The 54,503-nt window shown below is 65.5% G+C and carries 59 protein-coding genes and 3 pseudogenes (2 of these 62 only partly in view); 36 read left to right on the plus strand and 26 right to left on the minus strand.

What is annotated here, in order from left to right; genetic code table 11:
- The 8 genes in view from trbE to B9Z03_RS11950 are tightly spaced (at most 21 nt apart) and all read left to right on the plus strand, a layout consistent with a single transcriptional unit that may run on beyond the window.
- Positions 1–1,392 carry the 3' portion of a conjugal transfer protein TrbE gene (gene trbE / locus B9Z03_RS11915; RefSeq protein ID WP_085464397.1) on the plus strand. 1,083 nt of this gene lie to the left of the window's left edge, so 1,392 of the gene's 2,475 nt are visible here — the last part of the coding sequence; the start codon falls outside the window, past its left edge; the stop codon is at positions 1,390–1,392.
- Positions 1,389–2,168, plus strand: a complete 780-nt coding sequence (gene trbJ / locus B9Z03_RS11920) for a P-type conjugative transfer protein TrbJ (protein ID WP_085464398.1) — start codon at positions 1,389–1,391, stop codon at positions 2,166–2,168. Before trbE ends, trbJ begins: the two co-directional genes overlap by 4 nt.
- A 21-nt stretch (positions 2,169–2,189) precedes the next feature.
- A complete protein-coding gene (gene trbK-alt / locus B9Z03_RS11925) occupies positions 2,190–2,459 on the plus strand; it encodes a putative entry exclusion protein TrbK-alt (protein ID WP_085464399.1) in 270 nt (89 codons plus the stop codon).
- Between the two features lie 3 nt (positions 2,460–2,462).
- Positions 2,463–3,821 (plus strand): P-type conjugative transfer protein TrbL, encoded by a 1,359-nt coding sequence (gene trbL, locus B9Z03_RS11930; protein WP_085464400.1) that lies wholly within the window; start codon positions 2,463–2,465, stop codon positions 3,819–3,821.
- Entirely contained in the window at positions 3,818–4,507 is a 690-nt protein-coding gene (gene trbF / locus B9Z03_RS11935) for a conjugal transfer protein TrbF (RefSeq protein WP_085464401.1), read from the plus strand. The genes trbL and trbF overlap by 4 nt, the downstream gene beginning before the upstream one ends.
- Positions 4,504–5,574 carry a P-type conjugative transfer protein TrbG gene (trbG, locus tag B9Z03_RS11940; RefSeq protein ID WP_085464402.1) on the plus strand — a complete coding sequence of 357 codons (1,071 nt, stop codon included), beginning with the start codon at positions 4,504–4,506 and terminating at the stop codon, positions 5,572–5,574. The genes trbF and trbG overlap by 4 nt, the downstream gene beginning before the upstream one ends.
- Complete coding sequence (locus B9Z03_RS11945; RefSeq protein WP_085464403.1) at positions 5,571–6,749, plus strand: TraB/TrbI/VirB10 family type IV secretion system protein; 1,179 nt, start codon at positions 5,571–5,573, stop codon at positions 6,747–6,749. The genes trbG and B9Z03_RS11945 overlap by 4 nt, the downstream gene beginning before the upstream one ends.
- A complete protein-coding gene (locus tag B9Z03_RS11950) occupies positions 6,746–6,988 on the plus strand; it encodes a DUF2274 domain-containing protein (RefSeq protein WP_085464404.1) in 243 nt (80 codons plus the stop codon). Before B9Z03_RS11945 ends, B9Z03_RS11950 begins: the two co-directional genes overlap by 4 nt.
- 419 nt (positions 6,989–7,407) lie before the next feature.
- On the opposite strand, the pseudogene B9Z03_RS11955 reads toward B9Z03_RS11950, so the two are convergent.
- A pseudogene (locus B9Z03_RS11955) lies at positions 7,408–8,649 on the minus strand (IS256 family transposase).
- A gap of 484 nt (positions 8,650–9,133) precedes the next feature.
- Between B9Z03_RS11955 and B9Z03_RS11960 the strand changes: the two are divergent.
- Positions 9,134–10,228 (plus strand): pilus assembly protein, encoded by a 1,095-nt coding sequence (locus B9Z03_RS11960; protein ID WP_139832244.1) that lies wholly within the window; start codon positions 9,134–9,136, stop codon positions 10,226–10,228.
- A 390-nt stretch (positions 10,229–10,618) separates the two neighbouring features.
- Here the strand turns inward: B9Z03_RS11960 and B9Z03_RS11970 are convergent.
- The 5 genes and pseudogenes from B9Z03_RS11970 to B9Z03_RS11990 all read right to left on the minus strand — a co-directional run bounded on the left by B9Z03_RS11970 (position 10,619) and on the right by B9Z03_RS11990 (position 16,024).
- Positions 10,619–11,560: pseudogene (locus tag B9Z03_RS11970) on the minus strand (nucleotidyl transferase AbiEii/AbiGii toxin family protein).
- Positions 11,561–11,635: 75 nt separating this feature from the next.
- Positions 11,636–12,229: a DUF6088 family protein gene (locus B9Z03_RS11975; RefSeq protein ID WP_085464407.1), complete on the minus strand. Its 594-nt coding sequence runs from the start codon at positions 12,227–12,229 to the stop codon at positions 11,636–11,638.
- A gap of 568 nt (positions 12,230–12,797) precedes the next feature.
- Entirely contained in the window at positions 12,798–13,631 is an 834-nt protein-coding gene (locus tag B9Z03_RS11980) for a class I SAM-dependent methyltransferase (RefSeq protein WP_085464408.1), read from the minus strand.
- A 12-nt stretch (positions 13,632–13,643) separates the two neighbouring features.
- Positions 13,644–15,437, minus strand: coding sequence for a solute carrier family 23 protein (locus B9Z03_RS11985; RefSeq protein ID WP_139832245.1), 1,794 nt, complete (start codon positions 15,435–15,437; stop codon positions 13,644–13,646).
- Positions 15,392–16,024, minus strand: coding sequence for a carbonic anhydrase (locus B9Z03_RS11990; protein WP_085464410.1), 633 nt, complete (start codon positions 16,022–16,024; stop codon positions 15,392–15,394). The genes B9Z03_RS11985 and B9Z03_RS11990 overlap by 46 nt, the downstream gene beginning before the upstream one ends.
- Before the next feature lie 499 nt (positions 16,025–16,523).
- Between B9Z03_RS11990 and B9Z03_RS11995 the strand changes: the two genes are divergently transcribed.
- Positions 16,524–16,850 carry an STAS domain-containing protein gene (locus B9Z03_RS11995; protein ID WP_085464411.1) on the plus strand — a complete coding sequence of 109 codons (327 nt, stop codon included), beginning with the start codon at positions 16,524–16,526 and terminating at the stop codon, positions 16,848–16,850.
- Here B9Z03_RS11995 and B9Z03_RS12000 read toward each other — a convergent pair whose 3' ends face one another.
- The gene (locus B9Z03_RS12000) at positions 16,851–19,001 is read right to left on the minus strand and encodes a PP2C family protein-serine/threonine phosphatase (protein WP_085464412.1); all 2,151 of its coding nucleotides are present in this window, start codon (positions 18,999–19,001) and stop codon (positions 16,851–16,853) included.
- Positions 19,002–19,111: 110 nt separating this feature from the next.
- Here B9Z03_RS12000 and B9Z03_RS12005 point away from each other — a divergent pair, with 110 nt between their 5' ends.
- From B9Z03_RS12005 to B9Z03_RS12020, 4 genes are all read left to right on the plus strand, one after another.
- Entirely contained in the window at positions 19,112–19,948 is an 837-nt protein-coding gene (locus tag B9Z03_RS12005; protein WP_280174853.1) for an amino acid ABC transporter substrate-binding protein, read from the plus strand.
- 132 nt (positions 19,949–20,080) lie between these two features.
- A complete protein-coding gene (locus B9Z03_RS12010; protein WP_176247503.1) occupies positions 20,081–20,686 on the plus strand; it encodes a 2'-5' RNA ligase family protein in 606 nt (201 codons plus the stop codon).
- 108 nt (positions 20,687–20,794) lie between these two features.
- Positions 20,795–21,199: a host attachment family protein gene (locus B9Z03_RS12015; protein ID WP_085464415.1), complete on the plus strand. Its 405-nt coding sequence runs from the start codon at positions 20,795–20,797 to the stop codon at positions 21,197–21,199.
- An 83-nt stretch (positions 21,200–21,282) separates the two neighbouring features.
- Positions 21,283–22,377 (plus strand): Acg family FMN-binding oxidoreductase, encoded by a 1,095-nt coding sequence (locus B9Z03_RS12020; RefSeq protein ID WP_085464416.1) that lies wholly within the window; start codon positions 21,283–21,285, stop codon positions 22,375–22,377.
- Positions 22,378–22,381: 4 nt separating this feature from the next.
- On the opposite strand, the gene B9Z03_RS12025 is transcribed toward B9Z03_RS12020, so the two are convergent.
- Together B9Z03_RS12025 and B9Z03_RS12030 are read right to left on the minus strand one after the other, a co-directional pair.
- Positions 22,382–22,861 carry an SRPBCC family protein gene (locus tag B9Z03_RS12025; protein ID WP_085464417.1) on the minus strand — a complete coding sequence of 160 codons (480 nt, stop codon included), beginning with the start codon at positions 22,859–22,861 and terminating at the stop codon, positions 22,382–22,384.
- Positions 22,858–23,196 carry an ArsR/SmtB family transcription factor gene (locus B9Z03_RS12030; RefSeq protein WP_085467619.1) on the minus strand — a complete coding sequence of 113 codons (339 nt, stop codon included), beginning with the start codon at positions 23,194–23,196 and terminating at the stop codon, positions 22,858–22,860. Before B9Z03_RS12030 ends, B9Z03_RS12025 begins: the two co-directional genes overlap by 4 nt.
- Positions 23,197–23,468: 272 nt before the next feature.
- Between B9Z03_RS12030 and B9Z03_RS12035 the strand changes: the two genes are divergently transcribed.
- From B9Z03_RS12035 to B9Z03_RS12055, 5 genes are read left to right on the plus strand one after another with little or no spacing between them, the layout of a single operon-like run.
- Positions 23,469–23,972 (plus strand): pyridoxamine 5'-phosphate oxidase family protein, encoded by a 504-nt coding sequence (locus B9Z03_RS12035; RefSeq protein WP_085464418.1) that lies wholly within the window; start codon positions 23,469–23,471, stop codon positions 23,970–23,972.
- A gap of 54 nt (positions 23,973–24,026) precedes the next feature.
- On the plus strand, positions 24,027–25,142 hold the full coding sequence (locus B9Z03_RS12040; protein WP_085464419.1) for an aminotransferase: 1,116 nt from the start codon (positions 24,027–24,029) through the stop codon (positions 25,140–25,142).
- A gap of 11 nt (positions 25,143–25,153) precedes the next feature.
- Positions 25,154–25,495 (plus strand): Spx/MgsR family RNA polymerase-binding regulatory protein, encoded by a 342-nt coding sequence (locus tag B9Z03_RS12045; RefSeq protein WP_085467620.1) that lies wholly within the window; start codon positions 25,154–25,156, stop codon positions 25,493–25,495.
- A 9-nt stretch (positions 25,496–25,504) separates the two neighbouring features.
- A complete protein-coding gene (locus B9Z03_RS12050; RefSeq protein WP_085464420.1) occupies positions 25,505–25,759 on the plus strand; it encodes a type II toxin-antitoxin system HicA family toxin in 255 nt (84 codons plus the stop codon).
- Positions 25,752–25,973, plus strand: a complete 222-nt coding sequence (locus B9Z03_RS12055) for a type II toxin-antitoxin system HicB family antitoxin (RefSeq protein ID WP_085464421.1) — start codon at positions 25,752–25,754, stop codon at positions 25,971–25,973. The genes B9Z03_RS12050 and B9Z03_RS12055 overlap by 8 nt, the downstream gene beginning before the upstream one ends.
- 27 nt (positions 25,974–26,000) lie before the next feature.
- On the opposite strand, the gene B9Z03_RS12060 is transcribed toward B9Z03_RS12055, so the two are convergent.
- The 3 genes from B9Z03_RS12060 to B9Z03_RS29400 all read right to left on the minus strand — a co-directional run bounded on the left by B9Z03_RS12060 (position 26,001) and on the right by B9Z03_RS29400 (position 28,459).
- Positions 26,001–26,894: a crotonase/enoyl-CoA hydratase family protein gene (locus B9Z03_RS12060; RefSeq protein WP_085464422.1), complete on the minus strand. Its 894-nt coding sequence runs from the start codon at positions 26,892–26,894 to the stop codon at positions 26,001–26,003.
- 46 nt (positions 26,895–26,940) lie between these two features.
- The gene (locus B9Z03_RS12065; protein WP_085464423.1) at positions 26,941–28,191 is read right to left on the minus strand and encodes an aminopeptidase; all 1,251 of its coding nucleotides are present in this window, start codon (positions 28,189–28,191) and stop codon (positions 26,941–26,943) included.
- 82 nt (positions 28,192–28,273) lie between these two features.
- Positions 28,274–28,459, minus strand: a complete 186-nt coding sequence (locus B9Z03_RS29400; protein WP_139832246.1) for a hypothetical protein — start codon at positions 28,457–28,459, stop codon at positions 28,274–28,276.
- Positions 28,460–28,486: 27 nt separating this feature from the next.
- On the opposite strand from B9Z03_RS29400, the gene B9Z03_RS12070 reads away from it, so the two are divergent.
- Together B9Z03_RS12070 and sbmA are read left to right on the plus strand one after the other, a co-directional pair.
- Entirely contained in the window at positions 28,487–29,653 is a 1,167-nt protein-coding gene (locus tag B9Z03_RS12070; protein WP_085464424.1) for a YbfB/YjiJ family MFS transporter, read from the plus strand.
- Positions 29,654–29,766: 113 nt separating this feature from the next.
- A complete protein-coding gene (sbmA, locus tag B9Z03_RS12075; RefSeq protein WP_085464425.1) occupies positions 29,767–31,044 on the plus strand; it encodes a peptide antibiotic transporter SbmA in 1,278 nt (425 codons plus the stop codon).
- On the opposite strand, the gene B9Z03_RS12080 is transcribed toward sbmA, so the two are convergent.
- Together B9Z03_RS12080 and B9Z03_RS12085 are read right to left on the minus strand one after the other, a co-directional pair.
- Positions 31,045–32,013, minus strand: a complete 969-nt coding sequence (locus B9Z03_RS12080) for a polysaccharide deacetylase family protein (RefSeq protein WP_244561726.1) — start codon at positions 32,011–32,013, stop codon at positions 31,045–31,047. It abuts the gene before it with no gap.
- A gap of 494 nt (positions 32,014–32,507) precedes the next feature.
- A complete protein-coding gene (locus B9Z03_RS12085; protein WP_139832247.1) occupies positions 32,508–32,966 on the minus strand; it encodes a hypothetical protein in 459 nt (152 codons plus the stop codon).
- Positions 32,967–33,553: 587 nt separating this feature from the next.
- On the opposite strand from B9Z03_RS12085, the gene B9Z03_RS12090 reads away from it, so the two are divergent.
- The 8 genes from B9Z03_RS12090 to B9Z03_RS12125 all read left to right on the plus strand — a co-directional run bounded on the left by B9Z03_RS12090 (position 33,554) and on the right by B9Z03_RS12125 (position 40,054).
- Positions 33,554–34,219 (plus strand): tetratricopeptide repeat protein, encoded by a 666-nt coding sequence (locus tag B9Z03_RS12090; protein WP_085464428.1) that lies wholly within the window; start codon positions 33,554–33,556, stop codon positions 34,217–34,219.
- A gap of 7 nt (positions 34,220–34,226) precedes the next feature.
- Positions 34,227–35,660, plus strand: a complete 1,434-nt coding sequence (der, locus tag B9Z03_RS12095) for a ribosome biogenesis GTPase Der (RefSeq protein WP_085464429.1) — start codon at positions 34,227–34,229, stop codon at positions 35,658–35,660.
- Positions 35,661–36,022: 362 nt separating this feature from the next.
- Positions 36,023–37,177, plus strand: a complete 1,155-nt coding sequence (locus B9Z03_RS12100; RefSeq protein ID WP_244561727.1) for a cell wall hydrolase — start codon at positions 36,023–36,025, stop codon at positions 37,175–37,177.
- A 234-nt stretch (positions 37,178–37,411) separates the two neighbouring features.
- Positions 37,412–37,813 (plus strand): AtpZ/AtpI family protein, encoded by a 402-nt coding sequence (locus B9Z03_RS12105; RefSeq protein WP_085464430.1) that lies wholly within the window; start codon positions 37,412–37,414, stop codon positions 37,811–37,813.
- 35 nt (positions 37,814–37,848) lie between these two features.
- On the plus strand, positions 37,849–38,598 hold the full coding sequence (locus B9Z03_RS12110) for a F0F1 ATP synthase subunit A (protein WP_085464431.1): 750 nt from the start codon (positions 37,849–37,851) through the stop codon (positions 38,596–38,598).
- 73 nt (positions 38,599–38,671) lie between these two features.
- Positions 38,672–38,896 carry a F0F1 ATP synthase subunit C gene (locus B9Z03_RS12115; protein WP_085464432.1) on the plus strand — a complete coding sequence of 75 codons (225 nt, stop codon included), beginning with the start codon at positions 38,672–38,674 and terminating at the stop codon, positions 38,894–38,896.
- A 59-nt stretch (positions 38,897–38,955) separates the two neighbouring features.
- Complete coding sequence (locus B9Z03_RS12120) at positions 38,956–39,564, plus strand: F0F1 ATP synthase subunit B (RefSeq protein ID WP_085464433.1); 609 nt, start codon at positions 38,956–38,958, stop codon at positions 39,562–39,564.
- Positions 39,565–39,574: 10 nt separating this feature from the next.
- Positions 39,575–40,054, plus strand: coding sequence for a F0F1 ATP synthase subunit B (locus B9Z03_RS12125; RefSeq protein WP_085464434.1), 480 nt, complete (start codon positions 39,575–39,577; stop codon positions 40,052–40,054).
- 92 nt (positions 40,055–40,146) lie between these two features.
- Here the strand turns inward: B9Z03_RS12125 and B9Z03_RS12130 are convergent, their stop codons facing one another.
- The gene (locus tag B9Z03_RS12130; RefSeq protein WP_085464435.1) at positions 40,147–40,800 is read right to left on the minus strand and encodes a ribonuclease HII; all 654 of its coding nucleotides are present in this window, start codon (positions 40,798–40,800) and stop codon (positions 40,147–40,149) included.
- A gap of 318 nt (positions 40,801–41,118) precedes the next feature.
- On the minus strand, positions 41,119–42,273 hold the full coding sequence (locus B9Z03_RS12135; RefSeq protein ID WP_085464436.1) for a PA0069 family radical SAM protein: 1,155 nt from the start codon (positions 42,271–42,273) through the stop codon (positions 41,119–41,121).
- A gap of 144 nt (positions 42,274–42,417) precedes the next feature.
- Here B9Z03_RS12135 and B9Z03_RS12140 point away from each other — a divergent pair, with 144 nt between their 5' ends.
- Positions 42,418–42,924: a glycosyltransferase family protein gene (locus tag B9Z03_RS12140; RefSeq protein WP_085464437.1), complete on the plus strand. Its 507-nt coding sequence runs from the start codon at positions 42,418–42,420 to the stop codon at positions 42,922–42,924.
- A 52-nt stretch (positions 42,925–42,976) separates the two neighbouring features.
- On the opposite strand, the gene B9Z03_RS12145 is transcribed toward B9Z03_RS12140, so the two are convergent.
- From B9Z03_RS12145 to B9Z03_RS12180, 8 genes and pseudogenes are all read right to left on the minus strand, one after another.
- Positions 42,977–43,192, minus strand: a complete 216-nt coding sequence (locus tag B9Z03_RS12145; protein ID WP_085464438.1) for a BrnA antitoxin family protein — start codon at positions 43,190–43,192, stop codon at positions 42,977–42,979.
- A gap of 1 nt (position 43,193) precedes the next feature.
- Positions 43,194–43,472 (minus strand): annotated as a pseudogene (locus B9Z03_RS12150) (BrnT family toxin); the annotation flags it as partial.
- A gap of 96 nt (positions 43,473–43,568) precedes the next feature.
- Positions 43,569–44,117: a molybdenum cofactor biosynthesis protein B gene (gene moaB, locus B9Z03_RS12155; RefSeq protein ID WP_085464440.1), complete on the minus strand. Its 549-nt coding sequence runs from the start codon at positions 44,115–44,117 to the stop codon at positions 43,569–43,571.
- Entirely contained in the window at positions 44,114–44,983 is an 870-nt protein-coding gene (locus B9Z03_RS12160; protein ID WP_085467622.1) for a 4-(cytidine 5'-diphospho)-2-C-methyl-D-erythritol kinase, read from the minus strand. The genes moaB and B9Z03_RS12160 overlap by 4 nt, the downstream gene beginning before the upstream one ends.
- A gap of 22 nt (positions 44,984–45,005) precedes the next feature.
- Positions 45,006–45,191, minus strand: coding sequence for a hypothetical protein (locus tag B9Z03_RS12165; protein WP_085464441.1), 186 nt, complete (start codon positions 45,189–45,191; stop codon positions 45,006–45,008).
- 91 nt (positions 45,192–45,282) lie between these two features.
- The gene (locus tag B9Z03_RS12170; RefSeq protein WP_085467623.1) at positions 45,283–46,119 is read right to left on the minus strand and encodes a S49 family peptidase; all 837 of its coding nucleotides are present in this window, start codon (positions 46,117–46,119) and stop codon (positions 45,283–45,285) included.
- Positions 46,120–46,219: 100 nt separating this feature from the next.
- Positions 46,220–47,008: a tRNA1(Val) (adenine(37)-N6)-methyltransferase gene (locus tag B9Z03_RS12175; protein ID WP_085467624.1), complete on the minus strand. Its 789-nt coding sequence runs from the start codon at positions 47,006–47,008 to the stop codon at positions 46,220–46,222.
- Complete coding sequence (locus B9Z03_RS12180) at positions 47,005–47,229, minus strand: putative signal transducing protein (protein WP_085467625.1); 225 nt, start codon at positions 47,227–47,229, stop codon at positions 47,005–47,007. Before B9Z03_RS12180 ends, B9Z03_RS12175 begins: the two co-directional genes overlap by 4 nt.
- A gap of 97 nt (positions 47,230–47,326) precedes the next feature.
- Here B9Z03_RS12180 and B9Z03_RS12185 point away from each other — a divergent pair, with 97 nt between their 5' ends.
- The 3 genes from B9Z03_RS12185 (at position 47,327) to B9Z03_RS12195 (ending at position 51,009) form a co-directional block, all read left to right on the plus strand.
- A complete protein-coding gene (locus B9Z03_RS12185) occupies positions 47,327–47,764 on the plus strand; it encodes a YqaA family protein (protein WP_085464442.1) in 438 nt (145 codons plus the stop codon).
- A 108-nt stretch (positions 47,765–47,872) separates the two neighbouring features.
- Positions 47,873–48,886, plus strand: a complete 1,014-nt coding sequence (locus B9Z03_RS12190; RefSeq protein WP_085467626.1) for a polyprenyl synthetase family protein — start codon at positions 47,873–47,875, stop codon at positions 48,884–48,886.
- A 107-nt stretch (positions 48,887–48,993) separates the two neighbouring features.
- Entirely contained in the window at positions 48,994–51,009 is a 2,016-nt protein-coding gene (locus tag B9Z03_RS12195) for a tetratricopeptide repeat protein (protein WP_085464443.1), read from the plus strand.
- An 86-nt stretch (positions 51,010–51,095) separates the two neighbouring features.
- On the opposite strand, the gene B9Z03_RS12200 is transcribed toward B9Z03_RS12195, so the two are convergent.
- The gene (locus B9Z03_RS12200; protein ID WP_085464444.1) at positions 51,096–51,413 is read right to left on the minus strand and encodes a hypothetical protein; all 318 of its coding nucleotides are present in this window, start codon (positions 51,411–51,413) and stop codon (positions 51,096–51,098) included.
- A gap of 165 nt (positions 51,414–51,578) precedes the next feature.
- Entirely contained in the window at positions 51,579–51,860 is a 282-nt protein-coding gene (locus B9Z03_RS12205) for a hypothetical protein (protein WP_085464445.1), read from the minus strand.
- Positions 51,861–52,059: 199 nt separating this feature from the next.
- On the opposite strand from B9Z03_RS12205, the gene B9Z03_RS12210 reads away from it, so the two are divergent.
- The 3 genes in view from B9Z03_RS12210 to glyS are tightly spaced (at most 3 nt apart) and all read left to right on the plus strand, a layout consistent with a single transcriptional unit that may run on beyond the window.
- Positions 52,060–52,986: a glycine--tRNA ligase subunit alpha gene (locus B9Z03_RS12210; RefSeq protein WP_085467627.1), complete on the plus strand. Its 927-nt coding sequence runs from the start codon at positions 52,060–52,062 to the stop codon at positions 52,984–52,986.
- Position 52,987: 1 nt separating this feature from the next.
- Positions 52,988–54,238 (plus strand): 3-phosphoshikimate 1-carboxyvinyltransferase, encoded by a 1,251-nt coding sequence (locus tag B9Z03_RS12215; RefSeq protein WP_085464446.1) that lies wholly within the window; start codon positions 52,988–52,990, stop codon positions 54,236–54,238.
- 3 nt (positions 54,239–54,241) lie between these two features.
- Positions 54,242–54,503, plus strand: partial view of a glycine--tRNA ligase subunit beta gene (glyS, locus tag B9Z03_RS12220; RefSeq protein WP_085464447.1) — the 5' portion only. It continues 2,243 nt past the right edge of the window; only the first 262 of its 2,505 coding nucleotides appear in the window; it begins with the start codon at positions 54,242–54,244; its stop codon lies beyond the right edge, outside the window.

Consider the following 54,503-nt stretch of genomic DNA (forward strand, 5'->3'; position numbering starts at 1 on the left):
TTCACCGGCATGATCGAGACGATCAACGCCGTCGACGCCTGGCTCGGCACGCTGCCCGGCCATCTCTACGCCAATGTGCGCCAGCCGCCAATCAGCACGCTCAATCTCGCCCACATGATCCCGCTCTCGGCGGTGTGGGCGGGGCCGGAACGGGACGAGCACTTCCAAGCGCCCCCGCTGCTCTATGGCAGAACGGAAGGCTCGACCCCGTTCCGGTTGTCTCTCCATGTCGGCGACGTCGGCCACACCCTCGTCGTCGGCCCGACCGGTGCCGGCAAGTCGGTGCTGTTGGCGCTGATGGCGCTCCAGTTCCGGCGCTATGAGTGCGCGCAGGTCTTTGCCTTCGACTTCGGCGGCTCGATCCGCGCCGCCTCGCTCGCCATGGGCGGCGACTGGCACGATCTCGGCGGCGAACTCACCCAGAGCACCGAGGCCTCCGTCTCGCTTCAGCCGCTCGCCGGGATCACGCATACGCCGGAGCGCGCCTGGGCGGCCGATTGGATCGTCGCGATCCTGACCCGCGAGGGCGTCACAGTTACGCCGGAGGTCAAGGAGCATATCTGGACCGCGCTCACCTCGCTCGCCTCAGCGCCGGTGGGGGAGCGGACCATCACCGGGCTGACGGTGCTCCTCCAGTCCAATGATCTCAAGCGCGCGCTTCAACCCTATTGCTTCGGTGGACCCTATGGCCGGCTGCTCGACGCCGAGGCTGAAAGCCTCGGCCAAACCACGGTGCTGGCCTTCGAGACCGAAGGCCTGCTCGGCACCGGGGCGGCGCCGGCGGCTCTCTCCTACCTCTTCCACAGGATCGCCGGCCGGCTGGACGGAAGGCCGACTCTCGTCATCGTGGACGAGGGCTGGCTGGCGCTCAGCGATCCGGGGTTTTCCAAACAGCTCGCCGAATGGCTGGTCACGCTGCGCAAGAAGAACGCCAGCGTCGTCTTCGCCACCCAGTCGTTGGCCCAACTCGAGAAGAGCACGATCGCGGCCGAGATCATCGATTCCTGCCACACCCGTATCCTGCTGCCGAATGACCGCGCGATCGAGCCGCAGATCACCGCGATCTATCACCGCTTCGGGTTGAACGACAGGCAGATCGAGATCATCGCACGGGCCATGCCGAAGCGGGACTATTATGCCCAGTCCCGCCGTGGCAACCGTCTGTTCGAACTCGGCCTCGGCAAAGTGGCGCTGGCGCTGTGCGCCGCCTCCGCCAAGTCCGACCATGCCCGGATCGAAGCGGTGCTCGCCGAACATGGGCGCGAGGGTTTCCTCGCCGCCTGGCTGCGCGCCAACGACCTCGATTGGGCAGCCGACCTCATCCCCGACCTCACCAACCTCGACGCGCTGACGCCGGCGCTCGAACACCTCATAGAGGAGATTTTCGTATGACCCCTCGTCGCTCGTTCCTTCGCGCCGCCCTGCTCGCTGCCACCATTCTGTCGGTACCGGTGGCGCTCTTTCCCGTCGCCATTACTCCTGCCTATGCGCTGTTCGGCTTGGGACGCATCGTCTTCGATCCGTCCAACTATGCCGAGAACGTTCTGCAGGCGGCGCGGGCACTCGAGCAGATCAACAATCAGATCCAGAGCCTCCAGAACGAGGCCCAGATGCTGATCAACCAGGCGCGCAATCTCGCAAGCCTGCCCTATTCCTCGCTGCAACGAATCCAGCAGTCGGTCGAGCGGACCCAACAGCTCCTCGGGGAGGCGCAGCGGATCGCCTTCGACGTGCAGGAGATCGACCGGATCTTCTCCGACCAATACTCCAACATGGACCTCACCGTCTCTGACCAAAAGCTTGTCGAGCTGGCGCGAGAGCGATGGGGTAACACCGTCGGCGCCTTGAAGGACGCCATGCGCGTCCAGGCGGGCGTGGTCGGCAACATCGAGACACAGCGTGTAGAGCTCTCCAATCTGGTTGGCGAAAGTCAGGGCGCGACCGGCGCACTCCAGGCGACCCAGGCCGGCAACCAGATCCTTGCCCTCCAGGCACAGCAACTCACGGACCTGACGGCACTGCTCGCCGCCAATGGTCGGGCCGACGCTTTGTCGTCCGCCGAGCAGGCCGCAGCGGCCGAACAGGGCCGCGAGCAGCGCCGCCGCTTTCTCGAACCGGGTGCCGGCTACCGGCCCGGAAACGCCCAGATGTTCCGGGGCGGAAACTGAGCTCAAACGGAGGGGGCGATCATGGACGGCAAAATGCTTGCGCGCCTCGCGGCCGTCGTCGCCATCGCCGTGGCCGTCACGGCCGCGGCGACCCATCTCGCGCGCGACGGGAAACCGACCGGACCGCAATCATCTCCACCCACCGCCATCGATACTCCGCGCCCCGATCCCCTGCGAGAGACGCTCGGGCGTTGTCGGGAGATGGGCGAGGCCGCAACGCGCAACCCCGAATGCCTCGCCGCATGGGACGAGAACCGCCGCCACTTCCTTTCGCCGACACCAGGGAACTAGTCCATGGAAGGCGCGGGCGTCATCGATCGTTTCCTCGAGGTTTTCACCTCCTACATCGACAGCGGTTTCGGCCTGCTCGGCGGTGAAGTCGCTTTCATTGCTTCGACGCTTATCGTCATCGATATCACACTCGCCGCCTTGTTCTGGGCTTGGGGCGCCGACGAGGACATTGTTGCGCGCTTGGTCAAGAAGACGATCTTCGTCGGCATTTTTGCCTATCTGATCGGCAACTGGAACAGCCTGGCCAGCATCGTCTTCGACAGCTTCGCCGGTCTTGGCCTAATGGCATCGGGCACCGGTTTCTCGGTTGCGGATCTGATGCGTCCCGGCCGTGTCGCCCAGACCGGATTGGATGCCGGCCGGCCGCTGCTCGAATCCATTTCCGATCTGATGGGCTATTGGAGCTTCTTCGAAAACTTCATCCAGATCGCCTGCCTGCTGTTTGCCTGGGCGCTCGTGCTGCTCGCATTCTTCATCCTGGCCATCCAGCTCTTCGTCACGCTCATCGAATTCAAACTGACCACATTGGCGGGATTCGTGCTGATTCCGTTTGGCCTCTTCAGCCATTCCGCCTTCATGGCCGAGCGGGTGCTTGGCAACGTCATCTCCTCGGGGGTCAAGATTCTGGTACTGGCCGTCATCATCGGCATCGGATCGACCCTGTTCGGCGAGTTCACATCCGGCTTTGGTGGCGAGGAGCCGACCATCGACGACGCCATGGCCATCGTGTTGGCGGCGCTTTCGCTCCTCGGTCTCGGCATCTTCGGACCGGGCATCGCCAACGGCATCGTCTCCGGCGGACCGCAGCTCGGCGCGGGCGCCGCAGTGGGGACCGGCCTTGCGGTGGGCGGTGCTGCCGTCGCCGCGGGTGGCGCCACGATGCTCGCCGCCAGGGGCGGGCGAGCTGCCTTGTCGGCGAGTGCCGCTGGCGTTCGGGGCGGCGCCACGTTGGCTGGTGGCGCTTCGACCTCCTATTCTCTCGCCTCTGCCGGCGAGACCGGATCGGCCGGCATTGCCGCGGGCCTCGGCGGTGTCGCGCGTGCCGCCGGCGGGGCAGCAGCCGCCCCGCTCAAGCGCGCCGCATCGCGCGCCTCCGAAAGGCTCAGTTCCTCCTTCGACTCTGGCGGCAGTTCAGCCTTCGCAGCCACCGGCGGCTCGTCGTCGATGGGCACAGTCGGTGGGGGCGTCCCCGATCCGCCCGCGTCACCCACCTCCACAGAAGACCCGCCAGCCTGGGCACGCCGCATGCGCCACAGCCAGTCCGTGAGCCACGGCGTCACGGCCGCCGCGCACGCCGTCCGCTCTGGTGACAACCACGGCGGCGGTGCCTCCGTCAGCCTCTCCGAAAGAGACAGATCATGACCTTCTTCAAGCGAGCCACGACACACTACGGCAAGACGCCGGAACCCGAGACACCCTACCAGCGGGCGGCTCAAGTCTGGGACGAGCGAATCGGCTCCGCCCGCGTTCAGGCACGGAACTGGCGGCTGATGGCCTTCGGCTGCCTGATCCTGTCGGCCGGCTTAGCCTGTGCTCACGTTTGGCAATCGGCGCGTGGAACCGTCGTGCCGTGGGTGGTCGAGGTGGACCGCACTGGCGAGGCCCGCGCGGTCGAACCCGCCACCGCCGATTATCGGCCGACCGATCCGCAGATCGCCTTCCATCTGGCGCGCTTCATCGAGCAGGTCCGCGGCCTGCCCGCCGACCCGATCGTCGTTCGCCAGAACTGGTTGAGGGCCTATGAGTTCACAACCGACCGCGGTGCAGTCGCCCTCAACGACTATGCGCGCTCAAACGATCCGTTCACCCGTGTCGGCCGCCAGCAGGTTGCGGTCGAGGTCTCGAGCGTGATCCGCGCCTCGCCGAACTCCTTCCGCGTCGCCTGGACGGAACGCCGCTACGAGGACGGCCAGCTCGCCGGCACCGAACGCTGGACCGCCATCCTCACCGTCGTCATCCAGCCGCCGCGCGATGCGGAACGCCTGCGCCGCAATCCACTCGGTGTCTTCGTCAATGCCATCAACTGGTCAAAGGAGCTGGGACAATGAGCAGACCGACGATCCGCAGAGCCGATACTCCGGCTTTCCGCAGTTCCGTGTCCACGCTTGGCGTGCTCCTGATCTCGACCGTGACGCTCGCGGCTTGCGCTACCGCGCCGAAGCCGCCGCAGATCAGCTACGATGCTGACGTCCCGCCGCTACCGGCGATCACCGTCAACACCGACGAGGTGGCGCCGCGGCCGATCCTCGTGCCGCCGGCGTGGACGCCCTCGAAGGGCGGCGATCGCGCGAGCACGACAACTGGCCGCGTTGAGAACGCCAACATCGCGGCGCGTGTCGAGCCGCGCAAAGAGGGATATTACAACGCCATCCAAATCTATCCGTGGAGCGAAGGCGCGCTCTATCAGGTCTATGCCGCGCCCGGTCAGATCACTGTCCTCGCGCTGGAACCGGGCGAGCGCCTGACCGGGACCGGGCCGATCGCGGCCGGCGACACGGCCCGCTGGATCATCGGCGACACCGAATCCGGGGCGGGCATTACCCGCCGCATCCATGTTCTGGTGAAGCCGACGCGCACCGACATCACCACCAATCTGATCATCACGACGGACCGCCGAACCTACATGATCGAGCTGCGCGCCGGCGAGAAGCCCTACATGCCGGCAGTGGCGTGGGCCTACCCGCAAGTCGCGTCGTCGCGGCCCAGCGTTTCGGCCGCACCAATCATCCCGGCCCAGCCCGCGCGCAACTATCGCTACGGGCTGACTGGCGATACCCCACCCTGGCGGCCGGTTTCGGTCTATGACGACGGTCGCCATGTTTATGTCGAGTTTCCGCGTGGGATCGTTCAGGGCGAAATGCCGCCTATCTTCGTCATCGGCTCGAACGGCGAGCCCGAGATCGTCAACAGCCGCGTCCATCAGAACATCCTTATCGTCGACCGCCTGTTCGGCGCGGCCGAATTGCGGCTCGGGAGCGGCAAGCAGCAGCAGACCGTCAGGATCGTGCGCACCGATGCGGTGAGGAGCGGTCTCCGAGAGGGGAGGCGAAGCTCCAATAGGGCGGCTTTTCAACCGACGGACGCCCGGGGCCTTGGTGGAGGGCCTTCGACATGATTGAGACCGACGCAGGGAAGGGGAACGGGGTGCGCGCCGCGACGCAGGATCCTGTCAGCGCGATGCGTCTGCGGGCTGAAGCTCCAAGGGTGACGCGTATTTCACGCCGCGTGCTGACGGGACTCGGTCTCGTCGCAGGTCTCGGCATCGGCGCCGCGCTGATCTATGCGCTCCAGACCGCCGATCGCCAGCACGGCGAGGCGGAGCTATTCACCACCGACCGAAGGCAGACTGCCGACGGCCTGCGGGGCTTGCCTTCCGACTACAGCGGGATTCCGCAGCTCGGCCCACCGCTTCCCGGCGACCTCGGCGGCCCGATCGTCCGCGCCCGCCAGGACGGGCGAGCGGTTCCAGCCGAGGTGCTTCCCGTCCCGCAGACAAATCCCGAGGAACAACGCCGCCTCGCCGACATGGAAGCGGCCCGGACCAGCGAGGTCTTCTTCCAGACCCGAACGCCGGCTGCATCGGGACTTGTCGCTCTCCAGCCCACGCTCGGCGACCCTCCGCCGGCCATCGGTGGATCAGGAAACCAGGACCGGCAGCTCGCCTTCCTCAAAGCCGAGGTCGATCGCCGCACCATTGCAAGTGATCGTGTGGTCGCGCCGGCCTCGCCCTTCGTGCTGCAAGCCGGCTCCGTAATTCCGGCCGCACTCATCACCGGCATTCGTTCCGACCTTCCCGGCCAGATAACGGCGCAAGTCACCCAGCACATCTATGATAGTCCCACCGGCGGCATCCTTCTCATTCCTCAAGGCACCAGGCTTGTCGGCGAATACGATAATGGCGTCGCCTTTGGTCAGCGTCGCGTCCTTCTGGTGTGGTCGCGGCTGATCTTCCCGAACGGTCGCTCCGTCGTGCTGGCGCGCCAGCTCGGCGCGGACACCGCCGGCTACGCCGGCCTCGAAGACGGTGTCGACTATCACTGGTGGGATCTGATCAAGGCGGCCGGCCTCTCCACGCTGCTCGCCGTCGGCGCGGAGCTGACGATGGACGACGAGGACCGACTCATCGCGGCTATCCACGGCGGCGCCCAGGATACGATCAACGACGCCGGCCAGCAAATCATCCAGCGCCAGTTGAAGGTCGCGCCGACGCTCACGATCCGTCCCGGCTTCCCGGTCCGGGTGGTCGTCACGCGAGATCTCGTGCTCGAACCCTATGGAGCAGACCGATGACCAAACTCAAGCTCGGTGCTATTCATGACGACAAACCGACCAAGATCACCGTGGAGTTGCCGGCGGCGCTGCATCGTGACCTCCTAACCTACGCCGAGATTCTGGGCCGCGAGACGGGCCAACCGGTCGGCGATCCGGCCAAGTTGATCGCCCCGATGGTGGGGCGCTTCATGGCGACCGATCGCGCATTTGCAAAGGCGAGGCGGAACCCTCAGCCCCCGATGTCTGCAAAGGCTTAGCGCTCCCCAGCAGCTTGAAAAATACACCGGCGCCCGATTGTCGCCTTAGCCATACGGCGTACCAGTGAGCCACATGCCGCGGGGTGTGTGCCGACCGGATTTTTGTCGACGCGAGCGCGGCTATTTCCTCGTCGGACAATGCCGATCCCTGCAAAATCGTGCGGAGCTTGCCCAACGTGGCTGCGTTCGCAGGCTCCGATTGCTTCAGCAGATTTGCGATGTGCGTTCCGAGGTTTACCCAGCTCCATTCACCGGACCAGCTAATGTCACTGACGAGGTAATTTTCCTCCTTCTCACGTGTCGCTTTCGAAAGCTAGAAGCGAATCTCCTGAAGAAGGAAATCTGTGACGGGATGGTGTCCCATGGCGTGGTGTAGCTGGCGGCATTGGTCGCCATGCTCTCCGGCATTGCCGGGCTGATCAGCGCGCCACTGCGGGCAGGCTGATGAGCGGATCATCGCTCAACTGGCCGACGCTTTCCAGTGTCATGTATCGGGCCCTCTGGACGGCCCATTCATCGTTCTGTTCCAGCAGCAACGCGCCCACGAGACGGACGATGGCGTCGTCGTTCGGGAAGATGCCGACCACGTCGGTCCGCCGCTTGATCTCGCCGTTGAGGCGCTCGATCGGGTTCGTGCTGTGGAGCTTTGCCCGGTGCTCCTTCGGGAAGGTCATGTAGGCGAGCACGTCGGGCTGGGCGTCGTCGAGGATGGCGGCGAGCTTCGGCACCTTCGGGCGGATCTGATCGGCGACGGCACGCCACTGGGCGCTGGCGGCCTCGGGTGTCTCCTGGGCGAAGGCGGTGGCGATGAAGGCCGAGACGACGCGACGGCCGCTCTTGCCTGCGTGCGCCAGCACGTTCCTCATGAAGTGGACGCGGCAGCGTTGCCAGGTGGCCGAGAGCACCTTGGTGACGGCCGCCTTCAGGCCTTCGTGGGCATCGGAGACGACGAGCTTCACCCCGCGCAGGCCTCTGCGGGTGAGCTTGCGCAGGAACTCGGTCCAGATCGGCTCGGCTTCCGACGTGCCGATCTCCATGCCCAGCACCTCGCGCCGGCCGTCGGTGTTGACGCCGACGGCAATGATGACGGCGACAGAGACGATGCGGCCGCCACGGCGCACCTTCAGGTAGGTCGCATCGATCCACAGGTATGGCCAATCGCCTTCGATCGGCCGTTCGAGGAAGGCCTTCACCTTGCCGTCGATCTCCTCGCACAGCCGGCTGACCTGGCTCTTCGAGATGCCGCTCATGCCCATGGCCTTGACCAGGTCGTCGACCGACCGCGTCGAGATGCCCTGGACATAGGCTTCCTGGATGACAGCCGTCAGTGCCTTCTCGGCCATGCGGCGCGGCTCCAGGAAGCCTGGGAAGTAGGATCCCTTCCTCAGCTTCGGGATGCGCAGCTCGACGGTGCCGGCCCGCGTCTCCCAGTCCCGGTCGCGATAGCCGTTGCGCTGGGCGGTCCGCAGTGGCGACTTCTCGCCCCAGGCGGCGCCGGTTGCGGCGCCCACCTCCATCTCCATCAGCTTCTCGGCGGCAAAGCCGATCATCTCGCGCAGCAGATCGGCATCCGCCTTCGCCGGGAAATCAGTCCACCGGACTGATTTCTAGTCCGGCTCAGTCTCCACGAGCGCGCGCAGGTTCATCATGTCGTCGGTCATCGGTGTTCCTTCCAGTGAGGACTTGGCTTCGACAACCAGACCCTACCGGAAAGCGCCGATGACCACCGCGCTACCCAGCTACACCACACCAGGGACGTCACCCCGCATCCCGGCCCTTCGCCTGTTCCGCTGTAATCGAATGAACAGTTCAAATGGCGTGGGCTGAGCCGATAATATCTTCGCTCAACTCATGGCGAGGTCAACAGCTATGCTTTTGCCAAGGCAATAATCAGCCACTTGGGAAGGACGCGGCTGCCGAACCCCAGATCTAGATCGCCGAAAACGCTTCGCTACCGCTCCGCTACCCAGCCTTCTCCTCAAATACAATTCAAATTGCCCGTTCCCGCTGAATATATCCGAAGTTTTCGTATCCTATTCATTAATCTGTGGCTTTCTACTTGGGGGCGAATATGAAATTCAGATTCCTCGAATCTGGATCCGGGAACGTTGCGGCGATTCTCCCGATCGCCACATTCCGCTCATGATGGCATTTTCCGGCGCGCTCGATGTGGTCAACCTCCAGCGCAAGAGTGTCGAGCTTCAGAATTCACTCGATTCCGCAGCCCTGGCGATCGGGACGGTCTACTATTCCGGCATGACGACGGCGGAACTCGAGGCGCTCCGCAAAGACGTCTTTTCCGCCAACATGCTGACTGCCGAAGGGGTGCCTTCCGAGTTCGAATACGAGGACGCGGAAGTCAGCCCGCTGACGGCCACCGCGGAGGCGGATGGACCGGACAACTACATTACCGTCGCGTCGCATCTGACCCTGGAGCCGCTGGTACGCTGGTCGTTCGAATGGAGGAGCGCGAAAAGCAGCGTCGTGCGCGTGGAACCCGGCCGGTCGGCATGCGTCCTGGCTCTCAATGGAAGCGCCTCCTCGTCGGTCAAGATTCAGGTTTCGAAGCAGATGGACATGGAGGGCTGCGTGCTGGCGGCCAATTCGAAGTCCGACTCGGCAGTGACGCTCGATGGTGCGGCCAACCTCAAGGCCGAATGCGTGCTCACCTCCGGACGGACGTCGGGGCTCGGCGTGGCCGATCTCGAGTGCCCCGAAGTGCTCGAGAAGCAATATCCGTCCGTCGATCCGCTGGCCGGGGTCGAGCCGCCCAGCTATACGAGCTGCCAGTCCGTTCCGGAAGGAAAGACCAAGACCCTTTCTCGGGGGACCTATTGCGACAAGACGATTTCGGGAGAAGTGACACTCGAAGCGGGCGTCTATATCCTCCGCGGCGGCCGCGTGAATCTCGGCGGAAACGGTTTCCTGAGAGGCGCGGGCGTGACGATCTTCCTGATGGACGCGGAGTTCACCATCAACGGGAACGAGATCGTACAGCTCTCTCCGCCGGAAACCGGCCCCTATGCGGGCATTACTATCTACCAGCCGAAGAGCAACACCAACGGTATCGATCAACGGAACGTCCGGTTCCTTCGTCGACGGCTTCCTCTACGCGCCGGGAGCCCATGTCTCCTTCACCGGCAATGCCGGCGCGACCGCCGATGGCGAATGCCTGCGCATCGTCGGAGATACGATCGAGTTCAACGGCAATTCCCGGTATGGGGCAAACTGCGAGGGTAAGCTCGGCGACCACGCACTCACCGCCGGGCGCCATATCTCGATCGTCAGATAGTGTCGCGCAGGGGCGGGCAAAGCTAGCTGGCTCTATAGTTTCGGTCATTCGAGCCGGCTTCAGCGATGCTGCCATGAGCCCGCTTTGCTCGCAGCCAACCGCAAGGCTCACTCAAGGTCCATGGCAGATGATGTAGTGGGGAGCATCTTAACCCCGGAGGGTTATGCTATGACCGCTAAATCGAAGATAAATGCGCCGACCATCACGCAGGAGCATGCGGATTATCTGAGGCAATGCGAGTTCTCTTTGGAACCGTCCGTCAGGAAACTGTTTGATCTGGCGACTGCTGCCGGTTGGACGGGTGAGCATACCGCGCTATCGATAGCCCGGATCGCAGCTCAGCGATGGCGGGAGGCCTTCCGGAACTGAATTAGGCGCAAAGACACGGCCGATCCATCACGCACGCCATCGGGGCAACTTGCTCTGTAGTCAGAGCGGAGATCCTTGAGCCGCGCCTCGTCAGGCAAAAGCCGCAGCGAGCCTGGACAGGCGGTGTCGTAGTCGGCCCAGCCGGACCGGAAGAAGATCGCCTTGTGCTTGGCGACCTGAGCGAGAAGCTCGAAATCGGTGGCGGCGGCTTTGCCTTCGTCGGTCTCGAAGTGCATGGCGAGATCGTAGTAGTGCCGCGAGAAATACTGCGATGTCGAGGACTCGGTCGGACGATGCGCCTCGGCATGCAATGCGGTCGCCTTCTCCCAGAAGGTGCGGCGGGCGGAGAGGACGACGACGGTGCTGTCGGGGTTCTCGAAGAAGTCGGGATAGTCATCCGCCGCATAGGGGCGGATGACTCGTTCTTCCGTAGGCTAGGGATCTCCGCGAGCCCCGAGTTCGAGCTTCACCCGAGGCGTGATGTACCCCATGCGCTCGTATTCGGCGGCGGCGAGCGCGGTGGGGTAGTGGAAGTTCACCGTCTGCGCGTCGGCGCCGTCGATCTCCAACGACCATTCGCCGTTGGTCTGTTCGCCGAGCTGCCGGACGGTCGAAGCGCGGAGTGCGGGAAAAAGCTTCTTGGCGATGTGCAGTTCGACGTCGCGAACCAGGTCGTCGATGAGCTGCCCGACCTTTTTTCTGCTCAGGCCTTCCTTCTCGGGATCTCGGTCCCCGGTATAGCCAAGGTCGGCTCGATCGAAGGACAGGTCGATGTCCTCCGAGAAGCGGCGGATGGCATTGAAGGCCTTGGAGAGCGATGTGCCACCTTTGAAAACGAGGGTGGGCGCGTCCTCGGGCTGTTCGAACAGGCGGCGCAGAGTCCAGCAGACCCAGAAGTCCTTTTCGATGATCGTGTCCGCACGCCCCGAGTCGCGCCGGTTTCTCCGAACAGGGCGGCACGGTCTCGAGCGGGGAGCAGGGCGACCTTATCCATCCAACTCGCCCGACACCGTGTTTGCGATGGAGACGAGCGTCGGCCGCATCCAGGCAGGCGCCTGGACGGCTGTGGATCCCAGCGTCTTCTTGTCGTTGGCCGACAGGCGACGGGCTGCGACCTGCGCCACGTCCGCAGCACGGACGGGCCCAACATGACGAAGGGCCTGTACTACGGTGCCAGCCGGACTGCCCGGAGCGATGAGGTGCTTGGGCGAAGCATGACGAAGATCGACTACGCGCTTGCCAAGCACGACGCGCCGGGAAGGTCCGTCGGTCAGGTAGGTACTCTTCGCCGGAACCTGGGTTGAGAGGCCGAGCGCATTGGCCGCGCGAGCGCCGGCGATCTGCACTTGCGATCCTGTCTCGCGCGCCAGCGCCTGGGCCACGTCGTCGGGCGTCGGTGAAAGCGGGCCGAGATTCGGATGAATCTTCGGGAAATCGTAAAGGCCCCGGGTCAGACGGCGGAGCTGCCCACCCTTGGCCAATCGCGAAAGCGCCTGGTCGATCGCCGACCGCCCCGCCACGTCCAAGAAGTCACTGGGCGTGAAGACGCCGCCACGCCCCCGTGCACGGGCCCGCTTCATAATCCGGTCAGGAACTGAGGTTGCTTGCGTTTTCATGCGTCAGAAAATAGACCATCTTTTTCTGACATTCAAGTAGGACCTCGCGCGCCTCGTGGCTGATTGCCCGAGAACCCTTCGCATGGGCCGCAGTGATGGGCCGTAGCGCAGATCTCGCCACCGACCGGCAGATGTGCTAGAAGACTGACGGTGCTTTCCCCGGCGGCGAGTCTGGGGAAGCCGAGCGAGAATTTTGGCCTCTGAAGGGTGATTGGTCCCGATAGATGCCGACACCCCAAGAATAATTTCTGGGGCATATTTCCCTTTAAAATCAATACCGTAACTTTTTGACGGCCCCCATGGCGGCGCCTTGGTGGGCAAGCGAGAAATTGTCGTTTTAAATCAGCATGTTAGGTGTGATCTGAACAATCGAGTGGGAATGAATTAGGTCGTCCACAAAGAGAGTGCAAAGCTGCTTGGTGACGTTCCTCGGCGTTCACCGGATGCGGCGACCGCCGACGACCTGCGCCGGTTCCAGATGGAGATCGTCGCAGCGCCGGTAACCATACGTGTCAGCCTGCGGACTGGCCCTTTAATTTCGGGGACGCGCGATAACCAGATAGCCGTAGCCGCGGTCGGCTGGCAGCGCGCTGCATGCCAGGTCGTCGATGAGCGCCAGCGCTTTCGAGTTCGTGACGACGGTCTCCGGCAACATGCTTTCGCTCGTCAGCCGCTCGACCACATAACCAGCCTCGTCAAGATCGGCATAGATCTCGCCCCGACGGAAAAGGTGGTAGAAGAGCGGAACGGTGCCTGCGTCGGACACCCGTTCGTACTGGATGTCGCCTTCCTCGAATTCTCCGGTGTGCACACGGGGCGCGTATCGGGCCTGCTCGGCCCGGAAACGCCGCATCGCATTGGGCAGGCCGAGAACCAGGTGTCCGTGCGGCGATAGCGCGTCGCGCAATTCCAGGAGCAGCGCCAGGCGCCGAGAGCGGCCGGCCACATGGCCCAGCACACCGAAGCCGAGCAACGCCACGTTGAAACCACCATCGTCGCTGATCTCGGCACGATAGGTCGCATCGCCTGGTTCGCATATGACAACGCGGTCGGCGAGGTTCATGTCGCGCGCTCGGTTCGCCAGCGTAAAGCGTGCGGTGGTGCTGATGTCGACGGCAACGACATGAGCCGCGTGCGATTTCGCCAGGCTCAGGCAATAGCGTCCCTCGCCGGCGCCGTAGTCGAGAAGGCGGCCTTCGATGGGAAGAAGCTGTTCCAGCGTGCGCAGGGTTCGCCTGTTTGGCCGGGGGTAACGCGACCGGTAGAGGCCGGAGGCGAAATAAGTGTCATAGCTCTTGCCAATGTCGACCTTTTCGCTGGCGCCCGGTTTCGCGTCCGCACGAGGCGCCGTCTTCTTCATCGCCATCGTTCGCCCTCTTCAATCCTTGAATGTCAGGCGCAGCTCGGCTCGGTTGCTCACCGTTCGCGTCCGGACGCCGTCGGCAAGGCGACCGATCAGATAGCCGGCCATGTGGCGCGGGGCATCGACATCCTCGATCATCTCTTCCGCGCTGGGGCGGCGGTTGGAGAGTTCCGGCAGTGTCCCCTTGTAGCGAACGAAGATCGTCAGGTTGTGCTCGTTCAGCTTGGTTTCGATCTCGATCGCCTCGCAGTCGTCGGCGAGCAAGTGGTTGTCCATCAACAGTTCGAAGGTCTGCCAGGAGGCGAGTTCGGCTCGTCTGACCGACTCGTGACGTGCCCCCCAGATGCGGCCCTGGCTTTCGATGAATTCGATCATTTCCTCGAAATGCGTCGAGGCCACCGTGAAGACCCTGCGGGTGCGGCGGCCGATGCCGATGCGGAAAATGGACTGGAGGGTGACCGCCAAAGTCAGCACAAGCGCGAACTGGGAAAAATCGATATAGCGGGCGACCGGGAGCATCTTGTCCAGGCTTTCCCGGATGCCGTCATAGGTCAGGAAGACAAGCAGCGGTATGCCGATGGCCAGCGTGCGGCGGTTGTCCAGCATCCGCAAGCCGATCATCTGGATGCCGCCGATCGTGGCGAAAGATGAGAGAAACAGGAAAAGTGCGCCGAGCACTTCGGGAGGCAGGATCATCCACGCGACGATGATCTTGGGGCAGAGGGCGATCACGACCAGCAAGCCCGCGGTCCATACGGCGAGATGGCGGCTGGTACACCCGGACGCGAGCGCCAGGCTCGCCGCGCCGCCGCTGGCGACCATCGGCAGCGCATTGATGGCGGAGGCGAATATCTGCGCCAGCCCCTCGGCGCGCACGCCGCGGCCGATGGACTCGAAATCCGGTCGCGAGAAGTCGGCGTCGTTGAAGCGTTGCGCCGCAATCTGCACGCCCATGGAGGTCAACGATAGCGAGAAGCCGGTGACGATGGCCGGTACCAGCAAGTCCGGGTCGAACTGCCAGCCGAACTGCTGCAGGGAGGGCAGGCGAAAGAAGCTGGCGCTGTCGAATACCGCGAGATCGGAAGGCAGCACGATGCCGGCCGCAAAACTGAGAACCAGTCCGACTCCCAGCCCCGTGAGGGTGGCGAACAGGCGAAGACTGCCCTTTACCCAGACATTGCAGATGACCATCACCGCCAGCGTCGCTGCCGCGATGCCGATGCGCTGGGGGGAGGGCGCAGCCCCGTCAGCTACTGAAAAAATCAGCTTCAAGCCGATGACGCCAATGCCGGAACCGATCAGCAGCATGGCAAGGCCAGCCACCTCCACGGTGAAGATCGCCTTCAGGCGTGGCAGGATGAAACTGAAGATGATCATCGATAGGCCGCAGATCGCAAACATGCCGAAGCCTCCGCCAAGGCCTGATGTCGTCGTGGCGAGGGCAAGGATCGGCAATACGGAGGTTGTGCTTTGGACCGGAAGAAACATTCCGGCCCCGATCCCGAAGCGACCCAGCGACTGGAGAAGCAATGCCGCTGCCGAATAGATCAGGCCGCAGGCCGCGAGATTGAGGAATTGGGCGTGATCCATGCCTGTGGTGCGGGCAAACAGGGCGGGCACGGCCATCAAGGCGCCGAGGAAGGCGGCCTGCTGCAGCGCCAGACCGAGCGCGAAGCGCGCAGGCGGCACTTCGTCTATCCAATAGAGGAGAGTGTCCGGACGGCGCATCGACAGTCTTCCGGGCTGGTCGGTCGGTTGGACGTTTAACTCACAGGAAACAGGGTGCTCTCGCCCGCCCTGGTCTGCCACAGATCTCCTGTCTCGAGGTCGAACCACCAACCGTGCAATTGCAACGTTCCGGCATCCACGCGTTCGCGCAGCCACGGATAGGTCAGCAGGTTCTTGAGAGATCCGGCGATGGCCGCCCGCTCCACCAAGAAGGCGTTTTCCCGCAGCAGATCCAGCGAGACTTCGCGTCGCCCGCCCTGGGTCTTGGGGTCATTGACGTGCAGCCTGCAGGCATCGAGGGCGATTTCGACCCAGTCGTTGATGAAGTCGCGCGCCATGCGCTGCCCGCCAGCGCCGTTGATCAGCGCCTTGATGCCCCCGCAATGAGCATGGCCCATCACGACGATGTGGTCGACCCCGAGGTCGCGGACCGCATATTCGATCGCCGCGCCCGTGCCATGCAGCGACGGACCCGGCTGATAAGGGGGAACCAGATTGGCAACGTTGCGCACTGTGAACAGTTCGCCAGGTTTCGCGCCCGACAGGATCGCCGGATCGACGCGGCTGTCGGAACACGAGATCATCAGGGTTGCCGGCGCCTGGCCATCCTCGACAAGCGACTGCATGAGGCCAGGTTCACGCCCGTAATGGCTGGCCTTGAATGCCATGATGCCCGCGGTCAGGTGGCTGATGTCGCGGCAGGTGCAGCCCGGAGGTCGATCTACGCTCACATTCGTCCCCTGTGCCGGTCATCGGATGAGAGGCCCGTAGACAGAACCGCCATCCTGCCGCGGAGGCAGGTTCCGCGGCTGTTGCAGCCAAGACATGGAATGTGGAGAGAAAACGTGAAGATTTTGTTCAGAAGTGCAGCGGAAATCCGGCAGCACGCCGATAGAGATGGCTGCTGTTCGTCACCTCGCCTTGAAGCCGGCTCGACGCCGGTACCTGAAGAAGACTATGAGCACCGGCGTTAATTTTCCGCATCGTCGGCGAGCTCCGAGGGGGCTGCCATGGCCGGCGATTGCCCACCCTCGTCTGCGGATCGACGTTTTGTCGTCCTAACGGAACACTTCGCTTCCAGTTTGAGTGGGATATTTACCATTCAGAGACACTTTGTCTTTCAGAGACAATTGTCCTTTCCGAGGTTCAACAGGAAGCAGGTTCGTCATGGGCATCACGTTTGAAAGGGTGGGCAATGCGACCGTCGCCAGCTTGCAGGGGCGGCTCGACAGCAGCAACTCCTCCACCGTCGAGACTGAACTCTTCAATCAGCTGGGCGATGGCGGCTTCGTTCTGGATGTGAGCAAGCTCGATTACATTTCAAGCGCGGGTTTGCGGGTCGTTCTCGTCGTGGCCAAGCGCCTGAAACAGTCGGGCAGCGCCTTCCTTCTAGCTGGCATGCAGCCGCATATCCGGGATGTGTTCGAGATTTCCGGCTTTCTCAGCCTTCTCGCCGTGGCGGAAAATCGCGACGAGGCACTGACGCGCGTCTGATCAGGACTGGTTGCTGCGCGGACCATTGTAGCGGATGACAAGGCAAGTAATGTCGTCCGACTGTTCGGCCGCGCCAACGAAATTACCGACGGCGTTCGTGACATCGGCAAGCACGAGTTCGACGGTCAGCCTATGCGCGTCGGTCAGTGCGCTCCGCAGACGCGCTTCGGTGAATTCCCTCCCGTCGCCGTCCATCGCCTCCGATATGCCGTCGGTATAGAGAAATAGCGTGTCACCCTCCTTCAGCATCACGCTCTTTTCCGCATAATCAAGTCCAGGCGCCACCCCCAGCGCCACGCCTCCGGTGCGCGGCAGGTCCTGTACGCTGCCGTCCAGGCGGCGGATGACCATGGGTGGGTTGTGCCCGCCATTGGCATAGGTCAGCGTGCCGGTTTCCGTGTCGAGAATGCCGTAGAAGGTGGTTACGAACAGGTCCATCGGGTTCTGACCGCACAGCATCGTGTTCGCCGCCGCGAGGCAGGTGCCGGCCGAGCGGTTCTCGCGCGCGCTGGATTGCAGCACGGTACGGGAGATCGCCATGAAAAACGCCGCCGGCACACCCTTGCCCGAAACATCGGCGATCACGATACCCAGATGGCGGTCGTCGATGGCGAAGAAATCGTAGAAGTCGCCGCCAAGCTCGCGTGCGGGAATCATCGTCGCGTTGCCCGCATAGGAAGGGTGCGCGGGCAGCCCTTGCGGCAGGATTGCGGCCTGAAGCGAGCGTGCCGCATCGAGTTCCGCCTCGACCCGGCGTTTGGATTCCTCCAGCAGTCTGTTCTTCTGCTCCAATTCCGTTGTGCGCGCGCGGACCTGGGCCTCGAGATGTTCCTCACGAGCCTGCACCTCGATGGCCATATGCTGGAATACGCGGGCGAGCGTACCCAGTTCATCGGCCCGTCGGGCGAGCGGATTCAGGCTTTCCGGGCGAAAGACGCGACTGTCGACTTGATTTGCGGCCGCGGTCATTGCGGAGACCGGGCGGGCGATGCGGCCGGCGAACAGTCCGGCGACGCCGACGCCGACCGCAAGTACGAGACCTGCGGCAAGCATGCCGTAATAGAGATAGTCGAGCAGCATGTCCTCCAGCCGCTGCGTCGACATCGACAGAACGGTTGCACCAATGGTGATGCCGGCCGTATCGCGGATAGGCGCGGCCACGAGAAGACGCGCTTGCCCGAAGTCGAAGTCGGCGGCGGTGCCTTCGATCGCCCTCGCCGCGAGCCTGCCGGCTGTCTCCGGCATGTCGTCGCCCACCGAAGCCATCGATACCTGGGCGTCGTCGAAAACCTGTATCGCCCTCATCCCGTCCCGATTGATCAGCGCAGCCAGGAGCACCGGCAGGCTGTTGGCCGCGCGTACCGGATCGAGAACGGCATCTGGTTGGCCGGCAATCAGCGCCCGTCCGCCGTCGACACGCACGCCGACATAGCGGACGCCGTCGATCGCCCCACCGAGCGGCAGGCGGAAGCGGCGACCGCTCGTCAAGGCATCCAGTGCTGCGCGAGGCAGGCCGTCTGGAAGGCTCTCGCCGCTGACCACCGCTCCATAGTCGCCAACGGAACTTGCCAGCACCGCGAGGTCCTTGTCGACCAGCCAAAGGGAGGAGATATTGCCGCGTGCAGCGACTTCCGCGAGCAGATTGCCGAAGTCCGGACTGGCCTGCGCCGGCATGCTGGCAATGGCGAAAGCCAATGTGGACAGATCGTCGACAAGGACCGACTGCATCTCCTCCAGCGATATTTCGGTGAGGCGGGCGCTTTCGGCGACAATGCGGGCGACGGCTTGCGCCTGCGCCTCGGCCTGCTCGATGAGCGCGTGTCGTCCGAGCCAGCCGAACACGATGCTGATGGTGATGATCGCCAGCGTGATGCAGGCGGCGACCATGAGGATGAGGCGCCGGGTCAGGGTCACGCCGCGCCTCCGTCGGCGGGCACTTTGATCTCTTCCCGTTTTATGGCGATCGTCCCCAATGTCGCGGCGAGATCGAGCTTGCGTTCGAGCGGAGGGGCGCCAGCCATGAGGCGTCGCTCCCCTGGGTGAGGAGATATCCCCTTGATCTTGAACGAGACCGGATAGGGCTTTTGCAAAGCCAGAAACATTTTGTGGGTAACACGATTCATGCGTTTCGACGCATCCTCTCAGCAGCATCGACGTAATTTATGAACGAGTGTGTCCCAAACTGGAGAGAATTTGCAGCCGGGGTGTTGAGAGGTCCACATATGGCGAGATTTGCATTGGTTGCGATTGCCTGGACGTTGATGTGGCCCGCCCAGACGGAGGCGGTTCATGCTGGCACACTGTCGCAAATTGCCGAAAGTGGCGTCCTTCGGGCGGGTACAAGAGCGGATGCCGTGCCGTTTGCCTATCTGGCCGAAGACGGCAAGCCGGAAGGCTTTTCCGTCGACCTGATAGAGGAAATCCGCGCCGCGGTGGAGGCGCGTCTCGGGCGGCCGGTGCGGACGGAACTGAACCGGGTAACGCCGGCGAATCGTGTGCAGATGGTCGCATCCGGCGCGCTCGATATCGTTTGCGAGATCACGACGCCGACTTGGGATCGTGAGAAGCTCGTGGACTTCTCGGTTCCCTTCTTCAGGGATGGCACCCGTATTCTCGCATTCCGCGATACGCTGAAGACCACACCGGAAATAAAGGACATGACGATCGGCGTGGCTGAGGGCACGACGACAGGCGATATCCTGACAGAAGCATTGCCGGGGATAGTGACGCGCTCCTACCCGTCGATGGACGAGGCATTCGCGGCGCTCAGAAGCGGCGAGGTCCAAGGTGTCGCCAATATCGGCATCATCCTGCTCGGCCTGTCGCGAAAGCTGGAGCCGGACCGCAGCGTCGTTCTGCTGCCGCGCACCGAGCCCCTGGGCAACGAGACGATGGCCTGCATGCTGCCGCAAAACGACAGCGAATGGCGGGATTTCGTCAATGCCACCATCATCGGGCTGACGCGTGACCTTGCCGACTATCGCGGCCACTACATGCAGATTTATGACAAGTGGTTCGGGCGCGAGGGTCGACTGGTCTATCCGCTGGACCGTTCCACCCGCGACTATCTGCTGAATGCAAACGTCTGGGCGCGCTAGGATCGGGAACTGCAGAGCGGGCGGTGAATCGACGTTCGTCAGGACAAAACCGCGGGGCAAACGGCCGCCAAGCTTGAAATGTTCACTTTTTGTTCTATTCTGTCGCCCGCGATCCTGTCGGGAGTTCGCAGAATGGAACAACTGTCGTTCGGCCTGCCGGCGCTGCCTCGCGCGACGGTTCGCCTGCTCTTCTTCGCGTTGCGGCCCGATGCGGCCGTGAACGCCGAGGTCGATCGCTGCCTGCCGGTGTGGCGCGGCCGGTTCGGCCTGCGCGGCAAGGCGATGGCGCCCGCGCGCCGGCACGTTTCCCTGCTGGCGCTCGGTCCGCGGACGCGGCTGCCGGCCGGCCATGTCGAGCGCGTGTGCAGCGCGGCGGCCGGCTTCTCGTGCCCGCCGTTCGAAATCCGGTTCGACAGGATCATGCGCTTCGGCGGCAACAACATCGTCCTGACGGGTGGCAACGGCAATCTGGCGACGGACGCCTTCCGGCAGGACCTCGCGACGCGACTGCGGAACGCGCTGCCACCGCAGCACGGCCGGTTCACGCCCCACATGACGCTGCTGCACGACCGCGGGGCATCGTTCGCCACTTCCGAGATCGAGCCGCTGGGCTGGGTCGTTCGCGACTTCGTCCTCGTCGAGAGCTATCGGGGTGAGGGGCTCCATGTCGAAGTCGACCGGTGGCCTCTCGCCGACGGTGCCGCCGTGCCCCCGATCGACGCCCTTGCGGCGACTTGACGAGGATCAAGGTCTTGTTCTGCGTTGTGGCCGAAAGGAGGAGCAAGGCCGATGAGGCCTCCGTTCGGGCGTGTGCGCGGGCGGTCGAGAGAATGCGGGAGAAAGCGAATGATCCTACCCAACGAAACGACCGTCGCGGTGGTCGACGGCACGAGGCTTCGCCTCTTCCGAAACCGGGGCCACGAACCGCAGATCGATCTCTTGGAACTTCCCGAGCCCACGATCGCCGTCGAGAACCAGGGCTCGGGCGGGCGCCATCACAGTTCGACCGCCAATCCCGACACGTCGCGCCTCGCCGAGGACAATTTCGCGGCCGCGGTGGCGGATCACCTCAATCGCCAGGTGCTCTCAGGCGAGATCAGCACGCTTTTCGTCATCGCCGATCCGCGAACGCTGGGAGAACTGCGCCGCCATTTTCATGATACGGTGCGCGCGAAGCTCGTAGGCGATCTCGCAAAGGACCTCACGGCGCAGGACAGGCAGGACATCGAGAGGATCCTCGCCAAGGCATAGACGGGTCATTTCAGTCCGCCGACGCCGAGGCATCGGGGGCTCGGGTCAGGATCGGTCATAACCCCGCGAAAGGAGATCGCAGCATGAACAGGCGTCATCTTCTCGGGGCAATGGCCGGCCTCGCCGTCATCGGCGGCGGTGGCGCCTTCGCCTGGAATAGGGCCACCGGATCGCTCGCCGACTACGAGCGCTATGCGGCTGGCCTTCGCGCGCCGCTCTCCGGGCGGCCGGACCTGAAAAACCTCGTCCGCTATGCGACGCTGGCCGCCAACAGCCACAACACGCAGGCCTGGAAGTTTGCCGCGACGCAGACCACCTTCGGCCTCTTCCCGGACGAGAGCCGCCGCACGCCGGTTGTCGATCCGGACGACCATCATCTCTATGTCAGTCTGGGCTGCGCGGCGGAGAACCTCGCGATTGCGGGCCGAGCCGGCGGATGGCCGGGCGAACTGCTGGCAGCACCGGGTGACGGCAGCGCGATCCGCTACGATTTCGCGGAAGGCGCAGCGCACGCCGATCCGCTGTTCGACGCCATCCCGCTGCGCCAGTCCACACGCGCCGACTATGACGGCCGGCCAGTCACGGCGGCGGATCTGGCAGTGCTGGAGAAGGCAGCCGCGGAGCCCGGCGTCCGGCTGGTCATCCTGACGGAGGAAACGGCGCGGGCGAAACTGCGGGACCTGATCGTCGCGGGCAACGACGCCCAGATGACAGATCCCGCCTTCGTGGCCGAACTGCTGGAGTGGATCCGCTTCAACCCGCGCGACGCCATGCGCACGGGCGACGGGTTGTTGTCCGCCGCGAGCGGCAGTCCGTCCCTGCCGGGGGCGGTCGGCCGACGCCTCTTTCCGCTCGTCGCCACGCCGAAGGGCGAGGCGGACCGCTATGCCCGGCAGGCCGCGTCGACGCCGGCCTTCGCCGTGTTCTTCGCCGAGCGCGCCGACAGCGAGCACTGGATCGCGGTCGGCCGCGCCTGCCAGCGGATGCTGCTGACGGCGACGACGCTCGGGCTTCGGCACGCCTTCGTCAATCAGCCGGTCGAGGTGGCCGCGTTCAGGCCCGATCTCGCCGCGCTTGCAGGCGAGGCGGGCAGGCGGCCCGACCTCGTGCTGCGGCTCGGCTACGGGCCAACGATGCCGTATTCGCCGCGCCGGCCAGTCGAGGCGGTGCTGGCATAGCAGCCTACTTGCCCGCCTTGATGTGCTGCACCATCTGGGTCACCACCGTGCCCCAGCCGTCGTGGAAGCCCATTTCCTCATGGCTCTTGCGGGTCTCGTCGTTGCCGTGGATGGCGATCGCCTTGTAGCGCGTGCCGCTGCCGTTGGGCATCAGTTCGAGGACCGCCGTGAAGAACGGCTTGGCAGAGGGGCGATAGCCGGGCAGCAGCGTGTCGGTGAAGACCAGCCGCTGGTTCGGAACGACCTCGAGGTAGCACCCGATATTCTCGAACTCCTGGCCTTCGGGCGAGCGCATCGTCGAGGCGAAGATACCGCCGGGTCGCAGGTCGATCTCGACCGAGGTAATCGACCAGGGCTTGGGAACGAACCATTCCTTCAGGCTGGCTGGCGTCGTCCACGCCTTCCAGACGAGTTCGACGGGAACGTCGATCTCTCGTTCCAGCACAAGGTCCAGCTTCGGGTCGATCTTGATCACGGACGTCATTCGGCATTCTCCTCTCTGATGGACAAAAGATAATTGTCGAGCCGGTCCAACCGGCGCTCCCAAAGGGTGCGCTGCTTGCCGAGCCAGTCTTCCGCGAGTTTCAACTGCTCGGAGGCGACCTGATAGGTGCGCACGCGGCCTTCCTTGCGCGACCGCACGAGGCCGCAGTTTTCCAGCACCCTGAGATGTTCCATGAACGAGGGCAGGGCCATCTTGTAGGGAGCCGCGAGTTCGGAGACCGAGGCCTGCCGTGCGCTCAGCCGCTCGATGACGCTGCGGCGCGTCGGGTCCGCCAGCGCGCGGAAGATGCCGTCCACCGCGGACGGGTCTAGCATCGATGCGGTCTGCTCCTGCAGCATCTCGAGTGAAGCCCTCCAGCGCTGTCGTGCGCGGAAGCCTCGATACCTCATCCAAACACTTAGGTCAAATCCTAAGTGTTTGTCGGTGGGGATTCCTAAGAAAGTTAGGCACGTGTTAAACTGCTGCACGACGCGCCGGAGCACGACCTGTCCGCTACAGGCTGAAAAGCGTCGGCGCGCACGATGTCCGGAACCAAGATTGCGGGAGACGGTTTCACCATCTCTCAACCGCTAGGGAAGGACGGACAATGGCCCGTGAAGAACAGACCGACAAGACGCCCGCAGAATTGATCGACCGCGCCTGGGATCTCGCCGAATCGATCGGCATCTGCAACTTCAACACCTGGAACGGCCGCGAGCTGCACTCGCGTCCGATGGATGCCAAGGTCGAGCGCGACGAGGAGGCGGTCTATTTCCTAACCGACGTGGAAAGCTACAAGGTCGAGGAACTGGAGCGCTTTCCGGTGTCGACGCTCTCCTTTGCGGACCCGGGCTCGTACAAGTTCGTCACGATGACGGGCAAAGCGAGCGTGTCGAACGACCGCGCAAGGATCAAGGAATTCTGGTCCGACGCCAACAAGATGTGGTGGGATTCGGAGGATGATCCGCGCATCCGCCTCGTCAGCTTCGTCCCCGACGATGCCGAGATCTGGGACAGCCCCGGCAAGGTGATCTCGGGCATCAAGATGCTCACCGCAGCGGTCACTGGCGCCAAGCCGAAACTCGGCGACCACGCCAAGGTCGCGATGTAGCGCCCTCGACATTGGAGCACCGCTCGGCCACCTTCGCACGTCGGAGGTGGCCGCATGCATATCAGGGAATTCGCCGTCGAGACGTGGATGAATGCGCACGAGACGCAGTGCGAGTGGAACCTCGCGGAAACCTGCGTCGCCTCGCTCACCGTGCAGGAACTGCTCGACCTTGTCGGCAAGGGCAATTCCGTCCTCGACGATCTCCTGCCGATGAGGCTCACCTACGGCGCCATCGAAGGTTCGGAGCGGCTTCGCGCGGCGATTGCCTCTCTCTACGAAACGAAATCTGCCTCCGATGTGCGCGTCACCCACGGCGCCGTCGGCGCGAACGCGCTGGTCTATCAGGCGCTGGTCGGGCCGGGTGACGTCGTCGTGTCGGTCCTGCCGACCTATCAGCAGCACTATTCGATCCCCGAGAGCCTCGGGGCCGAGGTGCGGCCGCTCTGGCTGCGCGCGGCGGACGGTTTCCTGCCCGATCTCGAGCGCCTGCGCGAACTCGCGCGGGGTGCCAAGCTCATCGCGCTGACCAACCCGAACAATCCGACCGGCGCGCTGATCGACCGTTCGACGCTGGAGGAGATCGTCGCGATCGCGCGCGGCGCAGGCGCATGGCTGCTCGCCGACGAGGTCTATCGCGGCGTCGATCAGGAGGGCGACGGCTTCACCGCTTCTGTTGCCGACCTTTACGAGAAGGGCATCTCGACCGGCTCCATGTCCAAGGCTTATGCGCTGGCAGGCCTGAGGCTCGGCTGGATCGTTGCTCCGACGGAGGTGCTCTCCGCCGCGATGATCCATCGCGACTACAACACGATCAGCGTGTCGATGATCGACGACCATCTCGCCGCGCTTGCGTTGGAGGCGCGCGACCGCGTCCTGGCGCGCAGCCGCGACATCACCCGTGGCAACCTTGCCATCCTGTCGGACTGGGTTGCTGCCGAACCGCTGATCTCCTGGGTCAGGCCGCGCTCCGGCACCACTGCCTTGCTCCAATACGGCCTCGACATGTCCTCGGTCGAGTTCTGCTCGCGCCTGCTCGAAGGGACCGGCGTGCTCCTTGTCCCAGGCTCCGCCTTCGACATGGACGGACACGTCCGCATCGGCTACGCCAACGCCCCGGACATCCTGCGCGAGGGACTTGCGCGAATCTCGACATTCCTGAAAGGACTTTGATCTTGGCTGCCATGCTCTACGGCTTCAAATCCTGCAGCACCGTCAAGTCGGCGCGCAAATGGCTCGACGACCATGGCGTCGAACACAGCTTCTTTGATTATCGTGTCGACAAGCTCGACCCGAAGGTGGTGGACGACTGGTTCAAGCGGGCCGGGTGGGAGGCTGTGTTCAACCGCAACTCCACCACGTTCAAGGAACTGCCCGAGGCCGAGAAGGAGAGCGTCGACGCAAAGAAGGCCCGCGCCATGATCCTCGCCGAGACCAACCTCATCAAGCGCCCGGTGCTCGACACCGGCAAGACCCTGCTCTTCGGCTTCAAGGCCGACGCCTACGCGGCCGCCACGGGGAAGTAGGGCTAGGCGATGTCCAGAACGGAGAAGCTGATCCGAAAACTGCGCTCCGGGTCGGCGCTTTCGTTCGGGGAACTACAGGCGATACTCGAACTTTTCGGATTTCGTCTGGATCGCACAGGTGGCAGCCACCACATCTATGTCCATCCGCAGGTCACACGGCCTGTGAGTATTCAACCTGACGGAAAGGATGCCAAACGCTATCAAGTCCGCCAGGTTCGGGATATGATTGAAGAATTCCAGTTGGAGCGGATCCGAGATGAATGAAGACTATGCCATCGCGGTCTTCTGGTCGGGTGCAGACAAGGCCTGGATAGCCGATGCGCCGGACCTCAAGTCCTGCTCGGCCTTCGGTGCGACGCCGGAGGAGGCGGTGAGCGAGCTGCGGGTCGCGATGGCTGCGTGGATCGAGGCGGCCAAGGCAAATGGCATGCCGCTGCCTGAGCCATTGTTTCGACAGGCGCTGCCTGCCGCCGAGTAGCTCCGCTCTTCCTTTACGCCACGCCTCTCAAAGCCTGATCACGTTGTTCGGATCGGGCTGCTCGTCCTTCGGTGCCTGGCTGTAGTCGCCGAAGGGGCCGTCCCTCGCCTCGATCACCGCGCGCACGCCCTCGCGGCCGGCCTTGTCGATGAACGCCTTGGCCTCCGGCGTGTTGCGCATCAGACCGTCGAGAATGGGCCCGAGCGTCTGCGTCGATGAGAGACCCATGTTCTCATAGGCGTGATTCACCACCAGCTTCATCGCCGAGAGCTGCGACAGCGGAATCGAGGCAAGCTGCCGGGCGGTCTCACGCACCGTGTCCTCCAGTTGCGCGAATGGAACCGCCCGGTTGATCAGACCGACATCGGCTGCCTCGCGGCCCGACAGCGGCTTGCCGGTCAACGCATATTCCTTGGCCCTGGTCAGCCCCAGCCGGTAGAGCCACATGCCGGAGAGATACGCGCCCCACATGCGCGAATAGGGCGTGCCGATCCGCGCGTCCTCGCTGGCGATGACGATGTCGGCGCAGAGCGCATAGTCCGAGCCGCCGCCGACGCACCAGCCGTGCACCTGCGCGATCACCGGTTTCGGCGAGCGCCAGATCGCCATGAACTTCTGCGTCGGCGCAAGCTCCTGCGCGGTCGAGAAGGCGAAGTCCTTGCCGGCGTCCCACTCTCCGTCGGTGGTGAAATACTGGTCCCAGTGGTGGAAGCCGCCGCCGAAGTTGAACCCGGCGCAGAAGGAGCGCCCCGCGCCGCGCAGGATGATGACTTTTACCGCCGCATCGCGGATCGCCAGCCCGATCGCCCGCTCGATCTCGTCGGGCATCGGCGGCACGATCGTGTTGAGCTCGTCGGGCCGGTTCAGCGTGATCGTTGCGACCGGCCCGTCCGTCGAATAGGCGATTGTCTCGAATGTCATCTGCGCTCCTCCCAAAGCGGATGCAAAAAGACGTTCGGGCGTCTCCTCAGGCCCACTCGCCCTTGCGGAACACCGGCTCGCGGCGGCCGTCGGCGTGCACGCCGTCGATGTCGATCTCGTCCGAGCCGATCATCCAGTCGATGTGGATGAAACTCTTGTTGCCGCCACGTGCCGCGATCTCTTCCGCCGAAAGGTTCGCGCCGCCGACAAAGCACTTCGAGTAGCACTGGCCCAGCGCGATGTGGCAGGCGGCGTTCTCGTCGAACAATGTGTTGTAGAACAGGAGCCCGCTTTTCGAGATCGGCGAGGAGTGCGGTACCAGCGCCACTTCGCCGAGCCGCGACGCGCCTTCGTCCGTCTCCAGCACTTTCCTGAGCACGTCCTCGCCGCGCGAGGCCTTGGCCTCGACGATGCGCCCATCTTCGAAGCGCACCTCGATGTTCTCGATCAGCGTGCCCTGGTGCGACAGGGGCTTGGTCGAGCGCGCGGTGCCCGACACGCGACGCGCATGCGGGGTGGTGAACACCTCCTCGGTCGGGATGTTCGGGTTGCAGGTGATGCCGTTCTTCGCCGTCGAGGCGCCGCCCTGCCATTCGTGCCCGTCAGCCAGCCCGACGACGAGATCCGTTCCCGGTCCCTTGAAATGCAGCGCGGAGAAGTTCCGGCCGTTAAGCCAGGCCGTGCGTTCGGCGAGCTGGGCGTTGTGCGCCTTCCATTCGGCCACCGGATCGTCGCGGTCGACCCGGCTCGCCGCGAAGATCGCATGGGCGAGCTTGGCCACCGCCATTTCCTCGTTGTCCTGCGGGAAGACGAGCTTGGCCCAGCTCGGACCCGGATAGGCGACGATGTTCCAGTTGATGTCGAAGCCGGCGATCTTCTCCAAAGCCGGCTGGTAGGCGATCGAGTTCGCCTTGTTGGCGCGGGCGACCCTGGCCGGGTCCTCGCCCGACAGCAGCATAGGGTTGTCGCCGACGATGGCGAGCCGCGCCGCATTGCCGGCAAAAGCCTTCGCCATGCCCTCGTAGAGCCAGCTCGACGCCCGGTCGAAGCTTTCGTCCGGGCCATTGCGGTAGCGCGACAGCGTGATCTCCTCGTCGGAGAGGAACGGCGTCACCAGTCCTGCGCCCGCCTTGTAGGCGTGGTCGACGATGCGCCGCACCAGCGGCAGCGCGGACACCGGCGCGGTCATCACCAGATCCTGGCCCGGCTCCAGCCTCAGGCCCACCTTCACGGCGACTTCGGCGAGGCGGTCGAGGTGGGCGGGATCGATGATGGCGTGATTGTAGGGATAGTCCATGTCGCACATCCTGGCTGGGGATCGGTCACCCGGATGTGCGACGTCTCGGTCCCGTTCGCAAGGGTGAAATGTGCCTCGTCGGTCAGCCCAGTCCGAAGAAGGACAGCACCGCGAGCACGACCACGACCAGGCCGATAAGGTAGATGATGCCGTTCATGTAAGTCTCTCCATGTGGTGGTATTCCGGTTTTCCAACTGCCTTCGCCTGAAATCGTTCCCCACCGCACGGCCGCCATGCGCTCTGGACCAGCGCTTTTGCGTTGCAACACGCGCGTCTCCAGCTAGGTTGCGCGTCGATGCCGACCTCCTCCGTCTCGCCCTATCGCTACGCCCTCGGCGGCATGATCGGCATGGCCGCCGGCATGGGCATCGGCCGTTTCATCTACACGCCGCTACTCCCCGGCATGATGGAGGAGCTCGGCCAGTCGGCGTCGGATGCGGGCCTGATCGCGTCGGCCAACTTCCTCGGCTATCTCGTCGCCGCAGTGCTCGCCGCCGGCGGCTGGGCACAGGGTCGCGAACGCCCGCTGATGCTGGTCGGCGTCGGCGGCACCGCCGTGCTCGCAGCGCTGATGGCGCTCACCGACAATCTCTTCGCCTTCATGGCGATCCGCTTCCTGGCCGGCATGGCGAGTGCGTTCATGCTCGTCTTCCTCGCGACGATCGTCTTCGGCCATCTCGCCCGGGCCGGTCGGACCGAGCTTCAGGCGCTGCATTTCGGCGGCGTCGGGGTCGGCATTGCCGTTTCCGCGATCGTCAGCGGCGCGATGGTGCTGTGGCATGCGCCCTGGCAGGCGGGCTGGATCTCCGCCGCGGTCCTGTCTGCGCTCAGCTTCGTGGCTGTCCTCCTTCTCGTGCCAGACGGCCCCGTCGCCGCGGCCGAGGCGGGGCGGGAGCCGCCGCTGCCGAAAAGCCCGGCGCTGCGGCGGATGATCCTGTCCTACGGCCTGTTCGGTTTCGGCTATGTCGTCACCGCCACCTTCCTCGTCGCCATCGTGCGGGCGGGCGAGGGCGGGCGCCTGTTCGAATCCGTGGTCTGGCTGGTCACCGGCCTGTCGATCATCGCCTCAACCTGGATATGGAACGCTGCGGCCGCCCGCTTTGGCGCGACCACCGCCTATGCCGTCGGCATGCTCGTCGAGGCGATAGGCGTGATCGCCAGCGTGGCGATCGGCGGCTATGCCGGGCCACTGATTGCAGCGGTGCTGCTCGGTGGCACTTTCGTCGCTGTGACGGCCATCGGCCTGCAGATCGCCCGCCGGCTCGCAGACGCCTCGCCGCGCAAGGCGCTGGCGATGATGACGGCGGCCTTCGGCGTCGGCCAGATCCTCGGCCCCATCGTCGCCGGCTACCTTGCGGACATGACCGGCTCCTATGCCTGGCCGTCGGCCGTGGCGGCACTGGTGCTCGTCGCCTGCGCCTTCCTCGCCTGGGATGCCGGGCGCCGCACCGGCGTCAGGTGACGGGGAGAACGCTTCACGCGTGACCAAAACGTAATGATTGCGGCCATTCCAATCGCCGCATTCTTGTGACTTGATGCGGCCACCGAATCCGCAGTCACAAGGATTTCCCGCCCGTGTTCGTCTCATTCTTTCCCAAGCCGAAGCTGTTTTTCATTTCGGCGGCGGTGTGGAGTCTCCTGCTCGTACTGTTCTGGTTCAACGGCGGCGCGGATCTCGGATCCTATGTAGGCCTGCCGCCGGCCGCTCCCGACGCGGCGCCGATCATCGGCATCAGCGTGTTCTGGTCGAAGCCTTTTCTCTGGTTCTACGTTTACTACGCAGCCGGGGTGATGCTCTTCTATGCCTTCTGGCGCATCTTTTCGCCTCATCCCTGGCAGAACTGGTCGATCCTCGTCTCCGGGCTCATCCTGTTCCTGATCTATTTCTCGGTGCAGGTCTCGGTCGCGGTCAACAACTGGTATGGGCCGTTCTTCGACTACGTCCAGGGCCTGATGTCCAAGTCGGTCCAGTCGACCAATCAGGAATTCTACGCCGGCACGGCGACCTTCGCGTGGCTCGCCCTCATCGGCATGAACGTCAGCGTGGTCAACGCCTTCATCGTCAGCCATTGGGTGTTTCGCTGGCGCACGGCGATGAACGACTACTTCATGGACTATTGGCCTCGGCTGCGCCACATCGAGGGCGCGTCGCAGCGTGTCCAGGAGGATACCATGCGGTTTGCCCAGATCATGGAGGATCTGGGCACCAGCATGGTGCAGTCGATCATGACCCTGATCGCCTTTCTCCCCGTGCTGATCGCGCTCCAGCAGCATGTGAAGGCAGTGCCCGTTTTCGGCGAGATCTCGAATCCGCTCGTGGTCGCCGCAATCGCGTGGTGCCTTTTCGGCACGGTCGCGGTGATGTTGGCCGGTATCAAGCTGCCGGGCCTGCAGTTCCGCAATCAGCGGGTGGAGGCCGCCTACCGGAAGGAACTCGTCTACGGCGAAGACCACGCCGACCGCGCCCAGCCGCCCGTGGCGAAAGAGCTGTTCGACAATGTCAGGCGCAACTACTTCCGCCTTTATGCCCACTACGTCTATTTCAACGTGGTCCGCTACACTTATCTCCAGGCCGACAACATCGTCTCGTTCCTGATCATGGGGCCGGCTCTCGTGGCGGGGACGATCACGCTCGGCCTGATGAACCAGGTGAACAACGCATTCGGCCGGGTGACGAACTCGATCCAGTTCCTGGTCAGCTCGTGGTCGACGATCGTCGAGCTCCTCTCGGTCCACAAGCGCCTGCGCGCCTTCGAGGCCACCTTGTCCGGCGAGGAACTTCCGGAGATCGACCGCCGCTATCTTGAACGCCAGGCGGCAGGCGTGAAGCCCGAGGACCAGCCCGCCTCCTGATCAGCCGCCGGCCGTGGCCGTGTCGGCCGGGCGTTGCGGATTGGCGCGCAGCCAGTCCGCGTAGGACGCGCAGGCCACGTCCGGCCTGACGCAGACCTCGCGTGCGAAGCGTTCCAGCGCGGTCCAGTAGGCGCCGCCGTTCATAGGCTGGAAGTGGAAGCCGATCTGCAGCGGCGTGCGCGCACCGGCAAGCTCCGCCTCGAAGGCGCCCTTGAAGGCCTGGTAGGTGCGCTCGGCGAACTCCTCGGCCTGACCAGCGCGTTCGAAACCGCCGGAATGGCGCACGAAGAGATTGTAGTCCATCGCGATGATGCGCCGGGCCTTCGGCCCCTCGGGGATCATCGGCAAGGAGAACTCGGCGAGTGGGCCGCGCCGCAGCGGCGCCTGCGGCCCGCGCGACACGCCGCTCGCATCGTAGGCGAAACCGGCCTCGGCGAGAGCGGTCGCGAGGCCGGGCGAGGTCGAGAGATAGGGCACGCGGAAACCCTTGAAGCCATGCCGGACGAAGTCGTCCCAGCCGGCCGGGGCGACCGCGCCGCTCGCGGTCCAGGCCTTTTCCATCACCGTCCGGAACGTCCTGAACTCCGCCGCCCAGTCGGCCTGCGACCAGTCCTTGCCGTCGAAATGGCCGCAGGCATGGCTGGCGATGTCGTGGCCCGACTGGTAGGCCGCCCACACATGGCCGAGCCGCGCCTGGACGTCGGCGGCCGTGTCGCCGAAGCCGACATTGGAGCGGCCGGCGCGCTTGCCGGGCGCTTGGTAGCCCGCCTTCGCCTCGGTCGGGATGAAGTAGACGCAGGACAGGAAGTAGGTGAAGCGCGCGCCCGTCTCGTCCGCGAGCTTCAGGCTGCGCTCCCATAGCGCGTTGTCCTTCGCGCCGTCGAAAGAGATGATGACATATTGCGGGGAGGGGCCTGCCGCGGCCGCGGTCGCGAGGGAGAGCGCGAAGGCCGAGACACAGGAACGCACTGCTGATTTCATACCCGACCCGCACTTTTCGTCGTGCGGTCGGTAGCCGCAGAATGTGGCGGCGGCGCGGAAGGCGCATGGCGATCCGCCGGCATGGTTAATGGCGGAGAGCGGGAGGAGACCCTGTTCAGACTCGCGTCAGTCCTCTTCATCGTGCTTCGCCCGGCTTCTCTCTCCGTATAGGGAACTAAGGGTGCCCGAAGGGCGGATGAGGGGCGGCGCGAGCTTTCGAAGGCTGGGCACTGCCCCTCACCGCCGTCATTCCGGGTCCGCGTAGCGGAGCCCGGAATCCAGCGCGCCAACGCTGGTGCATTATCCCGATCTGCGCTCCGACGTGGTCGCGACGGTCGATGAACTGCCTGCTAGCCCGGCGCTCTGGGTTCCGGGTTCCGCTGCGCGGCCCCGGAATGACGGCGCGCGCGATTGTCCTCCCCGTACACGGGAAGGCCGATCTCATCTGCGATGACACTGCGAGAAGGGGAGAAGGACGCGTCTCAGGACGTGTCGAACAGCTCGACCGGGACCGAGGCAGCTGTTGCAAGTCTTTCGATGAACGCGCCGAGCCTATCGATCGCGCCGCCCTCATTCCCCGCCTCGTCGGAGGCTTGCCCCCGATGCAGGAACGACAGACGGCACAGATGCGCCGCTATGGCCCGCATGTAGAGCCCGAATGCCCTGAGCGAATCGGCAAGGTCCTCCGCATCGAAGGGAGTGCTGCCGAAGCCGGCCGGCATCGGGACGGGCGTCCAGGGTCTGCGGGCGAAGCTCCGGAGCGTGCCTTCGACATAGGCGCTCAGCAGCGCATTCGCCTGCCAGGCGGCCCAGAGCACACACCAGCGGACCCAGAACGAGCGGCCAGCAGCCTGTTCGGCCATGTCGGCGATCGAGAACAGGCGCATGACGATCCTCGTCATCTCAGCCTGTTCCCTCCCTGCCTTCGCCCTCCAGCCCATCACCGGCTCCCGTTTGACCGGACATAGTGTCGGGCATGTCGGCAGGGGTGGGGATGAAAAAAGTTTCGGCTGTGAGAATCTCCAAGCGGGACAAGGGGTTAGCGGAGAGGGAGCGAAAATCGATCCACCGGAAGGCTGATCCGTGCTTCGTCAGACGTAGGCTCGCCGCGCCCCCTCCACCACGCTTCGCGTGGTCCCCCTCCCCCGTAAACGGGGGAGGATCCGCGCGCTCGACCGTCGCTTCTTGTTCCTTTGATGACGGATGCGTGTGATGACGGATGCGTGCGCAAGGCGCCGAGGCACCTGATCCTCCCCCGTTCACGGGGGAGGGGGACCACACGCAGTGTGGTGGAGGGGGCGCTGGTGTGACACGGGACCGCCGAAGGTGGTGGATGGGACGTCGGCGCTGGGCAGAGGCTTGTCCGCGGCGGGCATCGCCTTCCCGCGGTCTTGCCGGCCGGCGGGTTTGCCGCGCGAGGCGGTGTGTCGGCGCCATAATTTCCCCGTTGCCCTTCCATAGCAGCGATTTTCGGCTAATAAGGCCGCTCTGAACGCGCGGCAGCGCGCCTTGAAGCCACGGTAGGCAGATGTCCGACGACAGTTTCATCCGCGAAGTCAACGAAGAGATCCGCCAGGAACAGGCGAAGGCGATCTGGGACCGTTTCGGACCGATGCTGATCGGCGCCGCCGTCCTCGTGGTCCTCGGCACGGCGGCCTGGGTCGGCTACGACTACTGGCGCACGCAGACGGCCAATGCGTCGGGAGACCGGTTCTCGCAGGCGCTGTCGCTCGCCAACGCAGGCAAGAACGACGAAGCGATCGCAGCGCTCGAGGCGCTGGAGGCCGATGGCTACGGCGCCTATCCGCTGCTTGCGCGCATGCGCGCCGCCACGGTGCTCGCCGACAAGGGCGATTTCGACGGCGCGGTGAAGCAGTTCGACGAGGTGGCCGCCGACGGCTCGATCCCCGGCTCGATCCGCGACATGGCGCGGCTGCGCGCGGCGCTGATCCTGGTCGACCACGGCACGCAGGCGGACGTCGCCTCGCGCGTCGAGGCGCTGACCGCCGAGACCAATCCGCTGCGCCACTCGGCCCGCGAGGCGCTGGCGCTCGTCGCCTGGAAGGACGGCAAGTTCGCCGACGCGCTGACCCTGTTCGACCAGATCGCCGCCGATTCCGCCGCCCCGCGCAACAACCGCGAGCGCGCCACACTGATGTCCGAGCTGATCCGCAGTTCGGGTTCCGCGTCCTGACGCGCCCATGAGCTACACCGTCGCCATTGTCGGCCGTCCCAATGTCGGCAAGTCGACGCTGTTCAACCGCCTCGTCGGCAAGCGGCTGGCACTGGTCGACGACACGCCGGGCGTGACGCGCGACCGCCGCCGCCACGAAGCCAAGCTCTACGACCTCTATTTCGACGTGATCGACACGGCCGGCCTGGAGGTCGCCGACCGGTCCTCGCTCGCGGGGCGGATGACGGCCGGCACCGAGAAGGCGCTCGAAGAGGCCGACCTGATCTTCTTCGTCATCGATTCGAAGGCGGGCGTGACGCCCGACGACCGCACCTTCGCCGACGTCGCCCGCCGCTCGGGCAAGCCGGTGATCCTCGTCGCCAACAAGGCCGAGGCGCGCGGCGCCGAAGGGGGCATGCTGGAAGGCTGGGAACTCGGCCTCGGCGAGCCGGTGCCGATCTCGGCCGAGCATGGGCTGGGCCTGCCCGACCTGCGCGACGCGGTGATCGCGGCGCTCGGCGAGGAGCGCGCGCTGGGCGAGGACGAGGAGGAACTCGATCCGCTCGACGATGCGCCGCTGATCGGCGAGGACATCGCCGACCCGGACGCGGAGGAAATCCCTGCCTACGACCCGACCAAGCCGATGCGCATCGCCGTCATCGGCCGCCCGAACGCCGGCAAGTCGACGCTGATCAACGCGCTGATCGGCGAGGAGCGGCTGTTGACCGGCCCGGAAGCCGGCATCACCCGCGATTCGATCTCGGTCGAATGGGAATATGCCGGGCGCAAGCTCAAGATGTTCGACACGGCCGGCATGCGCCGCAAGGCGAAGGTGCAGGAGAAGCTCGAAGTGCTGTCGGTGCAGGACGGCCTGCGCGCCATCCGCTTCGCCGAGGTCGTGATCATCGTGCTCGACGCGACGATCCCGTTCGAGAAGCAGGACCTGCAACTGGCCGACCTGATCGTGCGCGAGGGCAGGGCGCCCGTGATCGCCTTCAACAAGTGGGACCTGATCGAAACCCCGCAGCAGACGCTGGCCGAACTGCGCGAGAAGACCGAGCGGCTTTTGCCGCAGGTGCGCGGCATCCAGGCGGTGCCGGTGTCGGCCGAGACCGGCCGCGGGCTCGACAAGCTGATGCAGGCCGTGATGGCCACGCACGAGACCTGGAACATCCGCATCTCGACCGGCCGTCTTAACCGTTGGCTGGAGGGCGTTCTGGCGCACCACCCGCCGCCGGCCATCGCCGGACGGCGGCTGAAGATAAAATACATCACCCAGGCGAAGACGCGCCCGCCGGGCTTCGTGTTGTCCGTCACCCGGTCGGATGCCTTCCCGCAATCCTATTTGCGCTATCTGATCAATGGTTTGCGCGAGACGTTCAGCATTCGCGGCGTGCCGGTGCGCATGGTGCTGCGCGAGACGGACAACCCGTTTGCGGGCCGGGCGAAGAAGAAGAACTGAGTCGAAAAGGCTGGCGGCTGCATTACTCGGTCGTCATCCTCGGGCTTGCCCCGAGGATCTGCCGAGGTCGGCGAGTGGATGTTGCCGTGCAAGTTCTCGCATGCAGGTAGATCCTTGGGACAAGCCCAAGGATGACGCGGCGTAGAGCGAAGCGCCAACTGCATCCCATCCTCGTCGATACGGCACGGCCGCGACGCTCAAACCAAAACGTCGCAGAGCCAGCCACATTTGCGCTTGCCGCCCGCCACATTGCCGTCCCGACGCGGCTGTTAACCGCCCATCAAGGTTAATGCATCACCTTGGCCCTCAAGTTGTGTGATGTCGCGTCCTGGAGAGTGCTTGTGCTTCGTCGGAAGGTTTCTGTGCGTCGTTCGCCGCTCGTGGGCCAACGCAATCTGACGTCCCCCATCCTTGTCGGTCTTGCGCTGTGGCTCGGCTTTCCGACCATCGCGGCCAAGCAGGACATGACCAGCCTGATCTCGGGCGGCGATTCGGGGGCTGCCCGCTGGGGCGCCTTCGTCGAGCGCGCGGTCGCGGGCTCCGTCCACCAGGGCGAGATGAAGTTCGTCGATGCGATGCCGACCGGCACGATCTCGGGGGCGGGCGTGCGCACCGCAGAGCTCGGCGCCGTCGCCTTCAGCGGCAAGACGGAAGCAAGCGACACACCAGACGAGGCGCGCATCCACCGCGCCGACAAGCAGGGCCGCATCCTCAAGGTCGCCCCGGTCGCTCCGCCCAAGGCTTTCAATGCCGGCTCGGTGTTCGAGCGCCAGAGCTGGCTGCGTCCCGTCGTCGGCGGCACGCAGGCGATGGCCTTCGTCAAGCCTGAGATCAAGGGCAAGGAAATCCAGATCGCCAGCGCCTTCTACGTGCGCCAGGAGAAGAGGAAGGATCCCGGCGTGCCGGCGATGCTCGCCTCGCTCATCACCAACGACAAGGCCGACATCCTCGCCACCGCCTATGCGCCCGCCAAGCCGGACTATGCGAAGGCCTCGCCCTTCGCGAGCCTCCTGAAGGAGGAGGACCCCAATGCCGGGCGCTTCGTGCCGCCGCTGGCGCCGGGCGACCATGCCTGGATGAAGGAGCCGCTGCCGGCGCACGTCTTCACCTCGGCCGAGCAGAAATGCCTTGCGACCGCGATCTATTTCGAGGCGCGCGGCGAGAGCCTGCGCGGCCAGGCCGCAGTCGCCCAGGTGGTGCTCAACCGCGTCCGCAACCCCACCTATCCGGGCACGGTGTGCGGCGTGGTCTACCAGAACTCCAACTGGCGCAACCGCTGCCAGTTCTCCTTCGCCTGCGACGGCATCCCGGATCGCGTGCTCAGCCCCGCCGCCTACAAGACCGCCGAGGAGATCGCCATGGCGGTCACCGCAGGCAAGATCTTCATCGAGGAAGTGGGCTCCTCGACGCATTACTATGCGCAGTACGTCAGCCCGCGGTGGGCGCGCTCGATGGAGAAGATGAAGAAGATCGGCCTGCACATCTTCTACCGCACCTATGGCGGCGGCTGGAGCTGACCGGCGCCTCGAATGAGGCGTCCGTGTGCCGCCGCCGTGGCGCGGATTCGGCACATGCGTTTCCGCAAATGCTCCGGGCGGTTTGTCGCACCGGATCAAGTGGCTGATTTTCCTCAATAAAATACATACACAACCAATCGCTTCCCCGGCTTGACTGGGGGGAGGCCCCTAACTATGTTGCGGCCGACTTTAAAGCGGGCTGCGGGGTGTGGCAGGCCGGACGGGGAGGTTGCGGTGGCCGGACCGAAAAGGCCAGTCGAAACCGGTGGCTCCGGGCCAGGACTTCCACCCACGGGGCACCGTGAAGGCGATCTCGACAAGCGTATGCGCGACCTCGAGGCGGCGATCGCAGCGCGGCGACCCGAAAGGAAGCCCGACGATCCCGCGACGCGGACCGGTGGGTTGTCCGGAATGGGCTACGCACTGCGTCTGTCGAGCGAGTTCATCGCCGGCGTGGTCGTCGGAGCGGCGATCGGCTGGATCGTCGACAGATTGGCGGGGACGTCCCCCTGGGGGCTGATCGTCTTTCTGTTCCTCGGCTTCGGCGCCGGGGTGTTGAACATTCTTCGTTCGGCGGGTCTTATCGCCGAGCACAAGATCCGGAAGCCGGACGGCGACGGGTCGAAAGACAAGTAAAAGCGCCATCCGGCGCACGAAGGACGAGGGCAAAGGTGGCAAACGATCCCATCCACCAATTCGTGATCAACGAGATCGTGCCGATCGACATCGCCGGCATGAACTTCTCGTTCACAAATTCCTCGCTGTTCATGGTCGCGACCGCCGTCGGCGCCGCCGGCTTCCTTTACCTCACGACGTCGAGCCGCGGCCTGATCCCGAGCCGCATGCAGTCGATCTCGGAAATGTCCTACGAGTTCATCGCCAACATGCTGCGCGACGCCGCCGGCACGGCTGGCATGAGGTTTTTCCCGCTCGTCTTCTCGCTGTTCATGTTCATCCTCGTGGCGAACCTGTTCGGCATGTTCCCCTACTTCTTCACCTTCACGAGCCACATCATCGTGACCTTCGCGCTGGCGATGCTGGTGATCCTGACGGTGGTGGGTTACGGCTTCTACAAGCACGGCTTCGGCTTCCTGAAGCTGTTCGTGCCGCACGGGGTGCCCGGCATCCTGGTGCCGCTGGTCGTGGCGATCGAGGTGATCTCGTTCCTGTCGCGTCCGATCAGCCTCTCGGTTCGTCTCTTCGCCAACATGCTGGCCGGTCACATCACGCTGAAGGTGTTCGCGGGCTTCGTGACCTCGCTGTCGGCGATGGGTGCCGCGGGCGTTGCCGGCGCCGTGTTGCCGCTCGCCATGACAGTGGCGCTGACCGGCCTCGAATTCCTCGTCGCCTTCCTGCAGGCCTACGTCTTCGCGGTGCTGACCTGCATGTATCTCAACGACGCCATCCATCCGGGACACTAAGGACCGGGACCCTGTCACCGGCGGGCAGCCGCCAGAACACGACATCCTCGATACCTACCCAAGGAGTTTTGAAATGGACGCAGAAGCAGCTCGTTACATCGGCGCCGGCATCGCATGCCTCGGCATGGGCGGCGCAGGCATCGGCCTGGGCTCGATCTTCGGCAACTACCTGGCGGGCGCGCTGCGCAATCCGTCGGCTGCCGACGGCCAGTTCGGCCGCCTGATCTTCGGCTTCGCCGTGACGGAAGCTCTGGGCATCTTCTCGCTGCTCATCGCGCTGCTCGCGCTGTTCGGCTGATCGAAGACGAAACCGGGCCGGGCCGCCGTCGCGCGGCCTGTCCGGCATAGGGGAATTCCATGTTCGTGACACCTGGCTACGCGCAGGAACACGCTCCCGCCTCGGGCACGACCCAGGGCGGCGATGCGCACGGTGCTGCGGAAGGCGCCGCCCACACCGAGGCGGCCGGCGACGCGCACGGCAAGGCCGGCTTCCCGCCGTTCGAGCCGACCTATTTCCCCTCGCAGTTACTCTGGCTGGCGATCACGTTCGGCCTGTTCTACCTCTTCCTCAAGAAGGTGGTGCTGCCGCGCATCGGCGGCATCCTCGAGGTGCGCCGCGACCGGATCGCGCATGATCTGGACACGGCCGCCCGCCTGAAGGAGGACGCCGACGCCGCCATTGCCGCCTACGAGCAGGAACTGGCCGACGCGAGGGCGAAGTCCAACAAGATCGCCAACGATGCCCGCGACGCGGCGAAGGCGGAAGCCGACGCCGAGCGCAAGGAGGTCGAGGCCCAGCTCAACACGAGGCTGGCCGACGCCGAGACCCGCATCTCCCAGGTTCGCGCCTCGGCGATGAAGGATGTCGGCGCGATCGCCGAGGAGACCGCCACCGCGATCGTCCAGTCGCTCGTCGGCTCCGCCGACAAGGCCGCGGTCGCCGCCGCGGTCAAGTCGGCCGAATAGGAGACGCGCCATGGACGCCACATTCTGGGCAACAGTCGGCCTCGTCATCTTCCTCGCGATCGTCGTCTACCTGAAGGTTCCGGGCATGATCGCCGGCCAGCTCGACAGCCGGGCCGACAAGATCCGCGACGAGCTGGAGGAAGCGCGCAAGCTGCGCGAGGAGGCGCAGCAGTTGCTCGCCGAATACCAGCGCAAGCGCAAGGAATCGGAAGCCGAGGCCGCGAGCATCGTCGACGCAGCCAAGCGCGAGGCGAAGATCCTGGCAGCCGATGCCAAGACGAAGACCGAGGAATATGTCGCCCGCCGCACCGCCTTTGCCGAGCAGAAGATCGCCCAGGCCGAGCGCGACGCGATCGCCGAGGTTCGCGGCCGCGCCGTCGACATCGCAATCGAGGCGGCGCGCAAGGTGCTCGGCGACAAGGTTGACGCCAAGGCCGCAGGCCAGCTCTTCCAGGCCTCTGTCGACGCGGTGAAGACCAAGCTCAACTGACGGCTTCAGCCTGAACGAATCGCGGCCCTGGGCAATGCCCGGGGTCGTTTTCGTTTGTGGCGAGCAATGCTGGCGCTCTTTGCGCAGAGCCCCTACGCCGCCTTGAAGGGCGAGAAGGACATACGGTGCAGGCCGGGCAGGGGGCCGTGGGCGCCGATGCCGGCGAGATGCGCCTCGGTGCCGTAGCCGGCGTGGCGCTCGAAGCCGTAGGCGGGGTGGATCGTGCCGCAATGGGCGAGCATCCGGTCGCGGGTGACCTTGGCGACGATCGAGGCAGCGGCGATCGACTGAGAGCGCTGGTCGCCCTTGACCAGCGCCTGGCCCTCGCAGGCGAGGCCCGGCGGAATGTCGCGCCCGTCGGCGAGCACCAGAAGCGGCGGCAGCGAAAGAGCAGCCACCGCGCGGCGCATCGCCTCCAGGCTCGCCTTGCGGATGTCGCTGCGGTCGATCGAAACGGCACAGACCGAAGCGACGCCGACCGAGATCGCCGAGCCGATGATCGTGAGATAGACCCGCTCGCGGGCCTCCAGCGTCATGCGCTTGGAATCGTCGAGGCCGTCGGGGATGGCGTCGGGGTCGAGGATGACCGCCGCCGCCACCACGGGCCCGGCGAGCGGCCCGCGGCCGGCCTCGTCGGTGCCCGCCACCGGCCAGACGCCGCGCTTGCGCGAACGACGCTCGACGCTGAAGTCGGGCTTCAGCGGGATGTCGAAAAGAAGCGGAGAATCGGAACGCGGGCGAGCCATGTTGCGGCGAGACTCGCACCGCGTCCGATTCTCCGCAAGGCCTTCCGGTGGGGGGGAACCGGCAAGGCGCCGTCCGAGGCGGGGACAACGTCGGACGGGAACTGGTTTCCTTCTCCCCTTGTGGGAGAAGGTGGATCGGCCGAAGGCCGAGACGGATGAGGGGTGCTGGGCGGAGTGAATGGTTCTAGGTTTTTGAGATCGTTCCTGTTTCGAATGTCTGCGTTCCACGCAGCACCCCCCATCCGACCTCACCTTCGCTGCGCTTCGGTTCGGCCACCTTCTCCCACAAGGGGAGAAGGACGGGAGCAGCGAGAGGTGTCAGAGCAGCATCAGTTGCTCCCCCTTGGCGCTGGGGGCCTTGAACAGGTCGGTGCGCAAGGGGCGCTTCTCGATGTTGAGGCCGAGCCGCTTGGCCGTCATCTCGAAACGGCGGCCGATCTGCCAGGCATAGGGGCCGGTGCCCTTCATCCGCTTGCCCCATTCCGCATCGTAGTCCTTGCCGTCGCGCATCGAGCGGATCAGCGAGGTCACGTGGCGATAGCGGTCCGGATAGTGGCGCAGCAGCCATTCCTTGAAAACCGGGCTCACCTCCAGCGGCAGGCGCAGGATGATGTAGCCGGCCTCCTTCGCGCCCGCATGCGCAACCGATTCCAGGATCCGCTCGATCTCGTGGTCGGTCAGGCCCGGCACGACCGGCGCGACCATGGCCGAGACCGGGATGCCGGCCTCAGACAGCGTGCGCAGCGCCTCCAGCCGGCGCGCCGGCGTCGCCGCGCGCGGCTCCATCGTGCGGGCGAGCTTCGGGTCGAGCGTGGTGACCGAGAGCGCGACCTTGGCGAGACCCTTTTCGGCCATGCGGCCGAGAATGTCCGCGTCGCGCATCACCAGCGCCGACTTGGTGACGATGCCGACCGGATGGTTGAACGCCTCCAGCACCTCCAGCACCTCGCGCATGATGCGCCATTTCTTCTCGATCGGCTGGTAGGGGTCGGTGTTGGTGCCGATCGCGATCGTGCGCGGCTTGTAGCCCTCTTTCGACAGCTCCTTTTCAAGCAGGCGCGCGGCATCCGGCTTGGCGAACAGCTTGGATTCGAAATCGAGACCCGGCGACAGGCCCATATAGGCGTGCGTGGGGCGGGCGAAGCAGTAGACGCAGCCGTGCTCGCAGCCGCGATAGGGGTTGATCGAGCGGTCGAACGAGATGTCGGGCGACTCGTTGCGCGTGATGATCGCGCGCGGCTTCTCCACCTGCACCTCGGTTTTGAACGCCGGCAGTTCGTCCAGCGAGGACCAGCCGTCGTCGAACACGTGCCGCGACAGGGGCTCGTAGCGGCCCGACGGGTTGATGCCGGCCGCGCGGCCGCGTCGTCGGTCGTCGCCGACGCGCAGTCCACTCTGGTCAATGATGGCATTGGCCATCGCAGCCCTTCCTTCCGTGAAGGCTGCAAGATCGGCGCTGCGAATCTGTTCCATGGCGGCGTTTCCGTAAGAGAATCGGCTGGCGAATCGTCTCTGCGATGAAATTATTCCTACGTCGACAGAGTGAACAAATCAAGAACAAACATCTGCTGCATCGCACAACTGGCCTTTGAGCCGGCTTTACGCTAAGCGAACCTGATGCTCACGGTGCTGATCGAGACGCATAACGACGAGGAGGGGCTCGCGCGCACGCTAAGCTCGCTGGTGGCGGGCTCGGTGGAGGGCGTCGTGCGCGAGGTTCTGGTCCACGATCGCGGCTCGACCGATCACACCACACTGGTAGCGGACCATACAGGGTGCGTCCTGGTTGGGGAGGGGGATCTGCCTGCCCGGCTACGCCACGCCCGTGGCGACTGGTTTCTTGTTCTGGAGCCGGGCGCACGGCTGACTGACGGTTGGACGGAGGCGGTGATGCTGCACATGACGGCGACGTCGAAACCGGCTCGCTTCACTCGCTCGCGGATCGGCCGCCCCCGCTTCCTGGCGCGCCTGTTCTCGACGAGGCGACCGTTCGCCGACGGGCTCCTGATTTCGAAGCGCCAGGCGCTGGCGCTTCTGAAGGACGGGGCAGAACTGAAGACGATCGCTCGCCGACTCTCCACGACGCGCACACCCGCAGAGATCGTGTCGTCGCCGAAACGGTAGACAGCCAGACGATGATGGACGGGGCGGCGTCCGCGCCGCCCCCAAACATCGGCTATGGGTTTTTGTGCGCGGTGACGTAGGCTTTCAGGACCGCCTGCATCTTGGTCAGGTGACCCTTGCCGCCCGCCTGCTGGTGAAAGAACTCGAATACGTCGGGGTCTAGCTTCAGGTGGACGGAACGAGGCCGCTTTGGTCCCTCGATCTTCGCCTTTGCCCAAAATTCAGCATCGAGGCTTTCGCCTTCCGGCGCATTCGGATCGTGGAACAATTCATTCCGATCCTTCATCCGCCTTATGTCGGCGAGCGATGCCCGCCTGATATCCGACTCGCTCATCGCGGCCTCCTTTCCATGCGGTAATCAAGCGAGTGAAACCGTTCGGCTCGGTGTGCACGACGACGAAGCACTCGCCATCGACCTCGCCCAATGAGATCAGTCTTTCCTCACCATAGTCCTTGCGGTCGTCGGGACGCGTGAGAACCTCGCCTTCGAATATCAGCGCGGCATAGACCATATCGACGCCACGCTCTCTGATGACCTGCTGCCGCTTCTTCTCGTCCCACTCGAGTTGTAAACAAGCCGTCCAGCTTAGAGCTCATAGTCAAAATGATACACGAAAAGTGTACATCGCACAAGGCCGGGTCACCTAGCCGCCGCCCCGCCTCAGATGCTCGTCCAGCCGCGGCATGATTTCCACGAAGTTGCAGGGCATGTGGCGGTAGTCGAGCTGGGCCTTGATGATGCCGTCCCAGGCGTCCTTGCAGGCGCCGGGGGAGCCGGGGAGGACGAAGACGAAGGTGGCGTTGACCACGCCGCCGGTGGCCCGCGACTGGATCGTGGAGGTGCCGATCTTGTCGTAGGAGATGCGATGGAAGACTTCCGAGAAGCCGTCCATGCGCTTCTCGAAGATCGGTTCCAGCGCCTCCGGCGTGACGTCGCGGCCGGTGAAGCCGGTGCCGCCGGTGGTGATGACCACGTCGATGCGCTCGTCCTTCGACCAGCCGAGCACTTTGGCGGAAATCAGCGCCTTGTCGTCGGTGACGATCGCGCGGTCGACCAGCACGTGGCCGGCTTCCGCGATGCGGTCGGCGAGCGTCTGGCCGGACTTGTCGTCGGCCAGCGTGCGGGTGTCGGAGACGGTCAGCACCGCGATGCCGACCGGGATGAAGGGGCGGGTCGCGTCGATGCGGCTCATGCGGGCATGTCCCCCGAGATGGTGTTGCGCGTCGCCGCGACGAACCAGCCCGGCCTGCGCTTGCGGATCTCGCTCGCGGCGCGCTTGGCGAGGTTGCCGCTCTCGAACAGGCCGAAGCAGGTGGCGCCCGAGCCGGACATGCGCACGAAGTGCGCGCCCGCCTTGCGAAGCGCGGCGAGCGTCTCGCCGATGGCCGGCTCCAGCGCGCGCGCCGGCGCCTCGAGGTCGTTGCGGGTGGTCTCCAGCCAGTTGCAGAGGGTGTGGAAGTCGAGCCGGCCGGGCAGCGTGGGCAGCGGTTCGCTGTCGCGGCTGGCAAGTGCCGCGAAGACCGCCGCAGTCGACAGGGCGACGCCGGGGTTGACGAGCACGATGCCGAGGCTCGGGAAACCGTCGACCGGCGTGATCTCCTCGCCGATGCCGCGCGCCAGAAGCGGCCGGGCGGCGAGGCACATCGGCACGTCGGCGCCGAGGCCGAGACCGATGCGGGCGAGGCGATTGTCGTCGGGGGACAGGTCCCAGAGCCGCGCGAGACCGTGCAGCACGGCGGCCGCGTCGCTCGAACCGCCGCCGACACCGGAGGCGACGGGGAGGTTCTTCTCCAGCGCGATGTGAACGGGGTCGGCGCGGCCGAACTCGGCGCGCATGGTGTTCAGCGCGCGCAGGACGAGATTGCTGTCGTCGAGCGGCAGTCCTTCGGCATAGGGGCCGGTGATCTCGAACCGGTTCTCGTCCGAGGGGGCGATCGTCACGCGGTCGCCGAAGCGGGTGAAGGCGACGAGGCTGTCGAGCAGATGGTAGCCGTCGGGCCGCCGGCCCGTGACGTGCAAAGCGAGGTTGAGCTTGGCCGGCGCGAGGACGGCCGTCATGTCCTGGATCAAGGGTGCGCCGTCAGTCCTTGGCGACGCGGTATTCGCCGGTCACGGGATCCTTGACCAGCGTTCCGGTCGCCTGGTTCCTGGCTTCCTGCTCTGCCCGGCGCAGCCGCGCCGAAACGCGTTCCGCCTCGCGGATGAAGGAGCGATAGCCGACATAGGCGACGACGCCGACGACGATGAGCAGGATCAGTTGCGGCATGTCCTTGGCGCCTCCTCAGCGCAGACACAGACCAGTTTCATGCCGGCAACGGCCAGCGTTCCGGAGCATACTATGCCCGTTTCGCGGCGGATCAAAGGCCGAACCGCGCCCAGAGCGCACGTTCGCTTGCCGCGTCCGCGATTCCGTGCGCCGCCGAGGCGGCGATGTCCTGCGTTCCGCGGCCCGAGAGGCTTCCGCCCAGGAGCCCGATCCGGCGGCCGAACAGCCCGCGCTGCGGCGAGATGAGCTTGAGGCGCACCTTGGCGCCGTAGCGCTCGCGCAGGAAGCCGCGCATGTCGCCCAGCGCGTCGACCAGGCCGAGCACCAGTCCGCGCTTGCCCGACCAGAACAGGCCGGTGAACAGGTCTGGATCGTCGGCGAGCTTCACCCCGCGCCGGTCCTTGACGAGGTCGATGAAGGTCTCGTGCACTTCGAGCTGGAGTTCCTTCAGCTTCTGGACGTCCTCGGGACGCTCCTCGCGGAAGGGATCGAGGACCGCCTTGTTGCGACCGGCGGTGTGGACTCGGCGCTCGACGCCGATCTTCTTCAACAGTTCCGGGAAGCCGAACGAGGCCGAGACGACGCCGATCGAGCCGACGATGGAGGAAGGATCGGCGATGATCTCGTCGCCCGCCACCGCGATCATGTAGCCGCCGGACGCCGCGACGTCCTCGACGAAGACGAGCACGCGCTTGTTCTTCTCCTCGGCGAGGTCGCGGATGCGCTTATAGATCAGCCGTGACTGCACTGGCGAGCCGCCGGGCGAGTTGATCGAGATCGCCACCGCCGGCGCGTTCTTGTAGGCGAAGGCCTTCTCGATCAGCCCCGCGGTCGAGGCCAGCGACAGCGAGGGCCTGAACTGCCCGCCGCCCGCCATGATCGTGCCCTGCAGGCGGATGACGGGGATCGTCACCACGTCGGATCGCATGGACGACGGCAAAAGGCGCTTGAGAAAGCTGAACACAGGCGGGAGACTCCGGTTTTCTCCGATGTAGGGAGCGGACGCGAAAGCGCAATGGCGGCCGGGCTCAGTCGCCGAACAGGCTTGCCTGACCGTTGATGATCACATCGGCGCGGGCGGAGAGGGCGTTTCCCTGCGCCGCGTGCAGCACCAGGGGCGGCAGGAGCCTGAGTGCTGCGCGCGACCCGCGCTTGCCGCGCACGACGATGCGGATCGCCGGCTCCTCCGGGCGGGGATGGACCGGCACGATCTCGGCTCCGCCGAGCCGGCCGGCGAAGGCCGACAGGATCTGCGGCAGCGACACCGGCCGCGCGATGATCGCGACCATGCCGCGCGGCTTTACGATCGCGGCGGCGGTGCGGACCCAGGCTTCGATCAGGTCCGGGTGCATGACGTGGGCCGTCTTGCGCAGCCCGTCGGGCGTGGCTCGGTCGTCCGGCGCGTTGAACGGCGGGTTCATGATCGCGGCGTCGAAGGAATTGTCCGCGAGACCGGCGGCCGCGCGCGCCTTGCCGGCAAGCTCGATGTCGGCGGCGAGGATCGCGGCCCGCCCGGCGAGCGAGGCGTTTTCCGCTACGCCGAGCGTCAACTGCGCCGCCTCCACCATCGCCGGTTCGCGTTCCACCAGCGTCGCGCGGGCGCCGGGGCAGCGGGAGAGCACGGCAAGGCCCGCGGCACCCGCTCCGGCGCCGAGATCGGCGAGACCGCCGGCGAAGCTGCCCGGCACGGCGGCCGCCAGCACCAGCGTGTCCATGCCGGCGCGGTGGCCGTCTCGCGGCTGGACGAGGTGGAAGGCGCCGCGATGGAAGGCGTCGAGCGTGTGGCCGGCGGGCAACGAGGGCGGCGCCACGCTCAGGCGTCGCGGATTTCGTCGGCGACGCCGGCTTCGGCGAGAAGCGTGCGGGCCTCGTCCAGGCGGTCTTCCTCGACCATGACCCGGCGCTGCAGGATGCCGAGCGAGCCCTCCGTCATCGACATGTTCTGGTCGGCGACGAAGAAGATGATGCCGGCATCGCGCAGCAGCGCCTCGATGAAGGAGATGACGACTGGGTCGTTGGTGCGGACGAGTTCGATCATGGCCAAGGGTGGCAGGCTGGCATCGTGACGTAAAGAGCTTCGATGCCGTTCGGGTTCCATGGCTTGAAATGCGCGCCGGCGCGTGGTCATCCGGGCAATGTCCGATCTCGCCGCCTATGCCGGCCTCTTCGCCGTCGCCTTCGTCGCCGCGACCATCCTGCCGGCCCAGTCCGAGGCGGCTCTTGTCGCGTTGCTTGTGGCCGGCGCGCAGGAGCCGGTGGCGCTCGTCGCGGTCGCGAGCCTCGGCAACACGCTCGGCGCCGTGGTGAACTGGGCGCTGGGGCGCGGCGTGAGCCGTTTTTCCGGCCGGCGCTGGTTTCCCGTCACGCCAGCCCAGCTCGACCGCGCGACGCGCTGGTACCGCCGCTGGGGGCGCTGGAGCCTGCTGTTGAGCTGGGCGCCGGTGGGCGGCGACGCGCTGACCGTCGCGGCCGGCGTGCTGCGCGAACCCCTGTGGAGTTTCGTCCTGCTGGTTGGATTGGCGAAGACGGCGCGCTATGTGGTGCTGGCGGCCGCGACGATGAACTTTGTGTGACCGCATGCGCTGGTTCCGCGCCAATTCGCCACTTGCCCAACGGGCGACGGCGGACATAGGGTCGCGGCGAAAATGCCGGGTCTACCGGCACGAGACGGGAGTATGTCCGTGGGTGTTGTTGTATCGCTCGACGAAGGCAAGAAGAGCGCCTCGGTCAAGCCGCTGGTCGAGCTCACGTCGGCCGACATGGCGCGGGTCAACGAACTGATCCTCTCCAAGGCCGGCTCGAACGTCGAGATGATCCCCGAGATCGCCAATCACCTGATCTCCTCGGGCGGCAAGCGGCTGCGGCCGATGCTCACCCTCGCGGCGGCGCAGATGTTCGGCTATTCCGGCGACAGCCACGTCAAGCTCGCCACCAGCGTCGAGTTCATGCACACGGCGACGCTGCTGCACGACGACGTGGTGGACGAGAGCGACCTGCGCCGCGGCAAGAAGACGGCGCGGATGATCTGGGGCAACCAGGCGAGCGTTCTGGTGGGCGACTTCCTGCTCGGCCAGGCCTTCCGCATGATGGTCGACGTTGGCTCGATCGACGCGCTCGACATCCTGTCCACGGCGGCTTCCGTCATCGCCGAGGGCGAGGTCTGGCAGCTCGCCGCCGCCAAGAACATGGAGACGACCGAGGACGAATACCTGCAGGTGATCAAGGCCAAGACAGCGGCGCTGTTCTCGGCCGCGGCCGAGGTCGGCCCGGTGATCGCCGGCGCGACGAGGGCCGAACGCAACGCGCTGCGCTCCTACGGCACCAATCTCGGCCTCGCCTTCCAGCTCGTCGACGACGCGCTCGACTATGGCGGCAATTCCAAGGACCTCGGCAAGAACACCGGCGACGATTTCCGCGAGGGCAAACTGACCTTGCCGGTGATCCTGGCCTATCGCCGCGGCACGGCGGCGGAACGCGAGTTCTGGAAGGGCGCCATCGAGGACGGCGTCTCGGGTGACGCCGAGCTGGAAAAGGCGACCGGGCTGATGATTCGCCACGGCGCCATCGCCGACACGGTCGGCCGCGCCCGCCATTTCGGCGACATCGCCCGCGACGCGATCGCGCCGCTGAAGTCGACGCCGCAGAAGCAGGCGCTGCTGGAAGTCATCGACTTCTGCATCAGCCGGGTGGTCTGAACCGGACACCGGCAACGGTCGATGCGCAGGTTGAAGCCTGTCCGCAAAAAGGCCATGCTTGGGTGTGATTTGTGCGAAGCTTCACCAGGCGCGCTGAAAGGGTGGCGATGCGGATGAGAAAGTTGGGCTGGCTTGCCTCCGTGGCGCTCGCCGTCGTCGTCGGTGCGACCGCTGCCCCGGCATCCGGACAGACCGCCCCCGAACCGCTGGGCGTGACCTCGTTCTCCGGCGCCTATCTGGCCGGCCGCGCGGCCGAGGCCGACAACGATCTCGACGCCGCGATCGAATATTACAAGCGCGCGCTCGTGTCCGACCCGGACAACGAGCCCGTGCAGCAGAGCATCATGCTGGCGCTGATCGCCGACGGCCAGTTCGAGAAGGCGCTGCCCTTTGCGGAAAGGCTGAAGGCCGTGCCCGACGTCGAGCGCTTCTCGCGCGTGGCGCTCGCCGTCGATGCCTTCCGCAAGAAGGATTTCGCGGAAGCCGAATACATGCTGAAGCTCAGCCTGTCGTCCGATCTCGACAAGCTGATCGCCGGCGTCATGACCGCCTGGGCCAAGGCCGGTGCCGGCGACGCCAAGGGCGGGATCGAGCATCTCGGCACGCTGGAAGGGCCGCAGTGGTACGGCCTGTTCCTCAACATCCACCGCGCGCTGATCGCCGACTATGCCGGCCTGAAGGACGAGGCGGAGAAGGCCTATGACGAGACGGTGTTGGCCCGTTCCGCCGCCGACGTTGCGCCGGAAGCCTATGTCCGCCTGATCGAGGCCTATTCCGGCTTCCTGGCGCGCAAGGGCGACAAGGCCAAGGCGCTGGACGTGCTGCGCCGGATCGACGAGTTCTCGCCGTCGCGCCCGTCGACGGCGGCGCTGCGCAAGGACATCGTCGGCGGCCGGCCGATCCCGCTTCTCGCGCCCACCCCGCAGGAGGGTGCCGCCGAACTGCTGCTCGACGTCGGCAGCGCGCTGAACCGCGGCGGCGGCGAGGCCTTCGTGCGCCTCTATCTCCAGTTCGCAAGGGCGCTCTCGCCGAAGAACGACGCGGTGCTGATCCAGCTCGGCGCGGTGGCGGAACAGCAGCAGAAGCTGGAGGAGGCGATCAAGTTCTACGGCGAGGTCTCGCCGAAATCGCCGCTGAAGCGCATCTCCGAGCTGCAGCTCGGCCTCAACCTCGCCGAACTGAAGCGCACCGACGAGGCCGTGTCGCATCTCACCAAGCTGATCGAGATGGACCCGACCGACATGCGCGCCTATCTGGCGCTGGGCGGCACCTATGCGGGCGAGGAGAAGTTCCGCGAGGCGGCCGGCGTCTACGACCGCGCCGTGGCGCAGCTCAAGAACCCGGTGCGTTCCGACTGGAGCGTGTTCTACCAGCGCGGCATCGCCTATGAGCGGCTGAAGGAGTGGCCGAAGGCCGAGCCGAACTTCAAGAAGGCGCTGGAACTGTTCCCGAACCAGCCGCAGGTGCTGAACTATCTCGGCTATTCCTGGATCGACATGAACACCAATCTCGAGGAAGGCCTCGAGATGATCAAGAAGGCGGTCGACCTCAGGCCGTCCGACGGCTTCATCATCGATTCGCTCGGCTGGGGCTATTACCGGCTCGGCCGCTACGAGGAAGCGGTGACCGAGCTTGAGCGCGCGGTTGCGCTGCAGCCGGCCGATCCGGTGCTCAACGACCATCTGGGCGACGCCTACTGGCGCGTCGGCCGCAAGCTGGAGGCGACCTTCCAGTGGTCGCACGCCCGCGACCTGAAGCCCGAGCCGGACCTGCTGGCCAAGGTGACCGAGAAGCTGGCCAAGGGCCTGCCCGACGAGCCGCCGCGCGCAATGGCAGCGCTCGACACGAAGCCGGCGGCGAATACGGCCACCGACGCCTCGCCCGCCGACGGACCGAAGGTCGATGTCGCGCCCGAGCCGCAGGCCACGCAGCAGGCGGCGGCACCTGCGGCCCCGGCGCAGCAGGGCCAGTCCTATACGGTGGGGCCGGGCCAGTCGCTGTGGTCGATCGCGGTGGACAAGCTCGGCGATGGCCAGCGGTTCGGCGAGATTCTCGACCTCAACCCGTCGCTGGGACGCAATCCGAACCTGATCTATCCGGGACAGGAGCTGAAGCTGCCCTGACGGGCTTGCAACTCGGACCGCCGCGCCCCCCCCATCCGGCCGCGTCTCACGTCTCCTCTCCCCTCGGGGTGAGGGGATGTGGCGCCTTAGTTGCCGATGCCGTAGCGCGGCTTGACCGGGCAGGCGACCCAGGCGCCGTTTTCGCGCTTGGAGCAGGTGAGCCTGAGCCTCGACAGCTTGCGCTCCGCCGGGTTCTCCTTGACGCAAAGGCAGTTCGCCTCCGACATCCTCAACACGTCGCAGCCCGGTGTGACGCAGAGATAGCCTGTCACCTCGTCGCGCTCGTTGAAGCCGCCGTCGCGGCCGGATGGGAAGTTCTGCGCCGACGCGGTGGAGACTGCGAACAGGCCAAGGGCGAGCAGGCCGGCAAAGCCGAACGCGCGGCGGGGGATGGGTCTCAGCATTGGGGTCTCCTGTCTGCGCTCAGAGACTGTTTGGAAATTCTACTCTGGCGGCCATCTGATGGCGTTTTCTGCGCTTCCGGTGCTCACGGACCCAAGTGTCCGCTCCGCTCCGCTCCTCGAAACCACCACCAGCTGACTCGCCAGAGCGAATTTCGAAACAGTCTCTCAGCGCGGCGCATCGCACTGCTGCCGGCTCTTCATGTCGGTGCAGGCATAGCGCACCTTCTCGCGCCGCGTCTCGTTCGGATTGAGCTTCTGGCACAGGCAGCTGGTGCCGGGAAGCGCGACCGTGTCGCAGAACGGCGTCACGCAGCGATAGCCGCTGACCGGATCGTACGCGTCTCCGGCATAGGTTGCGCCGCCGGCGTCCTGCGCGCGCGCTGCCCCTGCGGCGCAGAGGGCAAACAGTCCCGCGGTCGCGACAAGTCGAATGATGGTGGCCGGCATGACAGTTCTCCCTGCGGTCGTTGATCTCATGGCAGAAACGCTTCGCGCACGCGATCTCGTTCAGCACGGCGATCACAATCGCGCGACCGGGCGAGCCTTGACCCCCTGTCGCGCGGGGAATAGGACGGCGCCGACCCTTTTCGCCTGAGAGAGGCACCCCGTGACCGAACTTCAGCAGGCCGGCCAGCGCCCGGCCTACATGGACCCGACGCGCTCCTTCCAGGGCCTGATCCTGACGCTGCACGACTATTGGGCGCGCTATGGCTGCGTCGTGCTCCAGCCCTACGACATGGAGGTCGGCGCCGGCACGTTCCATCCGGCCACGACGCTGCGCGCGCTCGGCCCCCGCCCGTGGCGTGCGGCCTATGTGCAGCCCTCGCGCCGGCCGAAGGACGGCCGCTATGGCGAGAACCCGAACCGGCTGCAACACTACTACCAGTATCAGGTGATCCTGAAGCCGAACCCGCCCAACCTGCAGGAGCTCTATCTCGGCTCGCTGGCGGCGATCGGCGTCGACCCGCTGCTGCACGACCTGCGCTTCGTCGAGGACGACTGGGAGAGCCCGACGCTGGGTGCCTGGGGGCTGGGCTGGGAGTGCTGGTGCGACGGCATGGAAGTGTCCCAGTTCACCTATTTCCAGCAGGTCTGCGGCATCGAATGCGCGCCCGTCTCCGGCGAGCTGACCTACGGCCTTGAGCGGCTGGCGATGTATGTCCAGAACGTCGACAACGTCTACGACCTGAACTTCAACGGGCTGGAAGGCGACGAGAAGGTGACCTACGGCCAGGTGTTCCTGCAGGCCGAGCAGGAATATTCGCGCCACAATTTCGAACATGCCAACACCGAGGCGCTGTTCCGCCACTTCGAGGACGCCGAGCGCGAATGCCAGGCGCTGCTGGCGGCCGGCGCTCCGGCGGCGGGCTCGAACAACGCCATGCACAAGATGGTCTTCCCGGCCTACGACCAGTGCATCAAGGCAAGCCATGCCTTCAACCTGCTCGACGCGCGCGGCGTGATCTCGGTCACCGAGCGGCAGAGCTACATTCTGCGCGTGCGCAACCTCGCCAAGGCCTGCGGCGAGGCCTTCCTGCTGACGGATGCCGGCGGCATGGAGAAGGCCGCCTGACATGGCGCGCGAAGCCCTCACCATCCTGCCCCCGGGACGGCCGCTCGTCGGCCGCGCCGCGCCGCCGGGCTCGAAGTCGATCACCAACCGCGCGCTGCTGCTCGCCGGCCTGGCGAAGGGCACGAGCCGGCTGACGGGTGCGCTGAAGAGCGACGACACGCGCTATATGGCGCAGGCCTTGCGCGCGATGGGGGTGAGCGTCGGGGAGCCGGACGCGACGAGTTTCGTGGTCGAGAGCTCGGGTGTCTTGAAGGCGCCGGAGAAGCCGCTGTTCCTCGGCAATGCCGGCACGGCGACGCGCTTTCTCACGGCGGCCGCGGCCCTGGTGAACGGCACAGTGGTCGTCGACGGCGACGAGCATATGCGCAAGCGGCCGATCGCGCCGCTGGTGGAGGCGATGCGGGCGCTCGGCATCGACGTGTCCGCGCCGACCGGCTGCCCGCCGGTGACGGTGCATGGCACGGGCGGCTTCGAGACCGACAGGGTCCTGATCGATGGCGGGCTTTCCAGCCAGTACGTTTCGGCGCTGCTGATGATGGCGGCGGGCGGCGGCAGGCCGGTGACCGTGGAGCTGACGGGCGAGCACATCGGCGCGCTCGGCTATATCGACCTGACGACGGCGGCCATGCAGGCTTTCGGCGCGAAGGTGGAGCGTCTGGACGCGATCCGCTGGCGGGTCGAGCCGACCGGCTACCGCGCCACCGACTATCTGATCGAGCCCGACGCCTCGGCCGCGACCTATCTCTGGGCGGCGGAAGTGCTGACCGGAGGGGCGATCGACCTCGGCGTGCCGGCGCGCGAGTTTTCTCAGCCGGACGCGAAGTCGCACGAGCTGATCGCCGCGTTCCCGCACATGCCGGCCGTGATCGACGGCTCGCAGATGCAGGACGCGGTGCCGACGCTGGCGGTGCTGGCCGCCTTCAACGACACGCCGGTGCGCTTCACCGGCATCGAGAACCTGCGCGTCAAGGAATGCGACCGCATCCGCGCGCTCTCGACCGGGCTGAACGGCATCCGGCAAGGGTTGGCGACCGAGGAGGGGGACGACCTCGTCGTTGCCTCCGATCCCGACCTCGCAGGTTCGACGCCTGCGCGCATCGACACCTTTGCCGACCATCGCATCGCCATGAGCTTCGCGCTTGCGGGGCTGAAACTTTCCGACATCACCATCCTCGACCCCGACTGCGTGGGCAAGACGTTCCCGGCCTATTGGGACACGCTCGCTTCGCTGGGGGTCTCCTACAAGGCCTGACCCATGCCGGACCTTCTGCTCGAACTCCGCTCCGAGGAAATCCCCGCCCGCATGCAGCGCAAGGCGGCGGGCGACCTGAAGAAGATGATCACGGACGGTCTGGTCGAGGCCGGGCTGACCTACGAGGCCGCGCGCGAATACTGGACGCCGCGGCGGCTGGCGCTCGATATCCGCGGCGTCACGGCGCGTTCCAAGGACGTGCACGAGGAGATCAAGGGTCCGTCCACCTCTGCGCCCGAACAGGCGATCCAGGGCTTTTTGCGCA

Origin of the sequence: Mesorhizobium australicum, from assembly GCF_900177325.1 — a bacterium.
GTDB lineage: Bacteria > Pseudomonadota > Alphaproteobacteria > Rhizobiales > Rhizobiaceae > Mesorhizobium_A > Mesorhizobium_A australicum_A.

Coding starts and splice junctions, on each gene's coding strand:
- moaB (WP_085464440.1), bottom strand. CDS start 44,117: ATGAGCCGCATCGACGCGACCCGCCCCTTCATCCCGGTCGGCATCGCG.
- B9Z03_RS11995 (WP_085464411.1), top strand. CDS start 16,524: ATGGGCATCACGTTTGAAAGGGTGGGCAATGCGACCGTCGCCAGCTTG.
- B9Z03_RS12125 (WP_085464434.1), top strand. CDS start 39,575: ATGGACGCCACATTCTGGGCAACAGTCGGCCTCGTCATCTTCCTCGCG.
- B9Z03_RS12005 (WP_280174853.1), top strand. CDS start 19,112: ATGTGGCCCGCCCAGACGGAGGCGGTTCATGCTGGCACACTGTCGCAA.
- B9Z03_RS12030 (WP_085467619.1), bottom strand. CDS start 23,196: ATGCTAGACCCGTCCGCGGTGGACGGCATCTTCCGCGCGCTGGCGGAC.
- B9Z03_RS12135 (WP_085464436.1), bottom strand. CDS start 42,273: ATGGAACAGATTCGCAGCGCCGATCTTGCAGCCTTCACGGAAGGAAGG.
- B9Z03_RS12085 (WP_139832247.1), bottom strand. CDS start 32,966: ATGGGCTGGAGGGCGAAGGCAGGGAGGGAACAGGCTGAGATGACGAGG.
- B9Z03_RS11975 (WP_085464407.1), bottom strand. CDS start 12,229: ATGAAGCGGGCCCGTGCACGGGGGCGTGGCGGCGTCTTCACGCCCAGT.
- B9Z03_RS12000 (WP_085464412.1), bottom strand. CDS start 19,001: ATGCTGCTGAGAGGATGCGTCGAAACGCATGAATCGTGTTACCCACAA.
- B9Z03_RS12065 (WP_085464423.1), bottom strand. CDS start 28,191: ATGGACTATCCCTACAATCACGCCATCATCGATCCCGCCCACCTCGAC.
- B9Z03_RS12015 (WP_085464415.1), top strand. CDS start 20,795: ATGATCCTACCCAACGAAACGACCGTCGCGGTGGTCGACGGCACGAGG.
- trbF (WP_085464401.1), top strand. CDS start 3,818: ATGACCTTCTTCAAGCGAGCCACGACACACTACGGCAAGACGCCGGAA.
- B9Z03_RS12010 (WP_176247503.1), top strand. CDS start 20,081: ATGGAACAACTGTCGTTCGGCCTGCCGGCGCTGCCTCGCGCGACGGTT.
- B9Z03_RS12090 (WP_085464428.1), top strand. CDS start 33,554: ATGTCCGACGACAGTTTCATCCGCGAAGTCAACGAAGAGATCCGCCAG.
- B9Z03_RS12070 (WP_085464424.1), top strand. CDS start 28,487: ATGCCGACCTCCTCCGTCTCGCCCTATCGCTACGCCCTCGGCGGCATG.
- trbK-alt (WP_085464399.1), top strand. CDS start 2,190: ATGGACGGCAAAATGCTTGCGCGCCTCGCGGCCGTCGTCGCCATCGCC.
- trbL (WP_085464400.1), top strand. CDS start 2,463: ATGGAAGGCGCGGGCGTCATCGATCGTTTCCTCGAGGTTTTCACCTCC.
- B9Z03_RS12140 (WP_085464437.1), top strand. CDS start 42,418: ATGCTCACGGTGCTGATCGAGACGCATAACGACGAGGAGGGGCTCGCG.
- B9Z03_RS12040 (WP_085464419.1), top strand. CDS start 24,027: ATGCATATCAGGGAATTCGCCGTCGAGACGTGGATGAATGCGCACGAG.
- B9Z03_RS11990 (WP_085464410.1), bottom strand. CDS start 16,024: ATGGCATTCAAGGCCAGCCATTACGGGCGTGAACCTGGCCTCATGCAG.
- B9Z03_RS12195 (WP_085464443.1), top strand. CDS start 48,994: ATGCGGATGAGAAAGTTGGGCTGGCTTGCCTCCGTGGCGCTCGCCGTC.
- B9Z03_RS12200 (WP_085464444.1), bottom strand. CDS start 51,413: ATGCTGAGACCCATCCCCCGCCGCGCGTTCGGCTTTGCCGGCCTGCTC.
- B9Z03_RS11945 (WP_085464403.1), top strand. CDS start 5,571: ATGATTGAGACCGACGCAGGGAAGGGGAACGGGGTGCGCGCCGCGACG.
- B9Z03_RS12055 (WP_085464421.1), top strand. CDS start 25,752: ATGAATGAAGACTATGCCATCGCGGTCTTCTGGTCGGGTGCAGACAAG.
- B9Z03_RS12060 (WP_085464422.1), bottom strand. CDS start 26,894: ATGACATTCGAGACAATCGCCTATTCGACGGACGGGCCGGTCGCAACG.
- B9Z03_RS12170 (WP_085467623.1), bottom strand. CDS start 46,119: ATGCGATCCGACGTGGTGACGATCCCCGTCATCCGCCTGCAGGGCACG.
- der (WP_085464429.1), top strand. CDS start 34,227: ATGAGCTACACCGTCGCCATTGTCGGCCGTCCCAATGTCGGCAAGTCG.
- B9Z03_RS12035 (WP_085464418.1), top strand. CDS start 23,469: ATGGCCCGTGAAGAACAGACCGACAAGACGCCCGCAGAATTGATCGAC.
- B9Z03_RS12050 (WP_085464420.1), top strand. CDS start 25,505: ATGTCCAGAACGGAGAAGCTGATCCGAAAACTGCGCTCCGGGTCGGCG.
- B9Z03_RS12180 (WP_085467625.1), bottom strand. CDS start 47,229: ATGATCGAACTCGTCCGCACCAACGACCCAGTCGTCATCTCCTTCATC.
- trbG (WP_085464402.1), top strand. CDS start 4,504: ATGAGCAGACCGACGATCCGCAGAGCCGATACTCCGGCTTTCCGCAGT.
- B9Z03_RS12185 (WP_085464442.1), top strand. CDS start 47,327: ATGTCCGATCTCGCCGCCTATGCCGGCCTCTTCGCCGTCGCCTTCGTC.
- B9Z03_RS11980 (WP_085464408.1), bottom strand. CDS start 13,631: ATGGCGATGAAGAAGACGGCGCCTCGTGCGGACGCGAAACCGGGCGCC.
- B9Z03_RS12025 (WP_085464417.1), bottom strand. CDS start 22,861: ATGACGTCCGTGATCAAGATCGACCCGAAGCTGGACCTTGTGCTGGAA.
- B9Z03_RS12205 (WP_085464445.1), bottom strand. CDS start 51,860: ATGCCGGCCACCATCATTCGACTTGTCGCGACCGCGGGACTGTTTGCC.
- B9Z03_RS12115 (WP_085464432.1), top strand. CDS start 38,672: ATGGACGCAGAAGCAGCTCGTTACATCGGCGCCGGCATCGCATGCCTC.
- B9Z03_RS12045 (WP_085467620.1), top strand. CDS start 25,154: ATGCTCTACGGCTTCAAATCCTGCAGCACCGTCAAGTCGGCGCGCAAA.
- B9Z03_RS12160 (WP_085467622.1), bottom strand. CDS start 44,983: ATGACGGCCGTCCTCGCGCCGGCCAAGCTCAACCTCGCTTTGCACGTC.
- trbJ (WP_085464398.1), top strand. CDS start 1,389: ATGACCCCTCGTCGCTCGTTCCTTCGCGCCGCCCTGCTCGCTGCCACC.
- B9Z03_RS11950 (WP_085464404.1), top strand. CDS start 6,746: ATGACCAAACTCAAGCTCGGTGCTATTCATGACGACAAACCGACCAAG.
- B9Z03_RS12210 (WP_085467627.1), top strand. CDS start 52,060: ATGGACCCGACGCGCTCCTTCCAGGGCCTGATCCTGACGCTGCACGAC.
- B9Z03_RS12215 (WP_085464446.1), top strand. CDS start 52,988: ATGGCGCGCGAAGCCCTCACCATCCTGCCCCCGGGACGGCCGCTCGTC.
- B9Z03_RS11960 (WP_139832244.1), top strand. CDS start 9,134: ATGGCATTTTCCGGCGCGCTCGATGTGGTCAACCTCCAGCGCAAGAGT.
- B9Z03_RS12020 (WP_085464416.1), top strand. CDS start 21,283: ATGAACAGGCGTCATCTTCTCGGGGCAATGGCCGGCCTCGCCGTCATC.
- B9Z03_RS12165 (WP_085464441.1), bottom strand. CDS start 45,191: ATGCCGCAACTGATCCTGCTCATCGTCGTCGGCGTCGTCGCCTATGTC.
- B9Z03_RS12130 (WP_085464435.1), bottom strand. CDS start 40,800: ATGGCTCGCCCGCGTTCCGATTCTCCGCTTCTTTTCGACATCCCGCTG.
- B9Z03_RS12120 (WP_085464433.1), top strand. CDS start 38,956: ATGTTCGTGACACCTGGCTACGCGCAGGAACACGCTCCCGCCTCGGGC.